This is a genomic window from Amorphoplanes digitatis, assembly GCF_014205335.1.
Taxonomy (GTDB): Bacteria; Actinomycetota; Actinomycetes; order Mycobacteriales; family Micromonosporaceae; genus Actinoplanes; species Actinoplanes digitatus.
In genome coordinates this window covers 4336378-4390739 of record NZ_JACHNH010000001.1, presented here as the reverse complement: position 1 = coordinate 4390739, position 54362 = coordinate 4336378, and the positions used below count along the sequence as shown (strand labels likewise).

Sequence of the window (54362 nt, the reverse complement as noted above, 5' to 3'; positions counted from 1 at the left end):
GGCACCACCACGCTGGGATTGCCGGTCCGGGGCTCGGTGCGGTGCGGGGTCAGGTGCGCGCGGGAGTCGCCGGTGGGCGGGGCGCCGATCAGGTGGTCCAGGGCCATGCGGTGTGCCCGGGCCAGCGGGATCAGCAGGTCCAGCGTGGGGCGGCGTTTGCCGGACTCCAGGCGGGAGAGCGTGCTGACCGACAGGCCGGTGGCGGTGGCCAGATCGTCGAGGGTGAGACCGCGGTCCCGGCGGATGCGGCGCAGGCGGGGGCCGATGCCGGCGAGCAGCTCCGCGAGGGAGGGGTCCATGGTGCCATTTTGCGGTCTTCGCAAGTTTGCTGGTGCGGGCGGGGTGGCCGCGGCGAGCATTCCGGACGTGAGCGAGAAGAAGCGTCGACGGCTGGTACTGGCGATCTGCTGCACCAGCATCTTCCTGGTGGGGCTGGACACGACGGCGGTCAACGTGGCGCTGCCGTCGATCGGGCAAGAGCTGCGGCTCGGCGTACGGGAACTGGAATGGGTCGTCGACGCGTACACGCTGGTGCTGGCCGGCTTGTTGATCACCTCGGGTGCGCTGGCCGACCGGGTCGGCCGGCGGCGGGTGTTCCGGATCGGGCTGGTGTTGTTCGCGGCGGGGTCGGTCGGCTGCGCGGTGGCGCCGGGCCTGGAGGTGCTGGTCGCGGCGCGGGCGTTGCAGGGTGTCGGCGGGTCGATGCTCAGCCCGGTGGCGCTGGCCATCGTGGTGGGCGTGATCACCGATCCCCGGGAGCGCGCGCAGGCCATCGGGGTCTGGGCGGCGGTGTTCGGGCTCAGCATGGCGGCCGGGCCGGTGCTCGGCGGTGCGCTGATCGCGGGGTCGGGGTGGCGGGCGGTGTTCTGGATCAACCTGCCGATCATCGCGATCGTCCTGGTGCTGAGCGCGGTGTACGTGCCGGAGTCGCGCTCGCCGCGGCCACGGCGGCTGGACCTGCCCGGCCAGGTGCTGCTGAGCATCCTGGTGGCGACGACGGTCGCGGTCCTCATCGAGGCGCCGCGGGAGGGCTGGGGGTACGTCGTGATCGCCGTCGCCGCGCTCGCCTTCGTACGGGTCGAGGCGTGCCGGGACGAGCCGTTGATGGAGTTGGGCCTGTTCCGGCGGCTGCCGTTCGCCGCGGCGGTGTGCGGCGCGGTGGTGATCTTCGTGGCGTTCAGCGTCACGCTGCTGCTCGGCACGCTCTACCTGCAACAGGTGCGGGGGCTGAGCCCGATCGCGGCCGGCGCGTTCACCCTGCCGATGGCGGTCGCGGCCACCGTCTGCGCGCCGCTGTCCGGGTACCTGGTGGGCCGGGTGGGTCCGCGCCTGCCGCTGCGGCTGGCCGGGGTCTGCACCGCGATCGCCGGCGCTCTGCTGGTCGGGCTCGACGACCGGACCGCGCCGGCGGTGCTGCTGACCGCGTACCTGTTCGCGGGGATGGGTGTCGGTTTCGCGAACGCGCCGATCACCAACACCGCGGTCGGCGGGCTGCCGCCGGCGCGGTCCGGGGTGGCCGGCGGGATCGCGTCGACCGCGCGGCAGATCGGCACGGCGCTCGGCGTCGCCCTGGCCGGCGGCCTGGTCGCGGGGTCCGGCGCGGGCGGCCTCGCCGCGGCGACCCGTCCGGGGTGGATGCTGGTCGCGGCCTGCGGGGCGGTCCTGCTGCTGGTCGCGCAGGCCTCACCGGTGAACAGGGTCGAGAGCCGGCGGCACGCCGCTACTACGGGGTGACGATCGCGAAGCCGGGGTCGGGCTGGTCGGTGAGGCTCGCGATCATGGCGAAGACCTTCGGGTCGCCGTCGAACCGGATGCCGTCGGTGCCCGCGCCGCCGAGCAGGCTCAGCAGCTGCGGCCTGCTGAGGGTGACGACGAGGTCGGCGTCCTTGGTCCGGCCGGTCGGGTGGTGGGTGAGCACGCCGTTGGACAGCTCCATCCGGTACGTGTCGCCGGTGTCGCTGAAGTGCCAGCGGATCGATGCGGAGGTGTCCCAGGCGCGTTTGCCGTCGATGCGGATGGCGAGGCTGTCGAAGAGCTGGGTGACGGTGAGGGCGGCCGCCATTCCCGCCGCGCTGACGTCGGCGAGCGCGAGGCGGCCACCCAGTTCCTGCGCGGCGGTGAGGTAGTTGTTGCGCCAGGTGCCGCACTCCGACCCGTGGCCGAGGCGGGTGAACACCTCGGCGAGCAGCGCCTTGGCGCCCGCGTGCTCCGGGTCGGCGAACACGGCGTGGCCGGCGAGTTCGGCGGCGAACCGGAGGTCCCCGGAATCGGCGAACTCGCGGGCCCGGGCCACGGTGGCGTCGACGCCGCCGATGACCTGGACGTAGCGGGCGGCGGCGGCCTCGGGCGGGTGCTGCCACAGGTGCGCGGGGTTGCCGTCGTACCAGCCGAGGTAGCGCTGGTAGATCGCCTTGACGTTGTGGCTGACCGAGCCGTAGTAGCCGTGGGTGTGCCACGCCGCGTCCAGCGCGGGCGGCATCTCGATCATCTCGGCGATCTCGCTGCCGATGTGGCCCTGGTTCATCAGCCGCAGCGTCTGGTCGTGCAGGAACGCGTACAGGTCACGCTGTTCCCGCAGGAGCGCGACGATGTCGTCCCGGCCCCAGGTCGGCCAGTGATGGGAGGCGAACGCCACGTCGGTGTCGTCGTCGAACAACTCGATGGCCTCGTTGATGTAGCGGGACCAGCCGCGCGCGTCGCGCACCTCGGCGCCGCGCAGGGTGAGCACGTTGTGCAGGTTGTGGGTGACGTTCTCGGACAGGCACAGGGCGCGCCGCTGCGGGAAGTGGAAGTTCATCTCCGACGGCGCCTCGGTACCCGGCGTCATCTGGAAGACGATCCGCACGCCGTCGAGCGTCTCCTCCTGGCCGGTGTGCGTGATGTCCAGGGTGGGCGCGAGCAGGCCGACCGTGCCCGTCGACGTGCCGGGGCCGAGCCCGACGCCGAGCGTGCCGGTCGCGCTCACCGGCAGCGCCATGCCGGTGTGGTACATGCCGCGGCGCAGCATCGCCGTGCCGGCGTAGACGTTCTCCGACACGGCGTGCTGGAGGAATCCGGCCGGCGCCACGATCGGCACGCCGGTGCCGGCGTCGACGACGCCGAGGACGCCGCCGAAGTGATCGATGTGCGAGTGCGTGTAGATCACCGCCCGCACCGGCCGGTCGCCGCGGTGCTCGCGGTAGAGCGCCAGCCCGGCCGCCGACACCTCCGCGGACACCAGCGGGTCGATCACGATCACGCCGGTGTCGCCCTCGACGATCGTCATGTTCGACAGGTCGATGCCGCGTAGCTGGTAGATGCCCCCGGTCACCTCGAACAGGCCCTGGATCGCGGTGAGCCGGCTCTGCCGCCACAGGCTCGGATGTACCGTGTCCGGGCAGTCGCCGGTGGTCGCCGCGGTGTAGAGGTCGGCGTCGTAGACCACCCGGCCGTCCGCGGCCTTGATGACCCCCGGCTCCAGGCGCGCGACCAGGCCCCGGTTCGCGTTGTCGAAATCGGTGCGGTCGCTGAAATCCGCAGGCACATCCGCTCCCTTGCCGTAGCGATCATATCCGCTGAGATCGTCACAAACAGACCAGCCGGGCCGCTTCACCCTGCGAGGATGACCTGCGGTATTTCTAAGGACCGACTCGAATGGAGCATGACCAGCTGATGCGCCGGCCGACCGGTTCGGATGTCTCCGCGGGCCTGGTGACCGGCCTGTTCAGCATCCCCGAGGGCATGGCGTACGCGGCGATCGCCGGGTTCAGCCCGGTCGCGGGGCTGTTCTCCGGGGTGGTGCCCGCGATCGTTGGGTCGCTGACCGCGCGCACGGTCCTCATGGTCACGACGTTGACCAGCGCGATCGCGCTGACCTCGCAGAGCGTGCTGTCCTCGGCGGGCCTGGACCCGGCGGACGCCGGCAACGTCGCGCTGCTGGCCGTCATGACCGGCCTCGTCATGGCGCTGATGGGTGCGCTGCGGCTCGGCGCGGTGATGAGCTTCGTGTCCAACGCGGTGATGACGGGCTTCTCCACCGGCATCGCCCTCCAGATCATCACCGGCGTGCTGGAGGACTCCACCGGTTACCAGCCGCAGGGACACAACAAGCTGGTGCGGCTCGGCGACTGGCTGCTGCACCTCGGATCGTGGCAGCTCACCACGACGCTGGTCGCGGCGGCCACCGTCGTCGTCTGGGCGCTGGCGCACGCGGTGCGCCGGCTGGAGACGGTGGCGCTGCTGGTCGCCATGGTCGCGGTGACCCTCGCGGTCGGGCTGCTCGGCACCGACGTCGAGCTGGTGAAGGGGATCGCGGAGATCCCCGCGTCGCTGCCGCACCTCACGGTGCCCGACTGGCCGGCGTTCCCGGCGCTGCTCGGCGGCGCGGTCTCGGTGGCGCTGGTGGCGCTGGCACAGGCCGCCGGCATCGCGCCGACCGTCCCGAACCCGGACGGCTCCCGCGGCGACATGAACCGTGACTTCCTCGCGCAGGGCGCGGCCAACATCGCGGGCGGGCTGTTCCAGTCGCTGCCGGCCGGCGGCTCCCTTTCCCGTACGGGGGTAGCGGTCTCCGCCGGGTCGCGTACCCGATGGGCGGGGGTCTTCTCCGGGTTGTGGCTCGCCGTCATCGTGCTGGCCTGCGCGCCGCTGGCCGAACGGATCCCGATGCCGGTCATCGGCGGGCTGATCCTCGTCGTCGGCGGCGAGCTGATCTGGGGGCGGCGCCACGACGTCGCGCTCGTCTGGCGCACCTCGAAGCTGTCGGCCGCGGCGATGGTGGTGACGTTCCTCGGCACCACCCAGCTGCCCCTGCAACAGGCCGTCATCCTGTCGGCGGTGCTCTCGCTGCTGCTCTACTGCGCGCAGGCGGCCCGCCAGGCCCGGCTGGTCGCACTGGTACGCGACGAGGAGCGGCAGTGGACGCCGGCGCCGGTTCCGGAGCGGCTGGCATCGGGGACGGTCACGGTGCTGCGCTACGAGGGCGTCAGCCTTTTCGCCGAGCTCCCCCGCATCGACGAACACTGGCCCGCGGTCGGCGACGCGCACCGGCCGGTGCTGGTCCTGTCGCTGCGCGGCCTGCCCGACGTGCCGTCCTCCGGCATGATCAAACTTCTCCGCCGCCGCGCCGCCGAGCTGGGTGACGCCGGCGGGCGGCTGATGCTCGCCGGCGTCGACCCGCACCTGCTGAGGATCCTGCGCGACACCGGCCTCGCGGACACCCTCGGCGACGACGGCATCGTCGCGGCCGACGGCCCGATCATGGCGCCGCTGGAACGGGCCGTGGCGCGGGCGGGCCGGTGGCTCGCCGATCGCGACGACCGCGGTTAGGGCCGGCCGTCCCACCAGCCGAGCACCCGGAGCGCGCGTAGCGTGTTCCAGCGGCTCGGCTCCCCCACGCCGCCGTCCAGGGCGAAGTGGACCCGTCCGGGATGGACGCGGTCGAGCGGCCAGCGGCCGTCCGGCCGCCGCCTCGCGCGCACCACCTCGACCGCCTCGGCCATCCGGTGATCGGGCGCGGAGCCCGAACGCCGGAAGTAGTCCAGCGCGCGCAGCACGTCGTAATGCCAGTAGTACGGGAAGGCCGCGTCCAGGTACGCCGGGTTCGCGACCCCGCCGGTGCTCCTGCGGCGGAACAGGCCGCGCTCGAGCAGGTACTCCTCGCCGGCGCGGCGGGCCTGGCGCACCGCGGTGGACCCGCCGGTGACGCGCTCGAACTCGAGCAGCCCGTCGAGCACGTTGATGGTGGTGTCGAACGAGGAGCGCACGGAACCGTTCTCGGCCTCGCAGTTCCATCCGCCGTCCGCGAGCCGCTCGCCGAGCAGCCGCGCCACGAGCGGCGCGACGTCCACGCCGAAGTAGGCACCCGTCTCGACCGTCCTGCCGTTGATGCACGGCTCGACCTCGCCGTCGAAGTACCGCTGCCCGTCGTGCTCCCACCGCACGTGCTCCGCGACGGCCGCGACCGCCCGGCGGGCGGGCTCGCACGCCGGATCGAGCCCGAGCAGCTGGAGGGTTTGCAGGGTGTGCATCGTCGCCGTCCAGGGCTGCCCCGGCTCGTCGCGGGTGTAGTCCGCCGGGAAGCAGGCGCCGCCGTCCCACGACCCGTCGGCGTCCTGGAGGGCGAGGAGCCGGGCGCCCCAGCCCTCGTCCGCCACCCGCGCCCGTTCGGCGGCGACCTCGCCGGGCTCGGCGTCGGTGAGATCGCCGAGCACCTGCCAGCGGATCGCCGGGTCGCCGTCGAGCAGCCAATCGACAACGCTCATCGCGGCAGCGTAGCGCTCATCGCCTACGCGTCGGGGTCCCAGGCGACGACCAGGTCGAAGGGGCGCCGGTCGCCCTCCATCTTCAGGGACTCCACCGGTACCCGGCCGTAGAAGAGCAGGACCAGCTCGCTCGCCGTGCCCTCCACGGAGACGTCGGCGGCGGACGTGGCGGTGGCGAGCCGGGTGCAGCGCACTCCGTCGGCAGCGAGCTCGACACGCCAGGTGTGGCCCTCGGTGGCGTGGTAGTCGATGGTGGCGGGCTCATACGGCCAGTGGTAGTCCCCGGCGCAGCAGGTCAGCAGGAAGTCCTCGACGCCGTCGAGCGCGACCTCGTCCGGCAGCGGCAGCGGCGCGCCCAGCGCGACCTGGACGTCGTAGGTGTGCACCGCCAACTCCTGCACCTGGTGCCGGGCGACGGCGCCGGCGGTCTGCGGCGACACCGACCGGTCCCACCACGTCCAGCAGCCGCGGTCCGGTCCGGCCTCCCGCAGCGCGTCCGCCAGCTCCCGGACCGAGGCGTCCAGCCAGGCCAGCAGGGCCTCACGCTCCCGCGGCGCGGCCTCCGCGCCCCGCGCGGCCGACTCCGCCGAGGGCGCGTCCGCCGGGCCGGCCGCGACGATGGCGGCCCACTTGCGGCGCCCCCGGCCCAGGTGCTGCGCCAGGTCGAACAGCGTCCACTCGGGGCAGGTCGGCACCGGCACGTCGAGGTCGGGCGCGGAGGCGACCGCGGCGCGCATGGCGGCCGATCGTTCGTCGAGCAGGCTCAGCAGGTCGGTGAAGTCCAAGGTCTTTTGCACCCCGGGTGTCTATCACGGTGCGCCGTGACCGGACACCGGTTTAGCGGCGCAGGGCCTCGACCGGCTCCACCCAGGCCGCGCGCAGCGCCGGGTACACCCCGGCGACCAGCCCGACCAGGGCGCCGACCAGGGGCGCGGCCACCACCGCCCACGGTTGCAGGATCGCGGTCCACTGGTGCAGCAGCGCGCTGAGCACGACGACGGCGACGCCGAGGCTGGTGCCGAGCAGGCCGCCAAGGGTGCCGATCGCGGTGGACTCGGTGAGGAACTGGAGCGCGATGTGGCGCGGCCGCGCGCCCAGCGCCCGGCGCAGGCCGATCTCGGCGGTCCGTTCGAGCACGGCGACAAGGGTCGTGTTGGCGATCCCGACGGCGCCGACGGTCAGCGTGATCGCGGCGAGCACCAGGAACAGCGAGTTGAGGTCGCCGGTGACGTTGCCGCGCAGCGTCGTCGGGTCGGCCGGCGCGGTCACCTTGAACAGGTGCGGTGCGTCCGGGCGCAGCGCGAGCGCCACCTGGTCGGCGATCAGGTGCGCCGCGCCGAGCCTCGTCTCGACGATCATTCCCGCGCGGGGTGAGGTCGGCGGGCCGTAGTCGTGCAGCGCGGTGGTGGTCGGAATGATGATCGACAGCAGCAGGTCGGGATTGCGCCGCACGTCGGCGATGATGCCGATCACCGTGTACGGGCTGCCGTTGATGAAGACGGCGGGGTGCCGGTCGAGCTGGACGATGCCGATCCGCTGCGCCGCCGCGCTGCCCAGGACGGCGACCCGCTCGCCCCGGCCCTCGTGGAAGCGGTCGTAGGTCCGCCCGGCGCGCATCGACGGGTGCGCCGCGGTCAGCGCCTCCGGCGACGCGGCGACGAAGGTCAGTGCGTTGGCGATGTCGGTGTCGGCGGCGGCCGGGCTCGCGCCGATGGTGGGGTTGCGCAGCGGGACGGGCCACCACACGCCGGCGTGCACCACGCCGTTGAGCCGTTCGACCCGGCGCGCGGCGTCGTCGGGGAAGGAGACCCGGCTGTCGGCCGCGGCGTCCGAGCCGACGTCGTCGACGCGTATCTCGGTCGCCGACAGGACGCTGAACCGCTTGTCGATCTGGCCGCCGGCGGTCGCGGTGAGGCCAAGGATGGCCACGAACCCGCCCACCCCGAGCACCGTGCCGAGCATGGTGAGCACCGAGCGGGCGGGGCGCTGGAGCACACCGACCATGGCCTCGCCGAGCAGGTCCCGCGGGTCCAGCCGGGAGGGCTCGACCCGGCGGGTGCGGCGGCGCAGTCTCACCGGAGTGCCCCGTCGACCGGCTCCGCCGTCACGTCGAGGTGACCGTCGCGGATGGTGATCCGCCGCTGGGCGCGGACCGCGGCGTCCAGGTCGTGGGTGATGACCACGATCGTCAGTCCGTCCTCGTGCAGCCGGTCGAGCAGGTTGAGCACGCTGTCGGCCGTACCGGAGTCCAGGTTTCCGGTCGGCTCGTCGCAGAGCAGGATGCTCGGCCGGTTCACCAGCGCGCGGGCGATCGCCACGCGCTGACGTTCGCCGCCGGACATCGTGGTGGGCACCGCGTTCCGCTTGTGCGCCAGCCCGACCCGGGACAGCGCCTCGGCGGCCGTCGCCCGGCGCGACGCCCGCGCCGCACCGTTGTAGAGCTGGGCCAGCATGACGTTCTCGGTGGCGGTCCGGTACGGCAGCAGGTGGAACGCCTGGAACACGAAGCCGATCCGGCGCCCGCGCAGCGCCGTCCGCTCGGCCTCGCCGAGGCTCGCCGTGTCGATGCCGTCGAGCTCGTACGTGCCCTGGGTCGGGCGGTCGAGCAGCCCGACCACGTTCAGGAAGGTCGACTTTCCCGAGCCGGACGGCCCGACGACCGCGACGTGCTCGCCGGCCTCGATGTCCAGGTCGCACGGCCGCAGGGCCGGCACGGCCGGCGGGCCGGGGTAGGTGAGCCCGACACCGCGGAACCGGATCACCGGGCTCACTGGCCCACCACCACCTGGTCGCCCTCCTCGAGCGTCGCGGCCGTGGACGTCGGCGTGACCTCGACGAAGCCGTCCCCCGACACCCCGGCACGGACGTCGACCCGGACGACCTCGGAGCTTGGCAGCATCTTCGAGACGGTCGTCCGCCCGTCGGCGCCGGACGAGACCGCCGACAGCGGCACGATCAGCACCGGACCGCCGGTCTGCGCCGAGCTGAAGGTCAGCCGTACGTCCTGATTGGCCCACCCCGCCGGCAGCCGCCCGCTCGGCGTCACCACCACCGGGACGTAGGGCGGGCCCTGCGCGGTCGCCGCGGCCGGGTCCGCGCCCCCGGCGGTGTCCTGCGCGGTGCCGGTCTCCTGCACGTCCGAGGTGACGGCGCCGACGCTCGTCACCTTGCCCTTGTGGCTGCCGACGGACTCGGCGACGATCTCGACCGGCATGCCCGGCTTGAGCAGCTTGGCCTGGTCGGGGTGCGGTTTCGCCTGCACCGTCAGGGCACCCGCCGACAGGGTGAGCAGGGGGTTCGGCGCCTGGGCGCCGAGCTTTCCGTAGAGCTGGGCGATCCGGGCGGGGAAGGCGGGCAGGAACACCACCTCGGCGGACGGGACCATCGGCCCGCTGTGCGCCACCAGGTCGGCCAGGGCGGCCTTGGCGGTCTTCAGCGCCTTCTTCAGGTACGCAAGCTGGACGTTCAGCGGCTCCTCGCCGGGCGCGGGCGCGGCGCCGCCGGCCGCGGCGATCCGGCGTCTCATGTCGTCGACGGCGCGCTGGGCCGCGTCGACGCCCGACTGCGCCGCCTGCGCGGCGGCCCGGTCCGCGGCGCCGCCGGGCCCGCCGGTGTCCGGCACGTCATAGCCGGTCCTGGCGTAGAACCGCCGCACCGCGGACTTGGTCGCGGCGCCGAAGTGCCCGTCGTCGTCGCCGTCGTGGTACAGACCCAGCCGCCCGAGGGCCCGCTGGAGCTGCGCGACGTCCTTGCCGTCGTCGCCGGGCTTGAGGTCGCGGTAGGTGGACAGCACGCCCGGCAGCGCCACGACCGGGCGGCCGGAGACCTCGATCACCACGTCCCCGGCGCGCACCTGCCGGCCCGCGGCAAGGGGTACCCGGGTGACCACCGGCCGGGTGCCCTCCGGCGTCGGCGGCGACACCGTGACCTGGGCCGCCGCCACCACCGTTCCGCGGGTCACCACGGTGCTCACCAGGACCCGGCGTTCGACGGTCTCGGTGAGCACGGTCGGCGCGGGCGCCTCGGTGTCGGCGGCGGCCTGGAGCGGCGACTTGATCAAGGTGGAGGCGGCCAGGCCGCCGATCGAGACGACCAGGCAGACGGCCATCACGATGATCGCCACGCGCTGGCGGCGCAGCAGCCGGGAGCCGCGGTCGTCGGCGGCGGCCGCGGGCCGCTCCCCGGCGCCGGCGATCGGTTCCAGCTCGGCCGTCACCGGTTCGTCGACGGCGACCGGTTCATCCACGGCGGCTCATCTCGGTACGGGCACGCCGAGCGCACCGGCCGCGGCCTTCACGACCTGCTCGATCTCCGCCTTGAGCCGGTTGAGCTGCTCGATGTTCCGCTGGATCGCCGCGTTCTGGTAGGCGCGCTCCACCCCGTAGAAGACGCCGACGAGGTTTGTCTTCCGCTTGCAGGTGACGTCCGCGACCGCGGTCTTGATCTCCACCGTCGACGGCGCGGGTGTGTCGATCTTCGCGCTGGCGGCGGCGTCGAACGGGGTCTTGAACGCGTAGCCCTGCTGCTTCATGCACGCCGACCAGGTGCCGACGACGGCGGTGACCCGGTCGTCGGTCTCCGCCTGCGCGAAGCCGGTCGTCATGATCCGGTCGGCCAGGGTGGTGGCACCGCCGAAGAGCCGGCCGCCGCCGAGCTTGGCCGCCGCCTCGCCGGAGCAGCCGCCGGCCGGGATGGCCGCGCCCGCGTAGGTTCCCGCCGGTGCGGGGGCGCCGGGGCGCGGCTGGCCGTTCGGGTCGCCGGTGAGCACGAGGATCGCGGACCGCGACAGCGCGCCGCCGTTGCCGGCCGGCTTGGCGCCCGTCTCGATGCCGTCGCCGGGCGCCACGTGGTAGCCGTAGCGCTCGGCGATCGCGGGATCGGTCACCCCGTAGCGCCGGGACATCAGCGAGGGCTGGGACGGCCGGCCCGGTGGCAGCGCGTCGTCGAAGCCGAACCGGTGCATGCAGGCGTTGACCAGCGACACCGTGGCGTTCTCGACGACCGTGCGCTGGGCGAGCGTCGGCTGGTAGGCCTGGATCGGGAGGGTGAGGTCGGGCACGTTCGAGACCGAGGGGGTCGGTGCGGCCTTCGGCGGGGCGACCAGCGCCGGGTCGTTGCGGTCGCCCGCGGTGGATTCCTGGTCCGGGGAGGAGCACGCCGCGAGCAGCACGGCCACGAACAGGGCCGCGGCAGCGCCGGCGAGTCTGGTACCGCTGTTGACGTTCAAGGATCATCTCCACGCCGTGCGGCGGACCGCCCCGGCGCGGTGAGCCCGCACCGGAGCGATCCGACCTGGGTTGTCGGTCGGGATCAGCAGGACCAGTTCTGCGACCTGTTGTTGTTGTTCACGACGCCCAGGGTGTTGCTGTACCAACCTGCCTGCCCGGTGCGGGTCAGGGTGAGGTGGCTGCCGGTGTAGCTCGCGTGATACCAGATGGTGGCGGCGCAGGTGGTGTCATTGTTCGAGGCCGAACCCGCGTCATTCCACAGCCGGTCCCCCAAACCGTCGTAGGGGTGGTCGGCGTACTGATTGGTCTTGTTGAAATACGTTCCCGGGCTGGCCAGGTCCGGCACGTTGCCGTTCTGGCAGTTCACGGCGCCATCCTGGTAGGAGTGGTACCAGTAGTAGATCGGCCCGCCCGAGCGGAAGCCGCAGTTGGCGTCGTCCCAGGCCAGAGCCGGTTGCGCACCGAACAGCAGCCCGGCGGCCCCGGTCGCCGCGGTCAGCGAGGCTGCCGCGAGCACGGTGGAGATCTTGCGACGCTTACTCAACATTTCTTCCCCGTTCATTGAAGTGTTGACATTCGTCGCTTGAATGCCGAGCCGGAACGTAGCATGTGGACACTGCGCTCTGCTGCCCCGTTTGATCGCCCACCAAAATGATCATTCGGCCTACCACGCGATCACCACCACTACCGGCGTGAGTGGCATTCCGAAAGGTGGGACGACCGGCAATTCCTGATCATGATTGGAATGGCGCTTCGGGCGTCGTGTGGAGCAGGTCGCGAACCTGCTCGGCGGCGCGCATCATGCTCTCGCTGATGAAGTCGCTGAAGCGGGCGATGTTCTCCAGCCGGGCGGACGCCGCCGGGCCGAGGAGTCCGACGCCCTGCCGCGCGGTCGCGGCGACCTGTGCGATGCCGCGGGCACTGGCGACCGTCGACTGGTACCAGACGTCGTCGTTGACGAAGTAGCGCTCGCGGCGGCGCTCGTCACGTTCCCGGCGGATCAGGCCCTGATCGTCGAGGAACGCGATCGCCTTGGAGACCGACGCCGGGCTGACCTGGAGGCGCTGGACGAGTTCGGACGGGGTAAGGCTGCCCGCGTCGGTGGTGAACAGGCAGGTCAGCACGCGGGACGCCATCTTGGGCAGGCCCTGCTGCATCATCAGGGTGGTGAACGCCTCCTCGTACTCGCGCACGGCCTCGGCCCGCGCCGGCGCACCCGGCCGCGGGACCGGGGTGTGGTTGCGCCGGCGGGCGCGGCGTTCGGTGGCGCGGTGCGCCAGGTCGGAGCGGTAGGCGGTGGGGCCGCCGTTGCGCATCACCTCGCGCGTGACGGTCGAGGTCGGACGGTCGAGGCGCCGGGCGATCTCGGCGTAGGCGAGGCCGTCCGCCAGCCCGAGCGCGATCTGCTGACGTTCCTGCTGAGTGAGCCTGCCTCCCGGCACCGCGATCTCCCTTCCGCTGCCCTTGTTGCCGCGAGCGTAGCGTTCGTCCACAGTTCATTGCAACATCGGTCCCTCGCGTCATTGCGTTAGATCCAGGCCCGTTGCAACGAAATCGCGACATCTACCTGCAATAACGCGACCTCGATGCAATGAATATGTTGCTCGATGTCCGAACGCAACGTAGCGTTTCTGGCATCGGAAACAACGAGCACGAGGAGAGAACGATGCAGAAGTTCGACACCCCCGCCGCGGTCACCGCCGTCCTGGATCTTCCCGCCGGGCGCATCCAGGTCATCGCGGCCGACCGGGCCGACGCCACCGTCGAGGTCCGTCCCGCCGACGCCGCCACCGGCCGCGACGTGCGGGCCGCCGAGCAGACCGCTGTCGAGTTCGGCGACGGCGTCCTGCGGATCAAGGCGCCGGCGGCGCAGAGCGGGATCCTCGGCGGCGGCGGATCCATCGAGGTGACCGTCCAGCTGCCCGCCGGCTCCCGCATCGAGGCGAAGGCGGCCGCCGCGGAATTCCGCGGCGTCGGCCGGCTCGGCGACGTCTCGGTCGAGGGCGCGTACGGCACGGTCAAGATCGACGAGGCCGCGAGCGTGCGCCTGAGCGCACACGCCGGTGACGTCACGGTCGGCCGCCTCGCCGGACCGGCGGAGATCAGCACCCAGAAGGGCGACATCCACGTCGTCGAGGCCACCTCCGGCACCGTCACGCTGCGCACCCAGCACGGCAACGTGACGGTCGGCGCCGCGACCGGGGTCTCCGCGGTCATGGACGCCGGCACCGGCTACGGCCGGGTCCACAACACCCTGAGCAACACCGACGGCGCCGCGGCCGCCCTGAACATCCACGCCACCACCCAGTACGGCGACATCACCGCCCGCAGCCTCTGACCAGCGATACCGACAACGAACAGGTGGAACAGATGACCAAGAACCGCACCTCCTCGACCGCATCGACCTGGACCGGCATGGTGCCGGTCGGCGACAGCGCCCTGGCCGTCACCGACACCGGCGGCAACGGCGTGCCCGTGGTCTACCTCAACGGCCACTTCGCCACCCAGGGCTACTGGCGCCGGGTACTTGCCGAGCTGGGCACGGGCTGGCGGCACATCACCTACGACGAGCGGGCCCGCGGCCGCAAGTCGCTGCGCTCGGCGGACTACTCCTTCGAGGTCGCCGTCCGCGACGTCGACGCCGTCCTCGCGGCCCGGGGCGTCGACCGGGCGGTGCTCGTCGGCTGGTCCTACGGCGCGTTCGTCGCGGCGCACTGGGCCGGCCGCAATCCGGACCGTGCCATCGGCGCGGTCCTGGTCGACGGGGCGTTCCCGTACGACTGGCTCGACGAGGCCACGGAGCAGCGGATCCGCAAGATGTTCCGGCGGATGGGCTGGTTCATGCCGCTGCTGCGCCCGACCGGCCTGGTGCCGCGGATGACCACCGAGCAGATGGCGAACAGCAACATCGAGCTCGGTGTGGTCTCCCGCGAGCGTGAACTCGGCCCGGTGCTGGACGGCCTCACCGTCCCGACCCGGTACGTGGTCGCGTCGGGAACGTCGCTCGGCAGCAAGGGCGACGAGCAGGAGCGGATCCGCGCCAGCCTCGGCGCGGTGACCGCCCGCAACCCGCACATCAGGGTGAGCGCGAAGGTCACCAGCAACCACGGCGCGATCCTGCGCAAGGACTTCGGCGCCGTCGCCGATGCCGTACGCGAGGTCGGCGCCGAGGGTTGAGCGGACGCGGCCGGGCACCCGCAAGGGTGCCCGGCCGCGCGATTCTGTTCGCTCTCGTTGTTTTGCGTTGACAGTTTTATCGATGAGGGTCAATCTATCGTCATGTCGTCGCAGAAGCCTTCACGACGTGACTTCCTCAAGGCCGCCGGCTTGGCCGTCGGCGCGCACGCGGTTCCCGTCGGCGCGGCGCCGCCGATGGCGCTCGCCGACGAGACGCTGACCGGCTACGGCAGCCACGTCGCCGACGCCCGCGGCATCACGGTCACCAGCACGACCGGGCAACAGATCAGGATCACCGCGTACGGCGGGCACATCCTCCGCGTCCGCGCCGTCCGCGGCGGCGAGGCCTTCTTCGCCGACAGCCGCTACGAGATGGTCGACCCGGCCTCCCACGCCGGGCTGGGCGGCACCCTTCAGGTGGTCGACGGCGGCGACGCGTTCACCATCACCACCGGGCCGGCCGACGGCATCCGGGCGGTGCTGCGCAAGAACCCGCTCCGCCTCGAGCTCTACGGCCGCGACGACGGCGCCGTGCTGGCCAGGGAGGACGCCACGCACAGCATGAGCTGGGGCGCGGCGACGGTCCGGCAGACGTTCGCGCCCGCCGCGCCCGGCGAGCACTTCTTCAAGGCCGGCCACGGCCTGTACGGGCGCGCGCCGAAGGTCGACCGGACCGGCGACGTCGTCTCGCACAACTACGGCCTGCTGACCCAGCACAGCGAGCAGGCCCCGGCGATCGTGCCGATGTTCCTCTCGTCGCAGGGCTACGCGATCTTCTTCAACACCACGTTCGACACCACGTTCAACTTCGGCAACGGCGGGACCTACGAGTTCCTCGCCGACGCCCACGACGCGTCCGGCGCCCGCCCGCAGCTGGACTATTTCGTCATCAAGGGACCGGAGTTCGCGAAGCTGCTCGACCGCTACACCCAGCTCACCGGCCGGCCACGCCTGCCGCGGCTTGGCGTGTTCGGCCTCCAGCTGTCGGACAAGAACTTCCCCACCGTCAGCGATCAGAACTGGTGGACCTCGCGGATCACCGCGCTGCGCGACGCGGGATTCCCGCTCGACGTCCAGGTGCACGACAACCGCTGGCGGGCCGGCTCCGGCGGCTGGAGCGGGTCGTGGTTCGAGTTCAGCCCGGTGCGCTGGCCCGACCCGGCCGCGTTCAAACGCTGGGCCGACGAGCACGGCGTGCTCACCACGCTGGACTACAACCGCAACAACTCCAACGAGATGGCCGGCTGGGTCGCCGGCCCTCCCCCGGGCTACAGCTTCCGCCCGGCGGACCTGACCGGCGTCGCCGACAGCGACGCGGTGCCGGACTGGAGCAACCCGGCGACCCGCGCCTGGGTCTGGAACGTGTTCTGGACCAAGGCGCTCGATCCCGCGCTCGGCTTTCCGGGCGACGCGTTGTGGATCGACGAGCCCGACGAGCTGGGCCCCATCCCGTATGACGCGCTCGCCGCCGACGGCCGGCGCTGGGCGGAGCTGCGCAACGCCTACTTCCTCTACTGCCAGAAGGCGGCCGGCCAGGAGGGCTGGGACGCGCACATCGGCCGGGCCCGGCGGCCCTGGATCTTCACCCGGGGCGCGACGGCGGGCCAGCAGCGCTACGGCCACCTGTGGACCGGCGACATCGACTCGACGTATCCGGAGATGCAGCAGCAGATCCGGGGCATGCTCAACGCCGGGCTGGGCGGGTTCCCGTTCGCCAACATCGACGCCGGCGGCTTCCTCGGCGGGATCGTCTCTGACGGCCTCTACCGCAACTGGGTGGCCGCCTGGGCGAGCCTGTCGCCGATCTGGCGGCCGCATTCCAACGGCAACACCGCGACGCAGGGCCCGTCCGCGTCCCGCTGGCCGATCGACCAGGGCACCGCGAACAGGACCGAATTCCTCCGGTACGCCAAGCTGCGTTATTCGCTGATGCCCTACATCTACACGATCGCGCACACCGCGTACGCGACCGGCGTGCCGATGGCCCGGGCCATGGTGATCGACCATCAGCGCAACCCGATGGCGTACACCCACGACCTCCAGTACATGTGGGGGCCGTCGATCGTCGTGATGCCGGTGACCACCGACGCCGCCGGCGCGGTGCAGCGTGTCTGGCTGCCGGCCGGCGACACCTGGTACAACTTCTGGTCCGACGCGCAGACCATCGGCTCGGACACCGCCGAGAAGAGCTACGTCACCAGCACCGGCGAGATCATCATGTACGTCAAGGCCGGCAGCCTCCTGCCCCGCTACAAGTACGCGCAGAGCACGGCGTTCCTGGACAAGAGCCAGCTGGAGCTGGAGGTGTACACCGGCCGCGACGGCTCGTTCACCCTGTACGAGGACGACGGGGTGAGCGAGGAGTTCCGTGGCGGCGCCGCCGCCACGACCGAGCTCGGCTACGCGCACGCCGCGCTGCGGGTGACGGTCGGCCATCCGGCCGGCACCTACAGCGGCGCGCCGGCCGCGCGGCGCTACGTCGTGCGCCTGCACGGCCTGACGGCGCCGGTCGGCATGCGGGTCAACGGCGGCGCGGGACTGCCGGCGTTCACCGGCGAGTCGGCGGCCGTCCTCAACGGCGCCGGGCAGGTCTGGAACCCGGCCCGGAAGATCCTCACGGTCGTGACGCCGATGATCGGCGTCGGCGCGGGCGGCGGCGTCGCGGCGGTCGTCGAACCCAGCGGCGGCGCCTTCCCGGCCCCGTCGCCCCGGGTCGTGTACGAGGCCGAGGACGCCGCCCGCAGCGGGGCGGCCATCGCCTCGCAGCACCGCGGCTACACCGGCGGCGGCTACCTCGACTACGCCGGCGCCTCCGGCGACTACATCGAGTGGACCGTCGCGGTGCCGGCGGCCGGCACCTACCCGCTCGGCTTCCGGTACGCCAACGGCGGCACCGCCGACCGGCCGCTGCGGATCTCTGTCAACGACGCGGTCGTCGCCGCGCAGCTGTCCTTCCCGCCCACCGGCGCGTGGAGCACATGGCGTACCGCCATCCTGAACGTGCCGCTGCCGGCCGGCGCCGCGGTGCGGATCCGGGCCACCACGACCGGGGCGGGCGGCGGCAACCTGGACAGCCTCAGCGTCGGCTGACGCGCTCGCTGGGCAGGGCGTCCTTGACGAAGACGATCCCGTCGTAGTGGGACACGTGCGCCGGGTCCAGCGCCGCGTAGCCGAACCAGGTGGACTCGCGGGGCGTCGCGTCGCCGAGGCCGCCGGGGTCGACGAGGCAGGGGTCCTCCGGGAGCGCGTACAGCAGTCCCTCGATGGTGTCGGGGGGCGGGGTGTCCACGCCGTGATGGCGGATCGTGCCGAGCGCCGAGGCCAGGAAGGCGTACTCCGCGCCCAGCCGGGCGCTGACGATCGACCCGGCACACCACCACTGGAGCTGCATGCCGCCGAGCCGCATCCCGCTCTTGTCCCGTTGCAGGTGGCTGTTGTGGGCGTTGACCAGCGCCGGGCCGCGCTCGGCGAGGGCGAGCAGGTTGGCGGCGATCATCGAGTCCCGGACGCCGAGCAGCCACGTCATCCGGCCGGGTGAGGTGTCCGCCAGCCAGTAGTGGTAGCGCAGCAGGCCCGTCGCGGTGCGGCCGTACAGGCGCGCCCGGTCCCATTCGTCCGGCGTGGAGGTCGCGATCAGGTGCGGCGTCTGCGCGTCGAGCAGGGCGGCCAGGTCGTCGGCGTGCAGCCGCAGCCGTTCGGCCTCGGGCGTGCGCCCCACGGACCGGGACGGGTCCATCATCGCGGCGGGTTCGGTCCACCGGTCGTCGTCGCCGAGCAGCCGGTCGAGCGTCTGCGCGGTGCAGGGCAGCAGGTCGGCGTCGACCCGCGCGGCGAGGTAGCCGTGCAGCGCGGTGAGCACCGGCCGGGGACTCGCGGCGCCGGTGATCTCCAGCGGGCCGTCGACCCCGGCGAAGCGCAGCCGCTCCTCCCCACTGCGGCCCTCGTTGTACGCCCGCATCCAGCGCACCAGGTCACGGTTGCCCGCGAAGGCGCCCCAGCCGTGGCTGAAGCCGCGCTCCATGGCCTCGTCGAGCGTGCCCGTGCCCGCGGCGACGTAGTCGTCGACGGCCAGGCCCATCAGGCAGTCGCTCTCGAGCGCGATGGTCCGGTAGCCCTCCTGCTCGACCAGCTGCCGGAAGAGTTCGTTGCGCAGGCTCAGCAGCGTCTCCTCGCCGTGGGTCGGCTCGCCGAGGGCGAGCAGCCGCGGCCGGGAACCGAGCAGCGCCATGACGGTGGCGGCATCAACTTTCATGCCTTAAACCGTATCGTTGAACCGTCGGTTGAGACTCTGGCGCGATATTGGCGGTACTTTGGCGCGAAACCTTCAAACGAGCGAACACCTGAGGCCGGTTGACCTGGCGCGCGGGCACGGCCTGTCGACGCAGGCGATCAGGAACTACGAGGCGGACGGCATCCTCCCGGGCGCCGAGCGCACCCCGCACGGATACCGCACCTACACGCGGGCGCACGCGCTGGCGCTGAGCGCGTTCCTCGCCCTGGTGCCCGGGCACGGCCATCGGACGGCCGCGGCAATCATGCGGGCCGTTCACGAGGACGCGACCGGGGACGCGCTGCGGATCATCGACGAGAGCCACGCCCAGCTTCTCGACGACCGCCGTACCCTGCTGGCCGTCGAGGCGGCGCTGCGCGATCTGGGCCCCGTGCCGCAGGAGCGCGGCGACACGTTCGTCGGCCCCCTGGCGAGAAGGCTCGGCATCCGCCCGGCCACGCTGCGCAAGTGGGAACGGGCCGGCCTGGTCCGGCCGCGCCGTGAGCCGCGGACCGGCTACCGGGTCTATGACGCGGCCGACGTGCGCGACGCCCGGCTCGTCCACCAGCTCCGGCGGGGCGGCTACGGGCTGGAGCAGATCGCCCCGCTGATCGCCCAGGTCCGCGCCGCCGGCGGCGTCGCGCCGCTGGAGTCGATGCTCGGCGACTGGCACGCCCGCCTCTCGGCCCGCGGCCGCGCCATGCTCGCCGGCGCCGCCGCGCTGGACGCCTATCTAGGATCACGGCAAGAATCTGAACCCCAGGCCTTGCAGAATCAAGAATCTCAAGGCAATACTTGAGAAAGTTAAGGAGGGCGCATCATGGAGTGGCAGGAACTCACGAAGCTGACCCAGGGGCAGTCGCTCATCGTCGAGCGGGTGCGGCTGGCGGACACGGGCGTGGCCATCGAGGGCGCCTTCGAGCTTCCGCAGCTCGCCGAGCTCAGCGTCGAGGACCAGGTGTTCGTCACCGCGTTCGTGCGCTGCCACGGCTCCATCAAGGAGATGGAGCGCGTCTTCGGGGTCAGCTACCCCACCATCAAGAACCGGCTCAACCGGATCGGCAACGCCCTGGAGTTCGTCGACACCGATCCGGCGCCGTCGCGCACCGAGGTGATCCACCGCCTCAAGCGCGGCGAGATCACCGCGGCCGACGCGATCCGCGAGCTGGAGGCACTGCCGTGATCCGGGTGGCCCGGATCATCACGTAGCGAAGGAGAGGGACATGAACGACAACCGCATGCACATCCTGCAGATGCTCGCCGAGGGTCAGATCAGCGCGGACGAGGCCGACAGCCTCATCGCCGCGCTGGACAAGCAGCCCGCCGCGCCGGCCACCCGCGCCGCCGAGACCAATGTGAACAACCCGAAGTACCTGCGCGTCCTCGTGGAGGAGCAGGAGAGCGGCGCCGACGCGCCGACGAAGGTGAACATCCGGGTGCCGCTGTCGCTGCTGCGGGCCGGGGTGAAGCTGGCCAGCCTGCTCCCCAACGGCGCCAAGGAGAAGGTCAACGAGGCGCTGCGCAAGAACGGCGTGGACATCGACGTCACCCAGCTCAAACCCGAGGACCTCGAAGACCTGGTGGTTCACCTGGGCGACCTCACCATCGACGTCGAGGAGAAGGACACCAAGGTCAGGATCTTCGCGGAATGAGCCGCCCGCAGCGACGGTTCGCCGCCCGGATACCGCTGGCCCGGGGCCAGGTGGAGCAAGGCTCGTCGAGCGCGTCCAGGATCCGGGCCGGACCCGGCTGACCCAACGAGCGCCGCCACGGCTACCCGTGGCGGCGCTCGCCCGTGCTCAGAACGCGGCGATCGAGGCGGGTGCCCGTTCCTGGCGGGTCAGGGCGCGCAGCACCGGCAGCGGGCCGTGCCGCCAGGCCGCGAGGCGGCCGAGAAGCCGGATCGCCGCCTCGGTCGCCTCGCCGGGCATCGCCGGTGTCGGCTGGTCCAGGCTGACCGCGAGGTCGTCGACGTGCACGACCAGCTCGATCACCCGGGTCAGCAGGAAGTCGTCGACCAGCAGCCCCCAGTCGTCGAGGTCGACGATCCGGTCGTCCGGCTGTCCCGGCACGACGGTCTCGAGCAGGTCCAGGGCGGCGCCGGCCTCGGCGGCCAGGCCGTCGGCGGTGATCAGCGCGGCGGCCTGCTCGCAGCGGCCGCGGATGCGCACGTTGCCGGCGCCGTCCACTCCCGAGGCGACCCACGAGTTGCCGGTGAAGTGCTCCATGATCGAGATCGCCGATCCGCCCGGCGCGGCCGCGAGGAACGTGACGGTGCGGGTGAGCTGGTCGGCGAGGTGGCGGGCGAGGCCACCGGTGGAGAAGTCGGCGAGCGCGCTCGGCGCGGACCAGCGCTCGGTCAGCGCGGGATGGCGCAGCAGGGTCACGGCGGTCCGGGCGGATTCCAGGTAGGCGTTTCGGATCATCGATCGAGGTTAGGGCGATACGGCGCCGCCTGTCACCGGCTCCGGTCCGGTCGATTCGGTACGGGCACCGCGCCGGGCGATCAGCAGCGCCGCGGCGAGGGCGACGAGCGCGGCGACCACGCAGCCCGGTGCCAGGCCCGGCGGGAGCTGCTCGGCGCGGCCGTCCACGATGTAGGGATTCGGATTGGCGGTGTCGTAGGACCAGATCCGGTAGAGGTCGTTGTAGAGCAGGTAGGCGGGCACGACCGCCGCGGCGAAGGCCGTCGCCACCAGCGCCGACGTCACCCGGCGCCGGGATCGGCCGCCGCGGCGCAGCCGGTAGGCGAACGCCGCGGCGACGAGCCACCCGGCGACCGCGCCGGCGAGGAACCCCGCGACGGTCAGCGGCCGCACGGCGGCGGTCTCCCCGGCCCACACCGTGTAGTTGTGCCGCGTCTCGGCGACGACGCCGTACCTGGCGTCGGCGGCCGCGCTCATGCCTGCGCCCGACAGGGTCAGCCCGCCCTTGGTCGCCCTGAACCGCAGTTCCTGGACGGGCACCCAGGCGTCCTTGGTGAGGAGCCGCGCGCCCGTGGCCGCGTCGATGTCGGGGTGCTCGTCGAAGCGGACGATCCACCGGCCCGTCGACTCCTCGAAGGTCGTCGTCCGCCATCCGGCCGCGGCCAGTGCGTCCCGGACACGGTCGGCGGAGTGGGCCGGCGCGACGGTCACCCCCGCGTCCAGGACCGGGCCGTTCGCCGCCGTCCGCCACGGGTACAGGTCGACGTCGGACGGGCTGCCGCCGACCGCGGCGGTGGCCAGGGCGCGCATCTCGTCGCCGGACGGCATGGGTGCGGCGGTCTGCCAGCCGAGCCGGTTGCCGGCCGCGCCGCCCAGCGCGCCGAGGGCGAGCGCGGCCAGCAGGGCGGCGACCACCGCGAGGGGCCGGCCGGCGGGCAGCCGGAACCGCTGCCGCACTCCGCAGGCCACCAGGTGCAGCGCCTGCGCCGCGGACTGCCGGCCGTGGCCGGCCTCGGCCATGTCGAGCAGCGTCGTGACGATCTCCGCACCGTGCCGGCGGCGGTACGGGCCGGGAAACGCCCAGAGCAGCCGGCGGTAGCGACGCTCGAGGCGTACCGGTGATGCGGTCATCGGGCCACCCCCAGGGTGACGGCGCCGAACGCGGTCCGCCCGCGCGGGCGGCGCAGCCGGGCCTCGGCGGCGTCGGCGTGCCGCCGCAGCCGCTCGACCTGCGCGGCGAGCGCGGCGGCGCCGGTGGAGGTCAGCCGGTAGTAGCGGCGCAGCCGGCCGTCGACGGACTCCTCACGGTCGACCTCGACGAGGCCCTGCTCGGCGAGGCGGTCCAGGGCGCCGTAGAGGGTGCCCGGCCGCAGCACGACGTCGCCGGCCGACAGCTCGTCGACGGTGCGGATCACCCCGTAGCCATGGAGGGGTTCCGCGGCGAGCGCGGTCAGGATCAAGAAGGTGGGTTCCTGCATGCGCCGACACTACGTCCGCCGTTATATAACGTCAACCGTAGTATCAACTAGTGTCGGTTGCCATGACCGCGACTCTGATCACCGGAGCGAACAAGGGCCTCGGCTTCGAGACCGCCCGCCGGCTCGTCGCCGCGGGTCATCGCGTCTACATCGGAAGCCGGGACGCCGAGCGGGGACGCCGGGCCGCCGAACTGCTGCGGGCCCGGCCGGTGCGGCTCGACGTCACCGACGACGCGTCCGTCTCGGCCGCGGCCGAGGCCATCGAGGCCGACGGCGGGCTGGACGTGCTCGTCAACAACGCCGGCATCCAGCGGGAGATGGAGGCCGGCAAGGTCGTGATCGGCGCCGCGGAGGTGACGGCCGAGGTGATGCGGGAGACGTTCGAGACGAACGTCTTCGGCATGGTGCGGGTCCTGCACGCCTTCCTTCCGCTGCTGCGGCGCTCGGCGGCGCCGGTCGTGGTCAACGTCAGCAGCGGCCTGGCCTCCGTCGTCCGGGTCGCCACCCCGGGCGCGCGGGGGTACGCCTACACCGGCGTCGCGTACCCGGCGTCGAAGGCGGCCGTCAACATGATCACGGTGCAGTACGCGAAGGCGTTCCCGGGCATCCGGATCAACGCGGTGGAGCCGGGCTTCACCAGCACGGACCTGAACCGGGGCACGGGCCGGCAGAGCGTCGAGCAGGGCGCCGAGATCATCGTGCGCATGGCGACGGTGGGACCGGACGGCCCCACCGGCGGCTACTTCGACGCCGAGGGCACCCTGCCCTGGTAGCCGGCCCGCCGTCACCCGACCCGGTGGAGGAATTCCAGGCTGCGCCGCAGGATCAGGGCCGAGGTCTCCGGCTGGTACTCAGCCAGGCTGCTTTCGGTGGTCAGGTGCGCCGAGCCCGGGTACACGAAGAGCGTCCCGTCCCGGGCGGCCGCCGCCAGGTCCCGCGCGACCTCGACCTCGCTCCACTCGTCCTCCTCGGCGAGGTGCAGTTGCAGCGGCACCCGGGCCGGCCACTGGCCGCCGAAGGTCGAGGCCGGCACCCCGCCGTGGTAGATGATCGCGCCGAGCGCGCCGGGCCGGGTCTGCGCCAGCTTCTGCGCCGGCATCGCGCCCAGGGAGAAGCCCGCGTACACCACGTGGTCGGGCACGCCGGCGACCGCGGCGGCGCCGCGCGCGATGATCTCGTCCATGCCGATGTCCCGGGCGTGCGCCACCCCGGCGGCCAGGCTGTCGAAGGTCACCCCGGCGTAGAGGTCGGGCACGGTCACGGTGTGGCCCGCGCCGCGCAGGTGGTCGGCGAAGGCGTGCACGCCCGCGGTCAGCCCCTGCGCGTGGTGGAACAGGACGACGTCGGTCATTCGGCGATCCTGCTGCGGTCCGGGCCTGCGGGCAAACCAGCCACGCCGGTGGCGGCCCGGATCGCCGAGACGAAGGCGGAGACCGCGGGATGGCCGGCCGCGCCCCGGCGGTAGGCGATCCGGTTGCGCCGGCGGGTCGGCAGCGGGATCAGCCGTACGCCCGCGGGCGTCCCGGCCGCGGCCAGTTCGGGCACCAGTGAGACGCCCTGCCCGGCCGCGACCAGCGCCAGCACCGTGGCGAAGTCGTCGGCCTGGTGCCGTGCCCGCGGCGTGAACCCGGCCGCGCGGCAGACGTGCTCGGTCGCCGTGTGACACAGCGTGCCCGGGCTGGCCAGGATCCAGGCGGCGCCGCGGGCCTGGTCCAGCGCCGTGACGGTGCCCGCGGCGGGCACCGCGAGGAACACCGTCTCGTCCAGCAGCGGCACCGCGTCGAGCACCGGGTCCGGCTCGACCGGCACGACGTCGTAGTCGTGCAGCAGGCCGACGTCGAGGCGCCGCTCGCGCAGCGCGGCCGGCACCGCGACCGGGTCCAGTTCGGTCACCATCAGTTCCAGGCCCGGATGCCGGCGCCCCAGCCGGACCAGCGCCTCCGGCAGCAGGGTGCGGACCGCGGTCGGGAACGCGCCGATGCGCAGCGGCCCCGACAGGCCGGCGGTCACCGCGGCCAGCGCCGCCGACGTGCGTTCCAGGGCCGCGAGCACCGTCTCGGCGTGCTGCACCAGCACGTGTCCGGCCGCGGTCAGGGTGACCCGGCGGCCGGTGCGTTCCAGCAGCGCCACGCCCGCCTCCCGCTCCAGCGCCGACAGCTGCTGGGAGACCGCCGACGGGGTGTACGCGGCCGCCTGCGCGACGGCCGCGATGGTGCCGAGCCGGGACAGGTCGCAGAGCAGCCGCAGGCGCCGCACGTCGAGCATCAGCACAGCTTACGGTGGAACGCGCAATCCTGAACTGGACCTGATGGTCGGGCTGCCGGACGCTGAGGGGCATGACCTTCTCCGGCGTGTACGTACCGTTGATCACCCCTTTCGACGCCGCGGGGGCGGTGGCGCTGGAGGCCCTGGAGTGCCTCGCCCACGACGCGCTGGGCTCCGGCGCGACGGGCCTGGTGGCCCTGGGCACGACCGCGGAGCCGGCGGCGCTGACCGCCGGCGAGCGGCGGGCCGTCGTCGAAGTGGTCGCGCGGGTCTGCCGGGAGCGCCACGCGCCGCTGGTGGTCGGCGCCGACTCGGCGGCGGAGGTCGCCGGGCTGCGGGGCGTGGCGGGTGCGCTGAGCCTGGTGCCGCCGTTCCTGCGGCCGGGCGAGGACGGCGTCGTCGCGCACTTCGAGGCCCTGGCGGCGGTCGCCGCCGTGCCGCTGATCGTCTACCACGTGCCGTACCGGACCGGACAGCAGCTGTCCACCGGCGCGCTGCGCCGGATCACGGCGATCGACGGGATCGCGGGGATCAAGTACGCCAACGGCGGGATCGATGCCGGCACGGCCGAGCTGCTGGCGGACCCGCCGGCGGACTTCGCGGTCCTGGGCGCCGACGACGCCGTCCTCTCGCCGCTGCTGGCGATGGGCGCGCACGGCGGCATCCTGGCCTCCGCGCACGTCGCGACCGCGGATTTCGCCGGCCTGGTCGCGGCCTGGCACGCCGGTGACGCCGTACGGGCGCGGGCGCTCGGCGGCCGCCTGGCCGCGCTGTCGCTGGCGCTGTTCGCCGAGCCGAACCCGACCGTGATCAAGGGTGTGCTGCACGCGCTGGGCCGCATCCCGACCGCCGCGGTGCGGCTGCCGCTGCTGCCCGCGGGCGCCGCGACCGTCGCCGCCGCGCTGCGGCACGTGCCCGCACCGGTGGCTGGGTAGGCGTCACAGCTCGAAGAGCACCGCGATCAGCAGCAGCACCGGCACGCAGGCGAGCGTGGACAGGAAGATGGCGTCGCGGACCAGCACCAGGCCGGCCTGGAAGCGCTGTGCGTACAGGAAGATGTTCTGCGCGGTGGGCAGCCCGGCCAGGACCGTCACCGCGTAGGTGGTGTCGCGGGACAGGCCGCACGCGACGGCGAGCAGGAACGCGATCGCCGGCATGCCGGCGGTCTTGAGCACCACCGCCGTGATCGTGGCGAACCGGTCCGGCCCGGCCGCGAGGACCCGGCGCTGCGACAGGGACATGCCGAACGCGATGAGCACCACGGGCACCGCGGCCGAGCCGATCGCGGCGACCGGGTCGGCGAGCACCGCCGGCAGCCGCAGGCCGGTCACGGACAGCACCAGGCCCGCCGCGACCGCGACGATCAGCGGGTTGCGCAGCGGCACCGTCACCGCGGAGCGCAGCGACGTGTGCCCGGTGGTGGCGAGCTCGAGCAGGACCAGCGCCACCGGGGTGACGATCAGCAGCTGCCACATCATGATCGGAATCACCAGCGTGGCGTCGCCCAGCACGTAGGTGGCGATCGGGATGCCGATGTAGTTCGCGTTGGTGTAACCCGCGACGAGCCCGCCCATCACCCGGGTGCCCGGGTCCCGGCCGCGGACGATCAGCACGTGCAGGCCGAAGCAGAGCAACGCGGCGGCGGTCGAGACGATCAGCGGCGGGCTCAGCAGTACGCCCAGATCGGCCTGCGCCACCCCGGTGAACAGCAGGCACGGTGTCATCACCGCGTAGACGAGGCGGCCCAGCACCGCCTCGGCGTTCTCCGGCAGCCCGCCCCACCGGCGCGTCGCCAGCCCGGCCGCGACGATCACCCCGATGAGCGCGAAGCCGGACAGCGCCAAGATCATGAGTGGGCACCGTAGCCGAGCGGCCTGCGCGCCGGGGCGTCAGCCCAGGACGCGGCGGCTCTCCGCGAGGACCGGTGCCGAGGCCAGCGGCGCCCAGGACTCGAACAGCTCGCGCAGCTGGTCGCCGTGGCGCTCGGCGATGCCGGGGTCGCGTTCGACCACGTCGAGCTCGTTGACGATGGTCAGGTCGGTGAACGGCTGGATCTGCCCGGGCGCGAGGTCGTAGGCGAGGCCGGTGAAGCGGTCCCACACCCGGCGGGTGCCGGGCAGGGCCTTCCAGCTGCGTGAACGGTCGCAGGTGCCGTACAGGTGGACCAGGGCCTCGGCGGGCTCGCCGACCAGCTCGCGCAGCACGGCGCGCTCGGCGAGCGGCAGCAGCGCCAGGTCGAAGCCGTCGGTGCCGTACGCGGCGTGTGTCAGCCCGGCGAGCTGCACGTCCGGGCCGTGGCCCAGCGCACCGAGCCGGTCGTGGACGCGGCCGAGGTGGGCGTAGAGGGTGCCGCCGGGGTGATCGACGCTCTCGGCGCCGCGCTCGCGCAGCCACTCCCGAACGGCCCGCTCCCTGCTCATGCACCGACCCTAGGCGCGCCGGCGGCGGACCGGGGTGCGCGGTTGGTCACAGTGGACGCTTCGGCGTGCCCCTCAGTGCGGGTCGGTGCCGGCCGGGTCCGGGGGGCGCCAGCCGCGGCGGCGGCCCCGGCGCAGCGCGGCGGCGGCCACGACCACCAGCACGACGATGCCGGCGCCGGCCGCGGCCACGATCAGCGACAGGTCCTGCGCGCGGGCGCGGCGGGCCGTCAGCGCCACCGCGGCCGGGTCCTCGGTGTGCACGACGGCCGGCGCGGGCGCCGGCGCCCGGTCCGGCCCGAGCGTCTCGGTCAGCGCCCGGTAGGGGTTGACGACGCCGAAGCCGTAGCGGTCGCTGCGGCGCCCGCCCGGCGCCGGGTCGGCGGTGGCGATGATCCGGCGGGCCACCTGCGCCGGGGTCAGCGCCGGGAACCGCTGCCTGATCAGCGCCGCCGTGGCCGAGACGAACGGCGTCGCGTAGCTGGTGCCGTCGCCCCGCGCGTGGCCGGACCCGCGGGCGGCGAACGTGACCTGGACGCCGGGCGCGGTCACGTCCACCCAGTCGCCGTGCTGGGAGAAGTCGCCGGCCACGCCGTTGGCGCCGATCGCGCCGACGCCGATGACGTCCGGGTAGGACGCCGGGTACGGCCGCGGGTTCGTCTCGTCGGCCCGGCCGTGGTTGCCGGCCGCGGCGACCACCACCACGCCGGCGGCGACGGCGCGGGCCACCGCGTCGCGGACCCGGCTGTCGTCGTCGGTCATCACCAGGGACATGTTGATCACGTCGGCGTCGCCGGGGCCGGCGGCCCAGTCGATCGCGTCGGCGAAGCGGCCCGGGTCGGCCGGCTCGCCGCCGCTCTGCCCGCCGCCCTCGGTGTCGGTCTGCTCGCTGACCCGGATCGGCACGATGGTCGCGCCGGGCGCCAGGCCCCGCAGGCCCGCGCCGTCGGCCGGCCGCGCGGCGATGATGCTGGCCACCGCAGTGCCGTGGCCGATGCAGTCCTGCCGGCCGTTGGGCTCGCCGTGCAGGAAGTCGCGGCCGGCGGCGACCTGGTCGCGCAGCTGCGGGTGCCCGGCGTCCACTCCGGAGTCGATGACCGCGACGCGCACCCCGTCGCCGGTGGCGAAAGGTGCCAGCCGCGCGGGTGCGAACATCCGCTCCTCGTACGGCTGGGCCTTGCTGACCTGGGCCACGCCGGGCGGGTTCTGGCAGGGCGCGGCCCGGGCGTGCGCGGGGGCGGCGGGCAGCAGGACGGCCGCCGAAACGGCTGCCGCGACCATCATCCTGCGCAACTGCATCCACTCCCCCGATGCGACGGTCGGTTCGGATGCTACCGAGACCCGGCCCACCGCGGCGACCCGCCCGATTGACCGGCTCCGACGGCCGCCGCTAGGTTGGGGGGACCATCTGCGACGTCGTGAGGGAAACCGGTGTGAATCCGGTGCGGTCGCGCCACTGTGAACGGATCCCCCGGGACCCGTGAGTCAGGACGCTCACACGTACGCAGGCCTGTTGAACGGGACGCGTCATCCCGATAGGAGGTCTGATCCGTTATGCCAGACATTCAAGCGGTTCGCCCACTGAGCACGCCCGCGGTCTCCCCCCGGGTTCTGGTGACCGCCGCCGGCGTCGTCGTGCTGCTCCTGCTGCTCGCCTACCTTGTCGCTTTCGACCAGGGCGCGATCTCCCAGAGCGGGATGTACCTGCACGAGCTGATGCACGACGGCCGGCACCTGCTCGGTGTTCCGTGCCACTGACGGCCGGCCGCACCACGCCGTCCTACGGCGCCCTGCTGCTGCGGGGTCTGCTCGCGGGCCTGATCGCCGGCCTGCTGGCGGGCGTCTTCGCCTACTCGACCGGCGAGAGCCGCATCGACGCGGCGATCGCCATCGAGGAGGCCGCCGCCCCCGCCGCCGAGCCGGCCGGCGACGGTCACCACGACGAGGAGCTCGTCTCCCGCGACGGCCAGCGGGCCGGGCTGTTCCTGGCCACGGCCCTGTACGGCGTCGCGATGGGCGGCCTGCTCGCCACCGCGTACACGTTGCTGCGCCGGCGGCTGCGCACCGACAGCGACACCCGGGCGGCGCTCGGGCTGGCCGGCGCGGCCCTGCTCGGCATCGTGCTCGTGCCGTTCGTCAAATATCCGGCGAACCCGCCCGCCGTCGGCAACCCGGCGACGATCAACCAGCGCACGATCGGCTACCTGTCGATCGTGGTGATCGGCCTGGTCGCCGTCTGGGCCGGGGTGCTCGCGGCGCGCTCGCCGCGCGAGGGCTCGCCGGAGTGGCTGCGGGCCGTCGCGGCGGTCGCGGCCTTCGTGATCGTGGTCGCGATCGGCTACGTGCTGCTGCCGAGCATCGACGAGGTACCCGACACGTTCCCGGCGAGCCTGCTGTGGGACTTCCGGATCGCCTCGCTGGGCACCCAGGCGACGCTGTGGACGGCGCTGGGTCTGGCGTTCGCGGCGCTGCTGGGCCGCATCGGAACCCGGGACCGGGCGGCACGGGAGAGGTCCGATATCGTAGCCGCGTGAGCGGATTGCGGCTGCTCGCCGCCGCCGCGACCCCGGGCCTGCGCCGCGCGGTCTTCGGCGGCGACGACGACCTCGACGAGGGCGGCCTGCGGGCCGCCCTCGCCCTCTCCGAGGCCGGCGACCTCGGCGGCCGGTCCGACACGTGGTGCTGCGCGCCGTCGCAGGCCGCGATCCAGACGGCCGGTGCGCTGGGCCACGACGACCCGGTGGTGGACAAGGCGCTCGCCGACCCCGACTACGGCACCTGGACCCGGCTCGGCCTGGGCGACGTGGCCGGCGCCGAGCCGTTCGGGCTGCAGGCCTGGCTGACCGACCCGTGCGCGGCCCCGCACGGCGGCGAGTCCCTGGCGGCCGTGCGGCTGCGGGCCGGCACCTGGCTGGACCGGCAGGCGGGGCTGCGGGTGGTCGCGGTCGCCCACCCGGTCCTGGTGCGGGCGATGCTGACACACGCGCTGGGCCTGCCGGACGACGCGGTGTGGCAGTTGGACGTCGCGCCGCTCTCGCTGACCCGCCTCACCCACCGCTCGGGCCGCTGGCACCTGCACCTCCCCCCGGCGGGCTGACCGGCTCAGCGGGTGATCGCCTGCGCCAGGGTGTCGCGGATGGATCGCACGCCGGCGAGCGCCCGCGGATACGACTCCTCCGCCTCCTCCCACAGCTCGCGCCATTCCGAGTCGTCCCCGACGATCCGGTCCAGGGCCCGGACCGCGATCGCGGGAACGTCGCCGGCCACCTCGACGGTGCCGCCCTCCAGCAGGAAGTCCGGCGCATAGGGGGTGTCGATCTTCGTCCCGCCCGGCAGTTGGGAGGCGACGACGGCCGCGGCCGCGATGGCCTCCACCGCTTCGTCGCTGTCGAGGTACTCCTCGCCGTGCTCGGCGACCCGGCGCAGGGCATCGCGGATCAGCGCCGCCCGCTGCTGCGGGGCGGCGTCGTCCAGGTCACCGCACCAGTCGGCGGCGGTGTCGTTGTCGAACGGCCCGACGTCCCAGGTACCCATGCGCGATCTCCCGCCCACCCGGCAGATCCGGGCCCGCCCCCGAGCCTACGGCTGGCGATCAACAACTTTCCGATCGCCGGGCCGTCCGACGGTGTGACCGAGCGGAGGTGGAACCGGCCCGAAAAGATGATCATCTCGGCCGGGCTGTTCGGCAGCCTGGTGAGCTGGCCGTGAGGCCAGGCGGCGGGCACCTACCTCTCGGCGTCCGGCACACGAGGTCGAAGGTTCGGGGATTGCATGCGACGTGTACGCGCGTTCGTCGCCGCGCTGGTCGCGGTGATGTTCTCGGCGTCCGGATCCCTGTCGCCGCTGGCGGGTATCGAACGGGTGACCGCGGAGCTCGTTCAGTCGGACCGCCGCCCGGTGCTGCCGCCCGATTGGCGGTGGGAGTCCTACGGCGGCGTCCAGGTCGGTGTCCCCGCCCGGTGGGGCTGGGCCGACCGGGCCGGGCGCCTGGATGCCTGGTGCGTGAATCCGCAGGACGAACCTCCGGTCGTGGCCCGGCCCGGCGGGCCGGTACCCGCGATCGGCTGCGGTAGTGACGGTGCACGGATCGCCGACACCGGCTGGGTGGTCGGCCTGGGTCATGTGTGGCAGGCCGCCGACGGTCTCGAGCGCGACGGCGACCGCATCACGGTGCGCCTGGCCGGGGTGGAGGTCGTGGTGCAGGCGCCGGTGGCGCTGCGCGAGCTGATCGCCGCCACGATCCACCGGGTCGACATCGACGCCTTCGGCTGTCCCACCACGCACCCGATCAGCACCCGGCCGAGCCTGCGCCCGGCCGGCCCGGTCGAGGTCGCGGCCCTGCGGGACGTCACCGCCGTCTCGGTCTGCAAGTACGAGCTCCGCGACGAACCGTGGCTGGTGTCGGGCCTGCGTCTGACCGGCGCCGAGGCCGACCGGGCGATTCGGCGGATAGCGCAGGCGCCGATCGGCGGCGGACCCGACAATCCCCAGGACTGCGCGCCCGAGGTGGCCTACGGGGACGAGGCCGTCGTGCTGCGGGTGCGCTCGGCGGCCGGCTCGACCGAGATCATGCTGCGGTACTCGGGTTGCGTCGCCAACGGGTTCGACGACGGCGTCGCCGTGCGGCGGCTGACCGCGGCCGCGGTAGCGCCGTTCGTCACCGGCCCCGGCGCCGTGTACTCACTGGCCGGGACGGACGAGAAGGCCGCGATGCTGCTGCCGGACTGAGAAGTCTCAGCCGTCCAGGCTGTCGCGGGCCCAGCGGGCCAGCAGCGACAGCACCGGCGCCCGGCCGGCGAAGATCGCCGTCGTCTCGCGGGTGTCGTAGGCGGGCCGGGCCGGGCCCCGGGCCACCGCGTGGAGCATCCGCGGCGCCAGCCAGTAGTACTTCGCCGCCCCGGTCAGCCTGATCGCCCGGCCGACGGTGGCGTCGTCGACGGCGCCGCCGAGGCCGCGCCGGTAGCCGTCCCCGACCGTGGCCGCGACCTCGTCGAGCAGCGTCACGTCGATCAGGCCGTCGAAGAACGCGTCGAGGGTCAGGTTCGCGACGTCCTCGCCGATCGCGCCCGGCCCGGTGAACGCCCAGTCGAGCAGGACCGGGCCCCGCGCGGCGAGCACCAGGTTCATCGGCCACAGGTCGTGGTGGCACAGGGTGCGCGGCAGCCGGTCGGCGGCGGCGAGCACCTCGGTCCGGCGCCGCCACAGCGTACGCAGGTCGTCGCGCAGCCCCGGCGACCACGCGGCGACCGCGACGGGATGTTCCCAGTCGGGTTCGTCGAACTGCGACTGCGCCGTGGTGTAGTCGCGCAGGAAGTCCCGCGCCAGCCAGGCGTCGGCCGGCGGCCGGCCGAGCCAGCGGGCCTGCCCCGCGCCGACCCGGTACGCGACGTCGCCGAACTCCGCGGGCCCGCAGTCGATGCCGGGCGTGCCGGCGACGTCCTCCAGCCACAGGGCGACCGACGAGTCGGCGCGTTCCTCCACATCGATCAGGGCGGGCGCGGACAGCCCGGCGTCGGCGAACGCGGCGCCGGCCAGCCCGGTCCGGTACGCCAGCTGTTCGCGCCGCCAGTAGTTCCAGTGCCCGGGCTCGTCGGAGGCCCGCAGGTGCTCGGCGGCGTCCGGGCGGCCCGGGGTGGAGATCTTCAGGACCGCGGTGCCGCCGTCGCGCCGCACCCGCCAGATCCCGCCGGTGACGCCGTTGTAGGAGTTGTGCGGCAGCTCCTGCGCCGCGTCGGCGTCCTCGACGAGGTCCTGCGGCGGTCCGGGCACGTGATCAACCGTACCGCGGCCACACCGACCATGATTTTCGGCTAGACAAATCTTTTTGTCGGTGGGAGGGTGTTCCTCATGGAGAGCATCGCCGTCATCGAGGACCCGGCCGCGGCCGCGGTCAGCCTGGATCCGATCCGCAGCCGGCTGCTCGCCGAGCTGGCCGTGCCCGGCTCGGCGACGATGCTCGCCGCCAAGGTCGGGCTCCCCCGGCAGAAGGTCAACTACCACCTGCGCACCCTGGAGCAGCACGGCATGATCGAGCTGGTCGAGGAGCGCCGCAAGGGCAACGTCACCGAGCGGATGCTGCGCGCCACCGCCGCGTCGTACGTGATCTCACCGGCCACGATGGCCGCGCTCGCACCGGACCCGTCCCGGGACCCGGACCGGCTGTCGGCGCGCTGGCTGCTCGCCGTCGCCGCCCGCCTGGTCCGCGACGTCGGCGAGCTGATCACCGGCGCCGGCAAGGCCCGGCAGCGGGTCGCCACGTTCGCCATCGACGGCGAGGTCCGCTTCGCCGGCGCCGCCGACCGGGCCGCGTTCGCCGAGGAGCTGACCGTGGCCGTCACCCGGCTGGTGAGCCGCTACCACGACGAGGACGCCCCCGGCGGGCGCCGCCACCGCCTGGTCGTCGCCGTGCACCCGGCCGTCACCCGGGAGGGCTGAGATGGGCAAGGACTTCGAGGCCCGGCTCGACGCCGAGGTGCCGGCCACCCCCGGGCAGGTCTGGGACGCCATCGCCACCGGGCCGGGCATCAGCTCCTGGTTCGTCGGCGCCACCGAGGTCGACGGCGCGACCGTGCGGACCTCGTTCGGCGACGGCTGGATCCCCGACGGCACCGTCACCGTCTCGGAGCCGCCGCACCGCTTCGCGTACCGCACCGCGACGGCGGGCGACGGCCGCTTCGTCGCGTACGAGTATCTGATCGAGGGCCGCGACCGGGCCGGCACCGTCCTGCGGACCGTGACCAGCGGCTTCCTGCCCGGCGACGACTGGGCCGAGGAGTTCGAGGCGATGCGCTACGGCACCGAGCTGTTCTTCGAGACCCTGGTGCAGTACCTGCGCCGCTTCCCCGGCCGCACGGCGACGCCGGTGACGCTCTTCGGGCCGCCGGTCACCGACTGGCCGCGCACCTGGCGCCGCCTGCACGCGGCGCTGGGCCTGGAGGCGGCCCCGCGCGTGGGCGACCCGGCGCGCGGCGCGCTGACCGGCGACGGCGTCGTCTACTTCACCAACCCGCACACGCTGGGCATCGCCACCCCGGACGCCCTCTACCGCTTCATCCGTGGCCTGAACGGCACCCTGGTCGCCGGCCACGAGCTCTTCGCCGCCGCGGACACCGCGCGCTGGCGGCCGTTCCTCGAATCGCTCGAGACCATCGACTCCTGAAGGACGAGACCATGGCAACTGTCACCTCCGCCGACGGCACCACCATCGCCTACGAGACGGTCGGCTCCGGGCCCGCGCTGATCGTCGTCGACGGCGCCATGTGCTACCGCGGCAACGGCCCGGCCCGCGACCTCGCCGAGGCCCTCTCCGACGAGTACACCGTCTTCATCTACGACCGCCGCGGCCGCGGCGCGAGCGGCGACACCGCGCCCTGGTCCGCCGACCGCGAGATCGAGGACCTCGCCGCGCTGATCGAGGCCGCCGGCGGCACCGCCCACCTGGTCGGCTGCTCCTCCGGCGCGGTACTCGCCGCCGACGCCGCGAACCGCCTCGACGGCGTCGGCCGGCTCGCCCTCTACGAGCCGCCGTTCATCGTCGACGACACGCACCCGGCCCGCCCGGACACCTACGTGCCGCGAACCGAGGCCCTGATCGCCGCCGGCGACAACGGCGGCGCGGTCAAGATGTTCCTGCGCCACGTCGGCGTCCCCGGCGTCGTGGTGTGGATCATGTCGCTGACCCCTGTCTTCGGCAAGCTCAAGGCCGTAGCACCGACCCTGCCCTACGACCTGCGCATCCTCGGCGACACCGGCCGCGGCCTGCCACTGGACGCCGCCCGGTGGTCGCAGGTGCGCGCGCCGGCGATCGTCATGGACGGCGGCAAGAGCCCGAGATACATGCGCAACGCCGCGAAGGCGCTCAGCGAGGCCCTGCCGAAGTCCGAATACCGCACCCTGCCCGGCCAGACCCACATCGTGAAAGCCCAGGTGGTCGCGCCCGCCGTCAAGGAATTCCTCCGCGGCTGAAAAGACATCAGACCGTCATCCGGTACGCGCAGCGTGGCCGGCAAACGCAGGACCGGGGCCGACCGGAAAACCGGGCCGCTGGGTGCGACGTCGCGCCTCCGGGACCGGCCGCCGGGCGGAGATCGTCCAAATGGGTGCGCGGTGCCGGTCAGCTGATCTGGACGGAGCGGATGGAGTTGCCGAACCACATGCGTTCGATGGCCGTGGTGACGGCGGCCGGGTCGGTGGCGGCGCCGATGGTCAGCAGCAGCGGTACGAAGTGGTCGGCGGTGGGGTGGGAGATCCGGGCGCCGGGCGCCTTGGCGCGGTAGTCGCTCAGGGCGTCGACGTCGCCGCGGGTCAGCGCGTCGGCGGCCCACTGGTCGAAGGCTTCGAGGTGTCCGGCGAGGCCGGGGTCACGCATGACGGCGAAGCTGTGTGTCATGAACCCGGAGCCGACGACGAGGACGCCCTCCTCGCGCAGGCCGCGCAGGCGTTGCCCGAGGGTGAGCAGGGCCTGTGGGTCGAGGCTGGGCATGGAAAGCTGCACGACCGGCACGTCCGCGGCGGGGTACATCGCCATCAGCGGGATGAACGCGCCGTGGTCGAGGCCCCGGTCGGTGAACTGGTGCACCTCGGTACCGCGGCCGAGGGCGCCGGCGATGCGGCGGGTCAGGTCGGTGGCGTCCGGGGTGGCGTACTTCAGCGTGTAGTAGCGGGGGTGGAAGCCGCCGTAGTCGTAGTACAGCGGGGCGCCGGCCGCGGCCGAGGAGACCGCGACCGGCGCGTTCTCCCAGTGTGCGGAGACCACGACGATCGCCCGGGGTTTCGGCAGGGACTGGCCCCAGGTGAACAGGTCGGCGAGCCATCGGGGATCGTCGAGGGTCGGCGGGGCGCCGTGGCTGACGAACAGGGCCGGTAGCGGCCCGTCGGCGGGTTCCCACCTGCGCTGGCCGCGGGCCTGGGGCAGGACCCGGGTGAGCAGGTCGTCGTAGGCGCCGGCGGGGACGGCCGGGTTGAACGGGTCGTCGATGTGGTCGGTCATGACTTCACCTGCCGTCGTTCTGCGAGGGTGGAGAGGCCGGGACAGGCCTGTGCGCGGCCTGGGTCACCCGCGCCCGGGCCGCAGTGCCAAGGGTGGGCTCAGCGGTCAAGGGTGACGACGATCTTGCTGTGGGTGTGGCCGGCGGTGGCCTGCTCCAGGGAGGGCGCCGGCGACGGTGTCGATGGTGGCGGTCGTGGTCATGACGGACCCTCCAGGGCGGCGGGGGTGGTGGTCAGAAGGAGTAGGGGCCAAACCGTCCCCACGCCACGACGGCGGCGAGCAGCAGGAGGACGACGTTGACGGCGATGCCGGAGTACTCCTTGCGGCGGGCGTGCACCACGATGGCGCCGATCATGGTCAGGACCAGGCCGGTCGCGGCGAGCGGGACGAGCACCGGCGCGATGTCCAGCAGCGCGGGCAGGATCAGCCCGACGGCGGCGAGCAGTTCCACCGCCCCGATCAGCTTGACCGTGCCGGCGCTGAAGTCCTCGGTCCAGGCCAGCCCGGACGCGGCGAGCTGTTCCTTGGAGCGGGACAGCTTCAGCACCCCGGCGGCCGCGAAGGCGGCGGCCAGCAGGCCGGCGATGATCCACAGGACGATGTTCATGGAGGCCCTCCGGCCGCTAGATGACTTCAAACGTTGAGTGAACCGTAGCCGTGGTTACTTCAAGGAGCAAGTAATCTCGGGTTTGGGTCACTTCACACGTGAAGTTATGCTCGATGGCATGGGAGACGCTCAGGAGCCGCGGTGGCTGGACGAGGACCAGAATCAGACCTGGATGGCGCTGGCCGCGATGATGATGCGACTGCCCGCGGCGCTCGACGCCCAGCTGCAGCGCGACGCCGGGCTCAGCCACTTCGAATACCAGGTGCTGGCCGGACTCTCGATGGCGCCGGAGCGCACCCTGCGGATGAGTGTGCTGGCCGGCTTCGCCGAGGGTTCGCTGTCGCGGCTCTCCCAGGTCGTCGCCCGGCTGGAGAAACGCGGGCTGATCCGGCGCACCCCCGACCCGGCCGACGGCCGCTACACCCTGGCGATCCTGACCGGCACCGGCTGGGACAAGGTCGTCGCCACCGCGCCCGGGCACGTCGCCGAGGTGCAACGGCTGATCTTCGACGCGCTCACCAAGGTCCAGCAGCGCCAGCTCGGTGAGATCGGGCGCCGTATCGTCGCGAAGATCGACCCGGACGACCCCTGCATCACCGGCCGCCTGCCCTGACCCGGGTCCGCGGCAGCCGAGAACCGGCGCCGCCCCGCCGGCGGCATCGACAGGTCCAGAGTGCGCGCGTCCAACCGGCGCCGGGTGGTTGAGCGGGTCCTGGCATCGGCGCGGTGGCGTGGTGATGTCGGTGGGTGGGTCTAGGGTCGGTGCGCGATGGTGGATGACGACACTTCCGTGATGACCGGGCCCGCGCACACCGGCTCCCCCGGCACCGGCTCCTCCGGCGACCGGCCCGACGGTGGGCCCTTCGGCGGGGACCCGGCGACCGAGACGCGGCCCTGCGCGCACTGTGGACGGCCCGTGCCGCAGCGGGCCGCCGCCGGGCGCCCGTTCCGCTACTGCCGCGACAACGACGGCGAGTGCCAGCGGGCGTCGCGCAACGTGCGGATGCGGCACCGGGCCTCCCCCGGGCTGGCCGGGCAGGTCGCCCGCACCTGGGAGGCCGTCGACCGGCTGGACCAGCTCGTCGGCACCCTCAGCGAGGCCCTGCACGCCGAGATGTCACCGGCCGGGGTGGAGCGGCAGGTGGCCGAGGTGCGGGCGGAGACCTCCCGGCAGGTCGCCGCCGCGCACACCGAGCGCGACGACGCCCGCCGCGACGCGGACCGGGCCGCGGAGGCCGCCGGGACGGCCGTGCAGCAGGCGGTGGTCGCCCGCGCCGAGCGTGACGACGCCGTGCGGGCCGCCGACGACGCCCGCCGGGTGGCCGAGTCGGCCACTGTCGACGCCCGCCGCGCCGTCGCCGGGCGTGACGAGGCACAGGCGGCGGCCAGCGCCGCGGCCGCGCTGCGGGTGCAGGCCGAGGCGGACCGTGACGCCGCCCGTGCCGCGGCGTCGGCCGCCCGTGGGGAGGCCGACGAGGCACGCGGGGAGGCAGCCGCGCTGGGGCGGGACCTGGCGGCGGCCCGGCAGGAGATCACGACCGCCGGGGAGGCGCTGGCCGGGGCCCGGCGGCAGGCCGAGGCCGCCGGCGAGGAGCTGGCCGCGGCGCGGCGCGACGCCGGGCAGGACCGGCAGGCCGCGGCGGCCGCTGACGCGGGCCGGGAGGCGGCCCGCGCGGAACTGGCCACGGCCCGCACCGAGGCGCAGGCGGCCGCGGAGGCGGCTCGTTCGGAGCTGGCTGCGGTTCGCGCCGAGGCGCAGGCGGCCGCGGAGGCGGCTCGTTCGGAGCTGGCCACGGCTCGCGCCGAGGCGCAGGCGGCCGGGGAGGCGGCGCGGCTGGCCGAGGCGGAGCGGGACGTCGCCGGGCGGGAGGCGGAGGCGCTGCGCGCCACCCTCGACCAGGTCCGGGCCGACGCCGAGCGGGACCTGGCCGCGCTGCGGCAGCGGCTCGACGCGGCGAACACCGGCGCCGACGCCGCGCACGCGCGGGTGGCGCAGCTCTCGGCTCAGGTCAGCGACCTGGCCTCGGCGCTGGCGTCGCTGGGTCCGGGCCGGGCGGTTCCCGCGCAGGGGCCGGGCGACGGGCGGGGCGGGGTCGAAATCACCGCACCGGCGACACGGTGACAGACATCGCACCATCCGCAGATCTCACAAAATCCAGTAAAGTGGACCAAGGTCCACTTCAAGACGGGACTGGAACGGCCGATAATGCATCCGGGCGGTTACGCTCGTTGCGTTAACACCGCCGACACACGGCGGTCGCCAGGAATCTCGCGACCGCCCCTTTCGTTACACCAACGGAAGCAGCACCACGAGCGAGGGGAAAGCCGATCATGGGCGAACGCATGCTGCGTGGCAGCCGTCTAGGCGCAGTCAGCTACGAGTCCGACCGCAACACGGAGTTGGCCCCTCGGCAGACCCGCGAGTACCTGTGCGTCAAGGGTCACCAGTTCGAGGTGCCGTTCGCCGTCGACGCCGAGGTGCCGATCACCTGGGAGTGCAAGTTCGACGGCAGCGTCGCGCGACTGGTCGACGGCAACGAGCCGGAGCAGAAGAAGGCCAAGCCGCCGCGTACCCACTGGGACATGCTGCTCGAGCGCCGATCGATCTCGGAGCTGGAGGACATCCTCAACGAGCGGCTCCAGGAGGTTCGCACCCGTCGAGGGCGCTGACCGCGGCAACACCGATCGCCGTCCCGCAGCTGCGGGACGGCGATTTGCTGTGCCCGTGGGCTGGGCCCGGTCATGAACACGCGGGCGGCAGCGGGAGCCAGGTGGTGACCGGCCGCCTCAGCGGACGATCTCGCCCTCGACGACCTCGCCCTGGATGACCCCGCCGGGCGCGGCCGGGGAGGCCGGCGGCGGGTCGGCGAGGGGGTCTGACTGGTGCACCCGCACGTGCCGGGGGCCGAACAGGTCACCGGCGACCGCGGACGACACCCGGCGCTCGGTGGCGCGCTCGACGGCGCGGCGGGCGAAGATCCGGCCCGGCGGCAGCACCAGCAGCAGGCCGGCGCCGGCGCTGATGAATCCGGGCACGGCCAGCAGCAGCGCGCCCAGGAGCCCGACGAGGGAGTTGCTGACCTGCGCGCCCGGCGGTCGGCCGGACTCGGCGGCCTCGCGGAACGCCCGCCAGCCGCGGACGCCCTCACGGCGCAGCAGGGCCAGCCCGGCGATGCTCGACCCAATGATGATCATCAGCGCCCAGAAGGCGCCGATGGCGTGCACCACCGCCACGAACACGGCGAACTCGGCCACCGCCAGCAGCAGCAGCACCAACGGGAGCAGAGCCAGGCCTCGGCGCATCATCCACAACCTTCCGGCGCGTCACCAGGACCAGTCCAGCATGACACGCCGGTGCGCGGTCACGGCCAGGTCGAACCGGGCCGGGGCTTGCGTCCCAGCCGCGACAGCAGCGCGTCGCGGCGGGCCGTCGCACCCCACACGGTGACCCTGAGCAGCTGTTCCTTGAAGATGTTGCCGCTCATCTTGCTGACGCCGTGTTCGCGCTCGGTGAACGTGATCGGCACCTCGGCCATCCGGAAACCGTGCCGGTAGGTGCGCCAGGCCAGCTCGACCTGGAACGAGTAGCCGGTGGAGGCGACGGTGGCGACGTCGATCGCGTCGAGGACCGGCATCCGGTAGGCGCGGTAGCCGCCGGTGGCGTCGCGGAACGGCATGCCCAGCGCCATCCGGATGTAGATGTTGCCGCCCCGCGACAGCAGCAGCCGGTGGATCGGCCAGTTGTGCACGCTGCCGCCGGGTATGTAGCGGGTGCCGAGCACGGCGTCGGTGTCGCGCAGCGCGTCGAGCAGCTTGTGCAGCTCCTCGGGCGCGTGCGAGCCGTCGGCGTCCATCTCCACGACGGCGTCGTAGCCCTTGTTCTTCGCCCAGGCGAACCCGGCGACGTAGGCGGCGCCGAGGCCTTCCTTACCGGCGCGGTGCAGCACGAAGACGTGGTCGTCGGCGGCGGAGATCTCGTCGGCGATGCCGCCGGTGCCGTCGGGCGAGTTGTCGTCGGCGACGAGGATGTCGACCGACGGCACGGCCCGGCGGACCCGCTCCGTGATCAGGCGGATGTTGTCGGCCTCGTTGTAGGTCGGGATGACCACGAGGATGCGTCCGATCCCCGGATATCCCTCCGCGCCCGCTGCCGTCGGGTTCGCGTCGCTCACCGTTCCTCCGTCGTGTGTTCCGCGGCGGGGTTGTCGCCGTTACGGCGCCGGCGCATCGGCGCGGCCAGGGCCAGCAGGAGCACGGCCAAACCGACCGCGGCTAGCTCCGGCCAATGCCCCAGACGAGTCGCCAGCGTACGCGGTCCACCGACGTGAATGCCACGCAGGACCACGGCGGCGACGTTGAAGCCGGTCGGCGAGTGGACCCGGCCGTCGGTGCCGACGAAAGCGGACACACCGACCGTCGACACCATGACCGCCTCCCGGCCGTGCTCAACGGCCCGCAGCCGCACCATGGCCAGCTGCTGGCGGGCCTCGGCCTCGTTGAAGGTGGCGTTGTTCGTCTGCACGGCGAGGATCTGCGCGCCGCCGGTGACGGTGTCGCGCACGATCGAGTCGTAGGCCACCTCGAAACAGATGACGTCGCCGACGGTGATCGCCGGGGTGCGCACCACGCCCGGGGTCTGCCCGGCGACCATGTTCTTCACCAGGTCGGCCTTGGCGCTGACCACCCGGGCGATCGGGCGCAGCGGCATGTACTCGGCGAACGGCACCGGGTGCCGCTTGATGTACACCTGGTCCAGGTCGGGGCCGGTGACCGGCTTCCACAGGATGCCGGCGTTGCGGATCTCGCCGGGCACGTCACCGCGCAGGACCGCGCCGACCAGGATCGGCACCCCGATCGCGGTGGCCGCGGCGGCGATCTGCTGCGCGGCGTCGGGGTTGCGCAGCGGGTCGATGTCGCTGGAGTTCTCCGGCCAGATCACCAGTTCCGGCTTCGGCTTGCGGCCCAGCCGCACCTCGTCGGCCAGGTTCTGGGTGGCCCGGACGTGGTTGAGCAGCACCGCCGCCCGCTGGGCGTTGAAGTCCAGGCCGAGGCGCGGCACGTTGCCCTGCACGATCGCGACGGTGCGGGTCTCCCCGGCCGGCGTGGCGACCGGCACCAGGGCGGGCCCGGCGACGAGCACCGCCGCCACCGCGGCGAACCCGGCCGCGCCGGCCCAGGTCCGCGGCCGCGACCAGCGCCGCCAGGCCAGGGCGACCAGGGCACCACCGGCGGCGGCGACCGCGAACGTCACCAGCGGCGCACCGCCGAGGACGGCCAGGCGCAGCGCGGGCGCGTCGCCCTGGCTGAACGCGAGCCGCCCCCACGGGAACCCGCCGAACGGCGCCCGGTCCCGCAGCGCCTCCTGGGTCACCCAGAGCAGGCCGGCGGTCAGCGGCCACAGCACCCGCCACCGGTCGTGCAGCGGCGACAGCCAGGCACCGGCGAGGCCGACCAGCGCCAGATAGCCGGCCTGCGCCAGCGACAGCATGATCCACGGCAGCCAGCCGGCGGCCAGGTTCGTCCAGTCCAGCAGCGGCACGAACAGCACCAGCCCGGCGAGCATGCCCAGGCCCAGACCGGCGCGCAGCCGCCGCCGGTGCGTCGCGGCGGCCAGCAGCGCCACCGCGACCGGCGCCAGGAACCACAGCCCGTACGGGGGCAACGACAACAGCAGCCCGGCGCCGGCGGCGCACGCGGCGGCCACGGAGATCCACCGGCGCAGCGGGCGGGGCCCGGCGGTCGGCACCGGATCCGGTGCGGCCACCGGCGGCGTCGGCTGAAGCGTCAATGAATTCACCCGCGGAAGGGTACCTGTCGGCGGTCACGTTTCCATCGCGCACGCTACCCGCACGCGACCTGCGCGAACACAGATCGGGGCGCGGCCTGCGAGCCACGCCCCGATTGCTCCCGGAGATCCTTCCGGGCCCGGTGGGTCATGGGCCTCGCGTGGCCTTCGGACCGACCCGCCGCGGGCTGGCTGCCCCCGTCACGCCGTTGTCTACTGGCCACGTTCCACCCCGACCGACACCGGGACAGCGCGGCCGGTCCGCGCCGCTCCGCCGACCCCCACCCCCTGGACCTGGCGTACGCGGGCACTCGAGAAGGGTGCGGGCGTGGCCAGTGGGCGAAGAAACGAAGCGAACAACAGCCGCTTCCCGAAGTAGGACCTGAAGACGGTACGTCGGACCCCCGGCCGTCTGTCAACCGTCGTCCCGGTGCCCGGGCGTGTCGCATCCCCCGGCGTGTCCTACCGTTCCCCCGCGGGGATTACAGAGCGTGCAGCAGGCCGGCCGCGGCCGCCGGATGGTCCACGGCGAGCAGGCCCGCCGCGGCCAGCACGTACCGGGTGTCGACCGTGCGGCGCGCCGCCGCCGGTGCCGCCCAGCCGCCCGCGGTGTCGCCCAGGACCGCGTCCAGGACCTCGTCGCCACCGCCGTGTCGCAGCACCCCGCCGGAGCCGACGACCAGCCGCACGTCGCGCAGGTCCCGCCCGCCGGTGCGCGGCAGGCCGGGCCCCGGCGAATGACCGCGGGCGTGACGCCGCAGCGCGATCATCGCCGCCGTCGCCGCCAGCCGCCGGTCGGTGCCCGCGTCGTACGGGCGCCCACCGCCGATGTCCGGCGCCGGCAGCTTCTCGGCCGCCGCGGCCACCACCACGCCCGGCGCGCCCACCCCGACACCCAGGTCACCCTCGACCGTGCGGGAACGCCACAGGGTGCCGGCGACGTCGCGGCGCGGACCCGTCTCGGCCTCCGCGTCCGGCACCAGCGCCGAGTACACGTCCGTGGTCGCCCCGCCGACGTCGACGACCAGCACCCCGGCGCCGGTGCCGTCGGCGAGCAACTCCACCCCGGCCAGGACCGCGTCCGGTGTCGCCGCCCGCACCAGCGACGCGAACCGGGTGCCGCGCGAGAGCCGCTTGCCGCCGATGACGTGCCGCAGGAACACCTCCCGGATCGCCGCCCGCGCCGGCCCCGGCTCCAGCTCGCCGATCCTGGGCAGCACGTTGCCGGTCACCGTCACCGGGATCCGCCGCGCCGCCAGCACCCCGGCGGCCTCCTGCCGCACGTCGGCGTTGCCGGCCACGACCACCGGCACCCGCAGCCGGGAGGTGCCCAGCCGGCGGGCGTTGTGCAGCAGCACCTCGCCGTCGCCGCCGTCGGTGCCGCCGACCAGCAGGATCACGTCCGGGCGCGAGGCGCGCAGCGCCGCCACCGCCCGCCCGTCGAGCGGGCCCGCCGCGACGTGCACGACCTGCGCACCCGCGGACAGCCCCACCCGGTGCCCGGCCTCGGCGGTCACCAGCGACTCGTACCCGACGACGGCGAGCCGCAGCCCGCCGCCGGCCGACGAGCACACGTACATCTGCGCGCCGCCGGCGCCGCCGAGCTCCGCCACCGCATGATCAAGACCGGTCAGGACGTCGGTGTCGGAGGTCGTCGGCACCTCCGCGCGGCCCAGCAGGACACCGCCGGCGAGATCGACAAGGCAGGCCTTGGTGTACGTGGACCCGACGTCGACGCAGACCGCCGTGCTCAAGACTTCGGCGGCACGACCACGGTGCCGGTGGCGGTCACCGCGACGATCGGCTCCGCGAGGACCTCGGCCGCCGACCCGCCCGTGCCCCGGCACACCACCACCGACGCGAAGTCGATCAGCCGCGACCGGGTGCCGACCTTGGTCACCGTCGCCGTGACCTCCAGGACGTCACCGGCCTGCACCGGCGCCTTGAACTGCACGTCGGAGTACGACGCGAACAGGCCCTCGTCGCCGTCCATCCGGATGCACACCTCGGTGGCGACGTCGCCGAACAACCCCAGCGAATACGCGCCGTCGACCAGGTTCCCCGCGTAGTGCGCGTGCGCGTACGGCACGTACCGGCGATGCGTCACGGTGATCAAGAAGAGCTCCCCACGATTGCGTGAACCAGATAAGAGGCGACCTCGCGCGGCGTCGTACCCCGGGTGAAGATCCGGTCGACGCCCAGCTCGCCGGCCATCAGCTCGTCGAAGCGCGGCCCGCCGACGATCAACAGCGGACGCCGGCCCGCCGGCAGCGCCTCCCGGAACGCCGCCGACATCGCCCGCGTGTTCTGCAGGTGCGCGTCGCGCTGCGTCACCACCTGCGACACCAGCACCGCGTCGGCCTTCTCCGCCCGGGCCGTCTCCACCAGCTCCGGCACCGACACCTGCGCGCCCATGTTGGTCACCGACAGCTCGCTGTAGTACTCCAGGCCCTTCTCCCCCGCGATGCCCTTGAGGTTCAGGATCGCGTCGATGCCCACCGTGTGCGCGTCGGTACCGATGCACGCGCCGACCACCTTCAGCCGCCGCCGCAGCCGCCGCTTGATCACCGCGTTCACCTCCTTGGCGCTCAGCAGCGGGAAGTCACGCTCGACCACCTGCACCTTCTCGGTGTCGACCAGATGGCTCACCCGGCCGTACACGACGAAGAACGTGAACCCGTCGCCCATCTGCTTGGCGTGCACCAGCAGCGCCGGGTCCATGCCCATCTTGTTGGCCAGCTGCACCGCGGCGCCCTCGGCCCGCTTGTCGTGCGGGATCGGCAGCGTGAACGACAGCTGCACCATCCCGTCACCGGTGGTGTCCCCGTAGGGCCGCACAATGCTCATGCTTCCAGGGCCTCCGTCACGGGGTTGTAGTAGCCGTCCTCATGCCTGGCGACACCGTCGAGGCCCTTGCCCCGGTCCGCCGGCCGCTTCATGATCCCGAAGGTGCCGTCGGCGATCGCGTTGAGCATCGTGTCGTCGACGATCCGTTCGAGGAGCTCGATCGCCTCACCGAGCACCTCGTGCGCCCGCGACTGGATGAACCCGCCCGGCGCCGGCACGAAGTCCTCGTGCAGGTTCCCGGCACCGTTGAGCACGTACCGCACGTTCTGCAGCGCGATGTCGCGGTCCGACAGCCACGGCGTCACCACCGCCTCCGTCATCATCCCGACCAGCAGGATCCCCTGCCCGGTCAGCGCGCCGACCAGGTTGAAGAACCCGTCCAGCAGATTGCCGCGGAACACGTCCCCGGTCATGTGCTTGGTCGGCGGCATCCACTTCAGCGGCGCGTCCGGGAACAACTCCCGCGCCAGCAGCGCGTGCGCCAGCTCCAGCCGGAACGACTCCGGCAACTCCGGGTTGATCTCGAACGCGTGCCCCAGCCCCAGCTGCCAGTCCGCCAGCCCCGCCTCGTGCGCGAAGAACTCGTTCAAAAGCTGCGACACCGTCACCGTGTGCGCCGCCTCGACCGCGTCCGCGGTCGTCAGGTAGTTGTCCTCACCGGTGTTGATGATGATCCCCGCCCGGGCGTGCACCTGCCGGGAGAACCGCTGGTCGACGAACGTGCGGATCGGGTTGATGTCGCGGAACAGGATCCCGTACATCGAGTCGTTGAGCATCATGTCGAGACGCTCCATGCCCGCCAGCGCCGCGATCTCCGGCATGCACAGCCCCGACGCGTAGTTCGTCAGCCGCACATACCGGCCCAGCTCCTTCGACGTCTCGTCCAGGGCCGCCCGCATCAGCCGGAAGTTCTCCTGCGTCGCGTACGTGCCCGCGAAACCCTCCCGGGTCGCACCCTCCGGCACGTAGTCCAGCAGCGACTGCCCCGTCGACCGGATCACCGCGATCACGTCCGCGCCCGCCCGGGCCGCCGCCTGCGCCTGCGGGATGTCCTCGTAGATGTCCCCGGTCGCCACGATCAGATAGATCCACGGCCGCTGCTTCGGATCCCCGTACCGCTTGATCAGCCGGTCCCGCTCGGCCCGGCGCCGGTCCACCAGCTTCAGGCCCGCGCCGGTCGCCCGCTTGGCGGCCCGCCGGGCCGCCGTCACCTCGGCCTTCTTCTCCGGTACGGCGAAAGTGACGGCACCGGCCGCCGCCTTCTGCGCCAGCACCGTCACGTCCTCCAGGCCCTGCGCCGCCAGGGCGTGGAACACCGGCACCGCGACACCCTGACCGAGACCCACGTCCGCGCGCACCGCGTCCACCAGGCGATTCACCCACGGAATACCGTCGGAGTCGGCACCCGACACCCCGGCCAGGCGCAACACCGCCCGCTCCACCGACACCGTCGTGTGCGAGCGCGCCAGGTCGACGACCGGCTGGCCCGCCTTCCTGGCCAGCGCGCGCGCCCGCCGCACGACGCGGGGATCCAGACCAAGCTTGTTCACCACTACTCCTCGAAGATCGTCTCGCCGTGCAGCACCGTGCGCCGGCACACCGGCCGCGCCGGCACCTCACCGTCGGGCCCCGGCAACAGCACCGGCAGCCCACCCTCGACCCCCGCCGGGGTGTCCCACACCGCGAACGTCGCCGCCGCACCCGGCGACAACACCCCCGCGTCATCCACGCCGACGGCCCGCCAGCCGCCCCGGGTGCTCGCCCCGAACGCCGCACGCACACTCATCCGGTACACCGGATTACGCGGCGCCGCCGCGGCCACCACCGCCGCCCACGGATCCAGCGGCGTCACCGGCGAATCCGAACCGAACGCCAGGCTCACCCCCGTCGCGTACATCGCACCGATCGGGTTCGACGCCATCGCCCGCGGCACACCCAGGCGCTGCGCGTACATCCGGTCCGGGCCGCCCCACAGCGCGTCGAAGACCGGCTGCACGCTGGCCACCACCCCGAACTCCACCAGCCGGGCGATCATCGGCTTGTCCGCCAGCTCCACGTGCTCGATCCGGTGCCGGCCCTCCCGCAGCCGGTCCACACCGACCTGCTTCGCCGCGATCGCGAACCCGTCCAGCACCGCCTCGATCGCCGCGTCCCCGATCGCGTGGAAGCCGCCCTGCACACCCACCTCGACGCACTCCAGCAGGTGCGCACCGGCCTGCTCCGCCGACACGAACGACTCGCCGCAGCCGCCGCCGTCGAGATACGCCGAGCGCACCGACGCCGTGCGCGAACCCAGCGCGCCGTCGGCGTACAGGTCACCGGCCGCGCCGACCGCGCCCAGCTCCCGGGCCTTGACCGCGCCGCCGAGCTCACCCCAGTAGCCGTACACCCGCGGCAGGCCGTCACCGGACAGCGCCAGCACCGACTCGAAGTCCGCCTCGCTCGACGTGCCCGGCCCGCCGCACTCGTGCACCGCCGCGACACCCCGCGACGCCGCCAGCCGCAGCGCCGAACGCTGCGCCGCCGTGCGCTGCGCCGCCGTCAGCGAACCCAGCGCCACCGCACGCACCGCGTGATGCGCGTGCTCGCGCACCCAACCGGACGCGGCGTACCCCGGCACCCCCTCGACGCCGGGGCACGCCGCCAGCAGAGACCGCGACGCCAGCGCCGAATGCACCGACGCCTGCGACAGATACACCCGCCGGCCCGCCGCGGCCCGCTCCAGCTCATCCGCGCTCGGCGGATCCTGCACTACCCACGTCGACTCGTCCCAACCATGGCCGTGCACCACCGCATCCGCCGCCCGCGTCGCCGCGAACGCCGACACCGCCTCCAGCAGCTCACCCGCCGAACGCACCCCGGACAGCTCCAGCCCGTCCGCGGCAAGACCCGTGTCCGTCGCGTGCACATGCGCATCCACGAAGGCCGGCGTCACCAGCGCGCCGCCCAGATCCACCGTGGCGTCCGCCGCCGGCGCGTCCGCCACCGCGCCCAGCCACACGATCCGCCCGTCACGCACCAGCATCGCCGTCGCCCGCGGATCGGCGGCGGAATAGAAACGACCGTTGGAGAACAGCACCGAGGGGAGAGTCATGAACGTCAGTGTGCCGCGATCCGCGACTCGAACAGAGCACGCACCGCGGGAGTGCGCCGCACCACATCGAGCGCGAACTCCGCATGGCCCGGCACGTACCCGTTGCCGACCAGCATCGTCACGTCCGCCGCCAGGCCCTCCGCGCCCAGCGCCGCCGCCGGGAAGCTCGTCGCCATCGAGAAGAAGATCACCGTGCCGCCGGACGCCGTCGCCAGGATCGCCCCGTGCTCACAACCCGGTACGTCCACGCACACCACCGTGACCGTCGCCGGCGCGCCCAGCGCCGCGACGACCGCCGACGAGACCGCCACCGGATCCCGCGCGTCGGCGACCGCGACGTGATCGGCCAGCCCGGCCGCCGTCAGCGTCTCGCGCTCCGCGTCCGAGACGACCACACCGACCGTACGCGCACCGGCGAGCCGCGCCGCCGTCAGCGCGAGGGAGCCGCTCTTGCCCGCCCCGCCCAGCACGGCGACCGTCACCGGCTGCGCCGCACCCGCGTAGGACCGCACGATCCGATCGGTCAGCGCCGGCGCGCCGCACACGTCGAACACCGCCAGGGCCAGCTCCGGCGCCAGGTCCTCGGGGAGCACCGCCACCACCGAACGGCCGAACAGGATCGCGTGACCCGCGGCCGGCACCTGCTCGCCCATGCCGTCCCAGCCGGCGAGGCCGTCCGAGATCGCCAGGGGCGTCAGCGTCAGCGACACCAGCGTGGCCACCCGGTCGCCGGCCTTCACCGGCAGCGGCGACTCCGGGCCGACCTCGTCGACGACGCCGATCAGCATGCCGCCCGAGCCCGTCACCGGGTTGTGCATCTTGCCCCGCGTACCGATGATCTCCAGCACCTCGGCGCGCACGGCCGCGCCGTCACCGCCGTGCTTGGTCGCCAGCTGCCGGAAGCTCGCCGCGTCCAGGTTCAGCCGCTCGACACGGATCCGCACCTCGTCCGCGCCGATCTCCGCTCGCGCGTCCAGGCGCCACGCCGCCTGCGGGAGCACACCCGCAGGCTCGAGCACCCGGTTCAGCCCCACCGGAAACGTCATGCCCACCATCCTCACGAGAAACAGACTGCCGCCCGCCCGTCGTACCGTAAATCCTCCGGAGCGACGGTTACTAGACCGCAGATTCTCCAGTATCGTCGGTAGTGATCGCTCCCCCACCCCCAGGAGGCCCCGTTGACCCAGCTCCAGAACGACGCCGCCACCGAGGCAGGGCAGCCCTACGACTACCGGCGCCGCACCCTGGTCGAGCCCGACTGGACCCGATTCCCCGGCTGGCGTGACATCACCGCCGCCCAGTGGGAATCCGCCCAGTGGCAGCGCGTCAACTGCGTCAAGAACATCAAGCAGCTCCGCGCCGTCATGGGCGACCTCCTGGACGAGCGCTTCTACGCCGACCTGGAGACCGACCAGCAGCGCCTGGCCACCATGTCGATGCTGATCCCGCCCCAGATGCTCAACACCATGGTGCCCGACAAAACGCCCGACACGGAGTCTTTCTACGCAGACCCCATCCGGCGCTACATGCTCCCCGTCGCCACCGACCGCCACCTCGACTGGCCGTCACACCCGCACTCCGCCCGCGACTCCCTGCACGAGCACGACATGTGGGTCGCCGAAGGCCTCACCCACCGCTACCCCACCAAGGTCCTCGCCGAGCTGCTCAGCACCTGCCCGCAGTACTGCGGCCACTGCACCCGCATGGACCTCGTCGGCAACAGCACACCCACCGTCGACAAGCTCAAGCTCACCCTCAAGCCCGTCGACCGCTACGACGCCCACCTCGCCTACCTCAAGGCACACCCCGGCGTACGCGACGTGGTGGTCTCCGGCGGCGACGTCGCCAACGTGCCCTGGAAGCAGCTCGAGACGTACCTGATGGGCCTGCTCTCGGTCCCGACCGTCCGCGACATCCGGCTGGCCACCAAGGCCCTCGCCGGCCTGCCCCAGCACTGGCTCCAGGGCGACGTCGTCGAGGGCCTCAACCGGGTCGCCATCACCGCCGAGCGCCGCGGCGTCAACCTCGCCGTGCACACCCACGTCAACCACGTGAACTCGCTGACCCCGCTGGTCGCCAAGGCCACCCGGACCCTGCTCGAGGTCGGCGTCCGCGACGTGCGCAACCAGGGCGTGCTCATGCGCGGCGTCAACGCCACCACGGCCGACCTGCTCGACCTCTGCTTCGGCCTACAGGGCGAGGCCGGCATCCTGCCGTACTACTTCTACATGTGCGACATGATCCCCAACGCCGAGCACTGGCGCGTGCCGGTCTGGTACGCACAGCAGCTCCAGCACGACATGATGGGCTACCTGCCCGGCTACGCCACCCCGCGGATCGTCTGCGACGTGCCGTTCGTCGGCAAGCGCTGGGTGCACATGCTGGCCGAGTACGACCGCGAGCACGGCATCTCCTACTGGACGAAGAACTACCGCACGTCCATCGAGACGACCGACGCCGAGGCGCTCAGCAAGCTCTACGCGTACTACGACCCGATCGACACGCTGCCGCAGTCCGGCCAGGACTGGTGGCGCAAGCAGCAGGTCGCGGAGTAACTCCGCACACCGAAGGGCCCCCGGGGAATCCCCGGGGGCCCTTCGCGGTCTATTGGTCCGCGCTCAGCTGAGCGCGTCGCGTGCGTCCTTGCCGGCGTCCTTGACGTGCTCGCCGGCCTGCTTGGCCTTGGCGGACATCTCCTGAGCCGTGCCCTCTGCGACGAGCCGCTCATTGTCGGTGGCGTCGCCGACGCTCTGCTTCGCCTTGCCGGTCAGCTCTTCCACCTTGTTCTTGACCTTGTCGGTGAAGCTCATCGTGAACCCTCTCATCGAGTCAAAACCAAGTTGTTCTTGCTGGTGAAGGGGTGCCCGAAGGGCTCCTCTTTGAAACACCGCCCAGTTCCGAACGGGTGAGGTGACCCGGCGCACCGCGCGTAAGGCGTCCTAGGATCCTTGGATACAGGGCTGTTCAGCGGCCGGCGGGTGACCGGACACCGTTGGAGTCATGCACCTGCCGGCCACGGATCTCGTAGAGGTCCGGGCCGATCATGGCCGAGTCGGCTCGGACCTGGCCGCGCCAGGTGTCCGACGGCCACCGGGTGGCACTGGACCACAGGAGTCCGTCGAGGGTGAACCGGCCCAGCGCGACACCGCTCAGATCGGCCCCGGCGAAGTCGTGGCGCGCCCGGTCCAACGCTGTCGCCCAGGCCGCGGCGAGCACGGCGTTGCCCTCGGGGCAGCGGTCGACGTCGCGTTCCAGGCTCGCGCGGAGACGATCGCCGAGATGCCCGGCACGCTCGCGGGCCAGGTCTCGCAGCTGCGCCCGGATCTCGTCGAGGCGTACGGCCATGCTCCGGGCCAGGTCACCCGCGGCTCGGGCGTCACCCCTGTCGAGGGCACGGTCGAGGTCGCCGGCCATGCGCCGGATCGTGTCCGCGTCACGCGTCTCCGCGAAGTCGCCGAGCCGTTCGAACGCCAGGTCCAGCCCCCGGTCGAGAGCACCACCGCGAGCCAGGCCGCCGACTTCGGTACGTGCCCGGCGCAGCACTTGACGGGAATCGGTCGACCGGCCCAGTTCGGCGAGCACGGCAGCGGTGAGCGCGCGGACGATGGCGACGGCGAACAGGCCCGCGAGTGCGTCCAGGGCCGGTTCCAGGCGGTGCCCGAGACGGTACTCCAGCGTCTGCGCCCCCAGCAGATCGGCGACCAGACCGAGGGTGGCGTGCGGATTCCGCTCGGCGGCCGACTCTGATTCGCCGGCCTGCGGTTGCGTATCCGGCACGATCGCGCGCAGGCCGCCGTCGACGTCGATCGCTCGCCGCATGCGGTACCCGGCGTCCCGGTGGTGGGCCCGCAGCAACAGGTCCCGCAGTCCGCCGTCGACATCGAGCAGCCCGGCGAGGCGGGCCGCGGTCGCGGCGTGAAGCCCGGTGAGAGCGTCGTCGTTCACTGCGGCCCCTCCCCTGGTGCTCGGATGTGCGCCGCCAGCGCGAGGCGGGCCAGGCGCAGGTTGCCGCGTACCGCCTCCGGGCTGATGCGCAGTTCCTCGGCGATCTCGATCGGCCGGTAGCCGTCGAGGGTCCAGGCCATCACCTGCCGCTGCCGCCACGGCAGGGTCCGCAACAATTGGATCACCTCGTCCTGGAACTCCCACTCGGCCGTGTCGTGATGCACGGGAAGCAGCGGGCTGTCGGCGTCGAGCTCGGCGGCCGACTCCGCGGCGGTGACGCGGCGGACGAACTTGCGGGACGCGACCCGGCGTGCCCAGGCTCGGGGGAATGTGATGCCGGACCACCCGCGATAGGCGTCGATCATCGTCTCCTGCGCGAGGTCGGTGGCGTCGGCCAGGTCCGCGCCCATCCAGACCAGGAAGTTGACCAGGCCACCGATCTCCCGGCGGTAGAAGTCGGCGAATGTGTCGGCGCCGGTGCGCGCGGGCGCGGCGACCGGCGCACGATCCTCCGGCGGCGGGTCCAGGAGTCCGTTCACCGCGCATGGGTCCGTCTGGCATCGAGCGTGATGTGAATGTGGATCGGGCGATCAATGACCCGCCGATTCCGCTCGGCCCGCCATTGCAGCCAGACGCCGACCACCGGGACCAGTGCTCCGAGCACCAGCGCCCCGACGCCCACCATGTCCGCAACGGACATGAGACCCCCTTCCTTCACCGTGTGCACCTCTCACCGGATTAGTGCGGTGCGGGGTGCACGCCGTGAAGGGCGAGGCGACGAATTCCACAGAACGTGCGCAGAGTGGCCGGGCCGTCGACGCGTGCGTGACATCGCCGGCCGATCCGTGTTCGTCTGCATCGACGCCATGGGCAACGTGCTGCACGCGAAGTACCTGGACTCCGAACATCTCTCTGTCGTCTACCTGCCCGGCTGGTACTACGAGGTGGCCGCGCCCGCCTTCGACCTGACCGTCGAGAACCGGATCCGGGGCGCGGCGCAGACCATCGCGCGGCCGCAGGGCGGCGAGCCGGTCGAGTACGAACCCCTGGCCTTCGGCTACGCGTTCGCGCCGGCGCGCGGTTTCGGCATCACCGAGACGGAGACCGGCGCGGCGACGGACCCGGAACCCGCGTGAGGCGTCGAACGAGCGTCAGGCCGTCCAGCCCAAGCGGATGCGCCAGGCGTCCTCGTCGCCCTCGCGCGGGTCCTGGAGGACGTGAAGCACCGGCTGGACCGGAATCATCTGCTCCGGGGTGATCCGTGGCGGCAGCCGGCGGTAATCCTCGGCGGGACGCTCGGCTCGCGCGGTCTTCTCCATGCACAGACGGTAGGCCGACCCCGCAATCCGCACAATCCTCATCCGCTCCCCCGGCCGAAGGCGGGGGTGGTCCGGGCGGTGACCGGGCGCACGTCGCGTAAAGCATCCTAGGATGAATGGTTGCGGCAGACTTGGGTGGTGATCGATGACCCCCGGCAGGCGGCACAGGTGTTGCGGACGATGGCGCTCGACGAGGAGCTGAAGGCGCGGATACCCGGCGACCCGGTGCTCGGACCCCTCGCCCGTAAGGTGGCCGCCCGTTACGTGGCCGGT

At 73.1% G+C, this 54362-nt stretch carries 60 protein-coding genes and 1 riboswitch (2 of these 61 only partly in view); of the genes, 23 read left to right on the top strand and 37 right to left on the bottom strand.

Annotated features, from left to right (window positions below):
• Window positions 1–299, bottom strand: partial view of a helix-turn-helix transcriptional regulator gene (locus tag BJ971_RS19165; protein WP_184994626.1) — the 5' portion only. Its footprint begins 289 nt before the window's first position; only the first 299 of its 588 coding nucleotides appear in the window; its start codon is at window positions 297–299; its stop codon lies off the left edge, out of view.
• A gap of 67 nt (window positions 300–366) precedes the next feature.
• On the opposite strand from BJ971_RS19165, the gene BJ971_RS19160 reads away from it, so the two are divergent.
• Window positions 367–1734 (top strand): MFS transporter, encoded by a 1368-nt coding sequence (locus BJ971_RS19160; protein WP_239087238.1) that lies wholly within the window; start codon window positions 367–369, stop codon window positions 1732–1734.
• Here BJ971_RS19160 and BJ971_RS19155 read toward each other — a convergent pair.
• Window positions 1724–3523 carry an alkyl/aryl-sulfatase gene (locus BJ971_RS19155; RefSeq protein WP_184994624.1) on the bottom strand — a complete coding sequence of 600 codons (1800 nt, stop codon included), beginning with the start codon at window positions 3521–3523 and terminating at the stop codon, window positions 1724–1726. The genes BJ971_RS19160 and BJ971_RS19155 overlap by 11 nt on opposite strands.
• Window positions 3524–3633: 110 nt before the next feature.
• Between BJ971_RS19155 and BJ971_RS19150 the strand changes: the two genes are divergently transcribed.
• Window positions 3634–5307 carry a SulP family inorganic anion transporter gene (locus tag BJ971_RS19150; protein WP_203709160.1) on the top strand — a complete coding sequence of 558 codons (1674 nt, stop codon included), beginning with the start codon at window positions 3634–3636 and terminating at the stop codon, window positions 5305–5307.
• Here the strand turns inward: BJ971_RS19150 and BJ971_RS19145 are convergent.
• The 8 genes from BJ971_RS19145 to BJ971_RS19110 all read right to left on the bottom strand — a co-directional run bounded on the left by BJ971_RS19145 (window position 5304) and on the right by BJ971_RS19110 (window position 12912).
• Window positions 5304–6242: a hypothetical protein gene (locus BJ971_RS19145; RefSeq protein WP_184994622.1), complete on the bottom strand. Its 939-nt coding sequence runs from the start codon at window positions 6240–6242 to the stop codon at window positions 5304–5306. The two genes, BJ971_RS19150 and BJ971_RS19145, sit on opposite strands and share 4 nt — an antisense overlap.
• A gap of 23 nt (window positions 6243–6265) precedes the next feature.
• Complete coding sequence (locus BJ971_RS19140; RefSeq protein WP_184994620.1) at window positions 6266–7039, bottom strand: maleylpyruvate isomerase family mycothiol-dependent enzyme; 774 nt, start codon at window positions 7037–7039, stop codon at window positions 6266–6268.
• 40 nt (window positions 7040–7079) lie between these two features.
• Window positions 7080–8318 carry an ABC transporter permease gene (locus BJ971_RS19135; RefSeq protein WP_203709159.1) on the bottom strand — a complete coding sequence of 413 codons (1239 nt, stop codon included), beginning with the start codon at window positions 8316–8318 and terminating at the stop codon, window positions 7080–7082.
• Complete coding sequence (locus BJ971_RS19130; protein ID WP_184994619.1) at window positions 8315–9013, bottom strand: ABC transporter ATP-binding protein; 699 nt, start codon at window positions 9011–9013, stop codon at window positions 8315–8317. The genes BJ971_RS19135 and BJ971_RS19130 overlap by 4 nt, the downstream gene beginning before the upstream one ends.
• On the bottom strand, window positions 9010–10488 hold the full coding sequence (locus BJ971_RS19125) for a peptidoglycan-binding protein (protein WP_184994617.1): 1479 nt from the start codon (window positions 10486–10488) through the stop codon (window positions 9010–9012). Before BJ971_RS19125 ends, BJ971_RS19130 begins: the two co-directional genes overlap by 4 nt.
• A 6-nt stretch (window positions 10489–10494) precedes the next feature.
• Window positions 10495–11469 (bottom strand): hypothetical protein, encoded by a 975-nt coding sequence (locus BJ971_RS19120; RefSeq protein WP_184994616.1) that lies wholly within the window; start codon window positions 11467–11469, stop codon window positions 10495–10497.
• Window positions 11470–11552: 83 nt separating this feature from the next.
• Window positions 11553–12017, bottom strand: a complete 465-nt coding sequence (locus tag BJ971_RS19115) for a hypothetical protein (protein WP_184994614.1) — start codon at window positions 12015–12017, stop codon at window positions 11553–11555.
• A gap of 187 nt (window positions 12018–12204) precedes the next feature.
• Window positions 12205–12912, bottom strand: coding sequence for a helix-turn-helix domain-containing protein (locus BJ971_RS19110; RefSeq protein WP_184994613.1), 708 nt, complete (start codon window positions 12910–12912; stop codon window positions 12205–12207).
• Between the two features lie 224 nt (window positions 12913–13136).
• On the opposite strand from BJ971_RS19110, the gene BJ971_RS19105 reads away from it, so the two are divergent.
• The 3 genes from BJ971_RS19105 (at window position 13137) to BJ971_RS19095 (ending at window position 17737) form a co-directional block, all read left to right on the top strand.
• Window positions 13137–13808: a DUF4097 family beta strand repeat-containing protein gene (locus tag BJ971_RS19105; RefSeq protein ID WP_184994612.1), complete on the top strand. Its 672-nt coding sequence runs from the start codon at window positions 13137–13139 to the stop codon at window positions 13806–13808.
• Between the two features lie 32 nt (window positions 13809–13840).
• Window positions 13841–14647 carry an alpha/beta fold hydrolase gene (locus BJ971_RS19100; RefSeq protein WP_184994611.1) on the top strand — a complete coding sequence of 269 codons (807 nt, stop codon included), beginning with the start codon at window positions 13841–13843 and terminating at the stop codon, window positions 14645–14647.
• 102 nt (window positions 14648–14749) lie between these two features.
• The gene (locus tag BJ971_RS19095) at window positions 14750–17737 is read left to right on the top strand and encodes a TIM-barrel domain-containing protein (RefSeq protein WP_184994609.1); all 2988 of its coding nucleotides are present in this window, start codon (window positions 14750–14752) and stop codon (window positions 17735–17737) included.
• Here BJ971_RS19095 and BJ971_RS19090 read toward each other — a convergent pair.
• On the bottom strand, window positions 17724–18899 hold the full coding sequence (locus BJ971_RS19090) for an erythromycin esterase family protein (RefSeq protein WP_184994608.1): 1176 nt from the start codon (window positions 18897–18899) through the stop codon (window positions 17724–17726). The two genes, BJ971_RS19095 and BJ971_RS19090, sit on opposite strands and share 14 nt — an antisense overlap.
• Window positions 18900–18957: 58 nt before the next feature.
• On the opposite strand from BJ971_RS19090, the gene BJ971_RS19085 reads away from it, so the two are divergent.
• From BJ971_RS19085 to BJ971_RS19075, 3 genes are read left to right on the top strand one after another with little or no spacing between them, the layout of a single operon-like run.
• On the top strand, window positions 18958–19716 hold the full coding sequence (locus tag BJ971_RS19085; RefSeq protein ID WP_184994607.1) for a TioE family transcriptional regulator: 759 nt from the start codon (window positions 18958–18960) through the stop codon (window positions 19714–19716).
• A 21-nt stretch (window positions 19717–19737) separates the two neighbouring features.
• Entirely contained in the window at window positions 19738–20100 is a 363-nt protein-coding gene (locus tag BJ971_RS19080; protein WP_184994606.1) for a DUF2089 domain-containing protein, read from the top strand.
• Between the two features lie 40 nt (window positions 20101–20140).
• A complete protein-coding gene (locus BJ971_RS19075; RefSeq protein WP_184994605.1) occupies window positions 20141–20569 on the top strand; it encodes an SHOCT-like domain-containing protein in 429 nt (142 codons plus the stop codon).
• A gap of 147 nt (window positions 20570–20716) precedes the next feature.
• On the opposite strand, the gene BJ971_RS19070 is transcribed toward BJ971_RS19075, so the two are convergent.
• From BJ971_RS19070 to BJ971_RS19060, 3 genes are read right to left on the bottom strand one after another with little or no spacing between them, the layout of a single operon-like run.
• The gene (locus BJ971_RS19070) at window positions 20717–21343 is read right to left on the bottom strand and encodes a maleylpyruvate isomerase N-terminal domain-containing protein (protein WP_184994604.1); all 627 of its coding nucleotides are present in this window, start codon (window positions 21341–21343) and stop codon (window positions 20717–20719) included.
• A gap of 9 nt (window positions 21344–21352) precedes the next feature.
• On the bottom strand, window positions 21353–22474 hold the full coding sequence (locus BJ971_RS19065; RefSeq protein ID WP_184994602.1) for a hypothetical protein: 1122 nt from the start codon (window positions 22472–22474) through the stop codon (window positions 21353–21355).
• The gene (locus tag BJ971_RS19060) at window positions 22471–22821 is read right to left on the bottom strand and encodes a PadR family transcriptional regulator (protein WP_184994601.1); all 351 of its coding nucleotides are present in this window, start codon (window positions 22819–22821) and stop codon (window positions 22471–22473) included. Before BJ971_RS19060 ends, BJ971_RS19065 begins: the two co-directional genes overlap by 4 nt.
• Before the next feature lie 62 nt (window positions 22822–22883).
• On the opposite strand from BJ971_RS19060, the gene BJ971_RS19055 reads away from it, so the two are divergent.
• The gene (locus BJ971_RS19055; RefSeq protein ID WP_184994600.1) at window positions 22884–23594 is read left to right on the top strand and encodes an SDR family NAD(P)-dependent oxidoreductase; all 711 of its coding nucleotides are present in this window, start codon (window positions 22884–22886) and stop codon (window positions 23592–23594) included.
• An 11-nt stretch (window positions 23595–23605) separates the two neighbouring features.
• Here BJ971_RS19055 and BJ971_RS19050 read toward each other — a convergent pair whose 3' ends face one another.
• The gene (locus BJ971_RS19050; protein ID WP_184994599.1) at window positions 23606–24172 is read right to left on the bottom strand and encodes a dienelactone hydrolase family protein; all 567 of its coding nucleotides are present in this window, start codon (window positions 24170–24172) and stop codon (window positions 23606–23608) included.
• Window positions 24169–25086, bottom strand: coding sequence for a LysR family transcriptional regulator (locus tag BJ971_RS19045; RefSeq protein ID WP_184994598.1), 918 nt, complete (start codon window positions 25084–25086; stop codon window positions 24169–24171). Before BJ971_RS19045 ends, BJ971_RS19050 begins: the two co-directional genes overlap by 4 nt.
• Window positions 25087–25157: 71 nt before the next feature.
• Here BJ971_RS19045 and BJ971_RS19040 point away from each other — a divergent pair, with 71 nt between their 5' ends.
• Window positions 25158–26021 carry a dihydrodipicolinate synthase family protein gene (locus tag BJ971_RS19040; protein WP_184994597.1) on the top strand — a complete coding sequence of 288 codons (864 nt, stop codon included), beginning with the start codon at window positions 25158–25160 and terminating at the stop codon, window positions 26019–26021.
• 3 nt (window positions 26022–26024) lie between these two features.
• Here BJ971_RS19040 and BJ971_RS19035 read toward each other — a convergent pair whose 3' ends face one another.
• From BJ971_RS19035 to mycP, 3 genes are all read right to left on the bottom strand, one after another.
• Window positions 26025–26936: an AEC family transporter gene (locus tag BJ971_RS19035; RefSeq protein WP_184994595.1), complete on the bottom strand. Its 912-nt coding sequence runs from the start codon at window positions 26934–26936 to the stop codon at window positions 26025–26027.
• A 39-nt stretch (window positions 26937–26975) separates the two neighbouring features.
• The gene (locus tag BJ971_RS19030; RefSeq protein ID WP_184994593.1) at window positions 26976–27506 is read right to left on the bottom strand and encodes a DUF6817 domain-containing protein; all 531 of its coding nucleotides are present in this window, start codon (window positions 27504–27506) and stop codon (window positions 26976–26978) included.
• Between the two features lie 72 nt (window positions 27507–27578).
• Window positions 27579–28802: a type VII secretion-associated serine protease mycosin gene (gene mycP, locus BJ971_RS19025; protein WP_239087237.1), complete on the bottom strand. Its 1224-nt coding sequence runs from the start codon at window positions 28800–28802 to the stop codon at window positions 27579–27581.
• Between the two features lie 124 nt (window positions 28803–28926).
• A riboswitch (cobalamin riboswitch) is annotated at window positions 28927–28997 on the top strand.
• Window positions 28998–29057: 60 nt separating this feature from the next.
• Between mycP and BJ971_RS19020 the strand changes: the two genes are divergently transcribed.
• The 3 genes from BJ971_RS19020 to BJ971_RS19010 are packed head-to-tail and all read left to right on the top strand — an operon-like array spanning window position 29058 to window position 30600.
• On the top strand, window positions 29058–29261 hold the full coding sequence (locus BJ971_RS19020) for a CbtB domain-containing protein (protein WP_184994592.1): 204 nt from the start codon (window positions 29058–29060) through the stop codon (window positions 29259–29261).
• Window positions 29252–30037 (top strand): CbtA family protein, encoded by a 786-nt coding sequence (locus tag BJ971_RS19015; protein WP_184994591.1) that lies wholly within the window; start codon window positions 29252–29254, stop codon window positions 30035–30037. Before BJ971_RS19020 ends, BJ971_RS19015 begins: the two co-directional genes overlap by 10 nt.
• The gene (locus BJ971_RS19010) at window positions 30034–30600 is read left to right on the top strand and encodes a histidine phosphatase family protein (RefSeq protein WP_203709158.1); all 567 of its coding nucleotides are present in this window, start codon (window positions 30034–30036) and stop codon (window positions 30598–30600) included. The genes BJ971_RS19015 and BJ971_RS19010 overlap by 4 nt, the downstream gene beginning before the upstream one ends.
• Before the next feature lie 5 nt (window positions 30601–30605).
• On the opposite strand, the gene BJ971_RS19005 is transcribed toward BJ971_RS19010, so the two are convergent.
• Complete coding sequence (locus BJ971_RS19005) at window positions 30606–31037, bottom strand: DUF4259 domain-containing protein (RefSeq protein WP_184994590.1); 432 nt, start codon at window positions 31035–31037, stop codon at window positions 30606–30608.
• 237 nt (window positions 31038–31274) lie between these two features.
• Between BJ971_RS19005 and BJ971_RS19000 the strand changes: the two genes are divergently transcribed.
• Complete coding sequence (locus tag BJ971_RS19000; RefSeq protein ID WP_184994589.1) at window positions 31275–32231, top strand: hypothetical protein; 957 nt, start codon at window positions 31275–31277, stop codon at window positions 32229–32231.
• 6 nt (window positions 32232–32237) lie between these two features.
• On the opposite strand, the gene BJ971_RS18995 is transcribed toward BJ971_RS19000, so the two are convergent.
• Entirely contained in the window at window positions 32238–33272 is a 1035-nt protein-coding gene (locus BJ971_RS18995) for an aminoglycoside phosphotransferase/kinase family protein (RefSeq protein ID WP_184994588.1), read from the bottom strand.
• A 78-nt stretch (window positions 33273–33350) separates the two neighbouring features.
• Between BJ971_RS18995 and BJ971_RS18990 the strand changes: the two genes are divergently transcribed.
• The 3 genes from BJ971_RS18990 to BJ971_RS18980 are packed head-to-tail and all read left to right on the top strand — an operon-like array spanning window position 33351 to window position 35468.
• Complete coding sequence (locus tag BJ971_RS18990) at window positions 33351–33938, top strand: winged helix-turn-helix domain-containing protein (protein WP_184994587.1); 588 nt, start codon at window positions 33351–33353, stop codon at window positions 33936–33938.
• A 1-nt stretch (window position 33939) separates the two neighbouring features.
• A complete protein-coding gene (locus BJ971_RS18985) occupies window positions 33940–34662 on the top strand; it encodes an SRPBCC family protein (protein WP_184994586.1) in 723 nt (240 codons plus the stop codon).
• Window positions 34663–34673: 11 nt separating this feature from the next.
• Window positions 34674–35468 carry an alpha/beta fold hydrolase gene (locus BJ971_RS18980; RefSeq protein ID WP_184994585.1) on the top strand — a complete coding sequence of 265 codons (795 nt, stop codon included), beginning with the start codon at window positions 34674–34676 and terminating at the stop codon, window positions 35466–35468.
• A 148-nt stretch (window positions 35469–35616) separates the two neighbouring features.
• On the opposite strand, the gene BJ971_RS18975 is transcribed toward BJ971_RS18980, so the two are convergent.
• Both BJ971_RS18975 and BJ971_RS18970 read right to left on the bottom strand, forming a co-directional pair.
• Window positions 35617–36492: a DODA-type extradiol aromatic ring-opening family dioxygenase gene (locus BJ971_RS18975; RefSeq protein ID WP_184994584.1), complete on the bottom strand. Its 876-nt coding sequence runs from the start codon at window positions 36490–36492 to the stop codon at window positions 35617–35619.
• A 232-nt stretch (window positions 36493–36724) separates the two neighbouring features.
• The gene (locus tag BJ971_RS18970) at window positions 36725–37099 is read right to left on the bottom strand and encodes a DoxX family protein (protein WP_184994582.1); all 375 of its coding nucleotides are present in this window, start codon (window positions 37097–37099) and stop codon (window positions 36725–36727) included.
• A gap of 118 nt (window positions 37100–37217) precedes the next feature.
• Here BJ971_RS18970 and BJ971_RS18965 point away from each other — a divergent pair, with 118 nt between their 5' ends.
• The 3 genes from BJ971_RS18965 (at window position 37218) to BJ971_RS18955 (ending at window position 39769) form a co-directional block, all read left to right on the top strand.
• On the top strand, window positions 37218–37712 hold the full coding sequence (locus BJ971_RS18965) for a MarR family winged helix-turn-helix transcriptional regulator (protein WP_184994581.1): 495 nt from the start codon (window positions 37218–37220) through the stop codon (window positions 37710–37712).
• 180 nt (window positions 37713–37892) lie between these two features.
• On the top strand, window positions 37893–39221 hold the full coding sequence (locus BJ971_RS18960; RefSeq protein ID WP_239087236.1) for a coiled-coil domain-containing protein: 1329 nt from the start codon (window positions 37893–37895) through the stop codon (window positions 39219–39221).
• Window positions 39222–39430: 209 nt separating this feature from the next.
• Complete coding sequence (locus BJ971_RS18955; protein WP_015622005.1) at window positions 39431–39769, top strand: RNA polymerase-binding protein RbpA; 339 nt, start codon at window positions 39431–39433, stop codon at window positions 39767–39769.
• Window positions 39770–39886: 117 nt separating this feature from the next.
• On the opposite strand, the gene BJ971_RS18950 is transcribed toward BJ971_RS18955, so the two are convergent.
• The 9 genes from BJ971_RS18950 to kdd form a co-directional block, all read right to left on the bottom strand.
• A complete protein-coding gene (locus BJ971_RS18950) occupies window positions 39887–40402 on the bottom strand; it encodes an FxsA family protein (protein ID WP_184998956.1) in 516 nt (171 codons plus the stop codon).
• A gap of 59 nt (window positions 40403–40461) precedes the next feature.
• Complete coding sequence (locus BJ971_RS18945; protein WP_184994580.1) at window positions 40462–41271, bottom strand: polyprenol monophosphomannose synthase; 810 nt, start codon at window positions 41269–41271, stop codon at window positions 40462–40464.
• A complete protein-coding gene (gene lnt / locus BJ971_RS18940; RefSeq protein ID WP_184998955.1) occupies window positions 41268–42887 on the bottom strand; it encodes an apolipoprotein N-acyltransferase in 1620 nt (539 codons plus the stop codon). Before lnt ends, BJ971_RS18945 begins: the two co-directional genes overlap by 4 nt.
• 479 nt (window positions 42888–43366) lie before the next feature.
• Window positions 43367–44638, bottom strand: a complete 1272-nt coding sequence (locus tag BJ971_RS18935; protein ID WP_184994578.1) for a glutamate mutase L — start codon at window positions 44636–44638, stop codon at window positions 43367–43369.
• Window positions 44635–45000 (bottom strand): 3-aminobutyryl-CoA ammonia lyase, encoded by a 366-nt coding sequence (gene kal, locus BJ971_RS18930; protein ID WP_184994577.1) that lies wholly within the window; start codon window positions 44998–45000, stop codon window positions 44635–44637. Before kal ends, BJ971_RS18935 begins: the two co-directional genes overlap by 4 nt.
• Window positions 44997–45731 carry a lysine 5,6-aminomutase subunit beta gene (gene kamE / locus BJ971_RS18925; RefSeq protein WP_184994576.1) on the bottom strand — a complete coding sequence of 245 codons (735 nt, stop codon included), beginning with the start codon at window positions 45729–45731 and terminating at the stop codon, window positions 44997–44999. Before kamE ends, kal begins: the two co-directional genes overlap by 4 nt.
• Window positions 45728–47284, bottom strand: a complete 1557-nt coding sequence (kamD, locus tag BJ971_RS18920) for a lysine 5,6-aminomutase subunit alpha (RefSeq protein WP_184994574.1) — start codon at window positions 47282–47284, stop codon at window positions 45728–45730. Before kamD ends, kamE begins: the two co-directional genes overlap by 4 nt.
• Entirely contained in the window at window positions 47284–48825 is a 1542-nt protein-coding gene (locus BJ971_RS18915) for an amidohydrolase (RefSeq protein ID WP_184994573.1), read from the bottom strand. The genes kamD and BJ971_RS18915 overlap by 1 nt, the downstream gene beginning before the upstream one ends.
• 5 nt (window positions 48826–48830) lie before the next feature.
• Window positions 48831–49871, bottom strand: a complete 1041-nt coding sequence (gene kdd / locus BJ971_RS18910; RefSeq protein WP_184994571.1) for an L-erythro-3,5-diaminohexanoate dehydrogenase — start codon at window positions 49869–49871, stop codon at window positions 48831–48833.
• A 132-nt stretch (window positions 49872–50003) separates the two neighbouring features.
• On the opposite strand from kdd, the gene BJ971_RS18905 reads away from it, so the two are divergent.
• A complete protein-coding gene (locus BJ971_RS18905; protein ID WP_184994569.1) occupies window positions 50004–51380 on the top strand; it encodes a KamA family radical SAM protein in 1377 nt (458 codons plus the stop codon).
• Window positions 51381–51443: 63 nt separating this feature from the next.
• Here the strand turns inward: BJ971_RS18905 and BJ971_RS18900 are convergent, their stop codons facing one another.
• From BJ971_RS18900 to BJ971_RS18885, 4 genes are all read right to left on the bottom strand, one after another.
• Entirely contained in the window at window positions 51444–51635 is a 192-nt protein-coding gene (locus BJ971_RS18900; protein ID WP_184994568.1) for a CsbD family protein, read from the bottom strand.
• Between the two features lie 154 nt (window positions 51636–51789).
• Window positions 51790–52770: a hypothetical protein gene (locus BJ971_RS18895; RefSeq protein ID WP_184994567.1), complete on the bottom strand. Its 981-nt coding sequence runs from the start codon at window positions 52768–52770 to the stop codon at window positions 51790–51792.
• Window positions 52767–53309, bottom strand: coding sequence for an RNA polymerase sigma factor (locus tag BJ971_RS18890; protein WP_184994566.1), 543 nt, complete (start codon window positions 53307–53309; stop codon window positions 52767–52769). The genes BJ971_RS18895 and BJ971_RS18890 overlap by 4 nt, the downstream gene beginning before the upstream one ends.
• A complete protein-coding gene (locus tag BJ971_RS18885) occupies window positions 53306–53470 on the bottom strand; it encodes a hypothetical protein (protein ID WP_184994565.1) in 165 nt (54 codons plus the stop codon). Before BJ971_RS18885 ends, BJ971_RS18890 begins: the two co-directional genes overlap by 4 nt.
• A 121-nt stretch (window positions 53471–53591) precedes the next feature.
• Between BJ971_RS18885 and BJ971_RS18880 the strand changes: the two genes are divergently transcribed.
• Window positions 53592–53906: a hypothetical protein gene (locus tag BJ971_RS18880; RefSeq protein ID WP_184994564.1), complete on the top strand. Its 315-nt coding sequence runs from the start codon at window positions 53592–53594 to the stop codon at window positions 53904–53906.
• 15 nt (window positions 53907–53921) lie between these two features.
• Here BJ971_RS18880 and BJ971_RS18875 read toward each other — a convergent pair whose 3' ends face one another.
• Window positions 53922–54089 carry a hypothetical protein gene (locus BJ971_RS18875; protein WP_184994563.1) on the bottom strand — a complete coding sequence of 56 codons (168 nt, stop codon included), beginning with the start codon at window positions 54087–54089 and terminating at the stop codon, window positions 53922–53924.
• Between the two features lie 138 nt (window positions 54090–54227).
• Between BJ971_RS18875 and BJ971_RS18870 the strand changes: the two genes are divergently transcribed.
• Window positions 54228–54362, top strand: the start of a protein-coding gene (locus BJ971_RS18870) for a proline dehydrogenase family protein (protein WP_203709157.1). It continues 795 nt past the right edge of the window; the window shows 135 of its 930 coding nt (coding positions 1–135); its start codon is at window positions 54228–54230; the stop codon falls past the right edge of the window.

Coding starts and splice junctions, on each gene's coding strand:
- BJ971_RS19055 (WP_184994600.1), top strand. CDS start 22,884: ATGACCGCGACTCTGATCACCGGAGCGAACAAGGGCCTCGGCTTCGAG.
- BJ971_RS19020 (WP_184994592.1), top strand. CDS start 29,058: ATGCCAGACATTCAAGCGGTTCGCCCACTGAGCACGCCCGCGGTCTCC.
- BJ971_RS18885 (WP_184994565.1), bottom strand. CDS start 53,470: ATGTCCGTTGCGGACATGGTGGGCGTCGGGGCGCTGGTGCTCGGAGCA.
- BJ971_RS18990 (WP_184994587.1), top strand. CDS start 33,351: ATGGAGAGCATCGCCGTCATCGAGGACCCGGCCGCGGCCGCGGTCAGC.
- BJ971_RS18875 (WP_184994563.1), bottom strand. CDS start 54,089: ATGGAGAAGACCGCGCGAGCCGAGCGTCCCGCCGAGGATTACCGCCGG.
- BJ971_RS19075 (WP_184994605.1), top strand. CDS start 20,141: ATGAACGACAACCGCATGCACATCCTGCAGATGCTCGCCGAGGGTCAG.
- BJ971_RS19000 (WP_184994589.1), top strand. CDS start 31,275: ATGCGACGTGTACGCGCGTTCGTCGCCGCGCTGGTCGCGGTGATGTTC.
- BJ971_RS18915 (WP_184994573.1), bottom strand. CDS start 48,825: ATGACTCTCCCCTCGGTGCTGTTCTCCAACGGTCGTTTCTATTCCGCC.
- BJ971_RS19030 (WP_184994593.1), bottom strand. CDS start 27,506: ATGAGCAGGGAGCGGGCCGTTCGGGAGTGGCTGCGCGAGCGCGGCGCC.
- BJ971_RS19095 (WP_184994609.1), top strand. CDS start 14,750: ATGTCGTCGCAGAAGCCTTCACGACGTGACTTCCTCAAGGCCGCCGGC.
- BJ971_RS19065 (WP_184994602.1), bottom strand. CDS start 22,474: ATGACCGCATCACCGGTACGCCTCGAGCGTCGCTACCGCCGGCTGCTC.
- BJ971_RS18970 (WP_184994582.1), bottom strand. CDS start 37,099: ATGAACATCGTCCTGTGGATCATCGCCGGCCTGCTGGCCGCCGCCTTC.
- BJ971_RS19100 (WP_184994611.1), top strand. CDS start 13,841: ATGACCAAGAACCGCACCTCCTCGACCGCATCGACCTGGACCGGCATG.
- BJ971_RS18980 (WP_184994585.1), top strand. CDS start 34,674: ATGGCAACTGTCACCTCCGCCGACGGCACCACCATCGCCTACGAGACG.
- BJ971_RS18985 (WP_184994586.1), top strand. CDS start 33,940: ATGGGCAAGGACTTCGAGGCCCGGCTCGACGCCGAGGTGCCGGCCACC.
- BJ971_RS19035 (WP_184994595.1), bottom strand. CDS start 26,936: ATGATCTTGGCGCTGTCCGGCTTCGCGCTCATCGGGGTGATCGTCGCG.
- BJ971_RS18950 (WP_184998956.1), bottom strand. CDS start 40,402: ATGCGCCGAGGCCTGGCTCTGCTCCCGTTGGTGCTGCTGCTGCTGGCG.
- BJ971_RS18965 (WP_184994581.1), top strand. CDS start 37,218: ATGGGAGACGCTCAGGAGCCGCGGTGGCTGGACGAGGACCAGAATCAG.
- kdd (WP_184994571.1), bottom strand. CDS start 49,871: ATGACGTTTCCGGTGGGGCTGAACCGGGTGCTCGAGCCTGCGGGTGTG.
- BJ971_RS19145 (WP_184994622.1), bottom strand. CDS start 6,242: ATGAGCGTTGTCGATTGGCTGCTCGACGGCGACCCGGCGATCCGCTGG.
- BJ971_RS19040 (WP_184994597.1), top strand. CDS start 25,158: ATGACCTTCTCCGGCGTGTACGTACCGTTGATCACCCCTTTCGACGCC.
- BJ971_RS19080 (WP_184994606.1), top strand. CDS start 19,738: ATGGAGTGGCAGGAACTCACGAAGCTGACCCAGGGGCAGTCGCTCATC.
- BJ971_RS19005 (WP_184994590.1), bottom strand. CDS start 31,037: ATGGGTACCTGGGACGTCGGGCCGTTCGACAACGACACCGCCGCCGAC.
- BJ971_RS19150 (WP_203709160.1), top strand. CDS start 3,634: ATGGAGCATGACCAGCTGATGCGCCGGCCGACCGGTTCGGATGTCTCC.
- kamE (WP_184994576.1), bottom strand. CDS start 45,731: ATGAGCATTGTGCGGCCCTACGGGGACACCACCGGTGACGGGATGGTG.
- BJ971_RS19070 (WP_184994604.1), bottom strand. CDS start 21,343: ATGATCCGAAACGCCTACCTGGAATCCGCCCGGACCGCCGTGACCCTG.
- BJ971_RS19090 (WP_184994608.1), bottom strand. CDS start 18,899: ATGAAAGTTGATGCCGCCACCGTCATGGCGCTGCTCGGTTCCCGGCCG.
- BJ971_RS19105 (WP_184994612.1), top strand. CDS start 13,137: ATGCAGAAGTTCGACACCCCCGCCGCGGTCACCGCCGTCCTGGATCTT.
- BJ971_RS18900 (WP_184994568.1), bottom strand. CDS start 51,635: ATGAGCTTCACCGACAAGGTCAAGAACAAGGTGGAAGAGCTGACCGGC.
- BJ971_RS19050 (WP_184994599.1), bottom strand. CDS start 24,172: ATGACCGACGTCGTCCTGTTCCACCACGCGCAGGGGCTGACCGCGGGC.
- BJ971_RS18960 (WP_239087236.1), top strand. CDS start 37,893: ATGACCGGGCCCGCGCACACCGGCTCCCCCGGCACCGGCTCCTCCGGC.
- BJ971_RS19060 (WP_184994601.1), bottom strand. CDS start 22,821: ATGCAGGAACCCACCTTCTTGATCCTGACCGCGCTCGCCGCGGAACCC.
- BJ971_RS19045 (WP_184994598.1), bottom strand. CDS start 25,086: ATGCTCGACGTGCGGCGCCTGCGGCTGCTCTGCGACCTGTCCCGGCTC.
- BJ971_RS19115 (WP_184994614.1), bottom strand. CDS start 12,017: ATGTTGAGTAAGCGTCGCAAGATCTCCACCGTGCTCGCGGCAGCCTCG.
- BJ971_RS18955 (WP_015622005.1), top strand. CDS start 39,431: ATGGGCGAACGCATGCTGCGTGGCAGCCGTCTAGGCGCAGTCAGCTAC.
- mycP (WP_239087237.1), bottom strand. CDS start 28,802: ATGCAGTTGCGCAGGATGATGGTCGCGGCAGCCGTTTCGGCGGCCGTC.
- BJ971_RS18975 (WP_184994584.1), bottom strand. CDS start 36,492: ATGACCGACCACATCGACGACCCGTTCAACCCGGCCGTCCCCGCCGGC.